The sequence below is a fragment of the Nostoc sp. genome (assembly GCF_041747015.1).
Classification (GTDB): Bacteria; Cyanobacteriota; Cyanobacteriia; order Cyanobacteriales; family Nostocaceae; genus Nostoc.
Map to the genome: position 1 here is coordinate 1 of NZ_JBGTFY010000387.1, position 57,671 is coordinate 57,671.

A 57,671-nucleotide genomic window follows, 5' to 3' on the forward strand; every position below is an offset into this window, starting at 1 on the left:
GTCAATACCAATTAAGCGGACATATTCCCCTTGGTATGTGCCGAGATGCCCTTCTACGGCTGCGATCGCTTCTCTTTCAGAGGAGGCTTGAATTTGACCAGTACTAGTCCAGGAACCTGTACGGAACCGCCGTTCATCTACGTGTTCAATGCTAATTTTATATCCACTACTCAATAATTGCCGCACCTGGTCTACAACTTCTGTACTTAAACGAGTACTGGTAGCTGTTGCCGTAGCAGAAGTAGTAAATGATTTCTGGCTGCCAGAGGAGGCTACTTGACCGTTGGGACGTTGGATAATGCTTTCTAATACCCGCCGTTTGGCTTTGGTGTCAATGCCGATTAAACGCACATACTCGCCTTGATGACTTTCTATACATTCTTCCAAGGCGGAGATGACTTGATTTATGGAAGTTGCTTCAATTGACTTGCAGCTAGTCCAGGAACCAGTTCGGAACCGACGCTCATCTACGTGTTCCATGCCAACTTTGTAACCACCTGCCAAGAGTTGGCGGATTTGCTCTACAGTTTCGCCATTGACTTTGCCACTGCCAAAGTTGTTACCATTACCATTGCTCTTGTAACTGCCATTGCTATGACTAGCACCGGGAGCTTTAAAGCTGGTAGCTGGTTTAACATCACCATCTGGGCGTTGAATAATGGTTTCTAGGACGCGCCGTCTACCTTTGTCAATGCCAAACAGCCGGACATACTCGCCGCTATGGTCTCTTATACAGCTTTCTAATGCTGCGATCGCATCACCGATGGATCTCGGTTCAAGAGGCTGGCAACTCGTCCAACAACCTGTGCGGAACCGTCTTTGATCTACGTGTTCCGTACCAATCTTATACCCCTGCTCCAATAGATAGCGCAACTGCTCTATTGTTTCTGCACCCAAGCTATTGCTCGACACGTCACTACTCCTTTCCAACTCTATGACAGTAATACCATTACCTGTATAAGATTTAGCAATTTCATCCCGAATGGGTGCTATACATTTGCTATCCGCAGCACAGAGATAACCAGCTCGTAGTGCTTGATTAATTCCAACCACATGATGAGCAAATTCCTTATCCTGATCTTGCACATCTGGCAAGCGGTCAGCTTGCTGCTGGTTGGTAATTATCGCTCCCGAAGGTACATACTTCCCTGGGGGAATCTCTACGTCTTGAATCAAAGCGTGCATCATCACGATGCAACCTGCACCCACCCTGGCATTAAAGACTGTAGAGCGAAAGCCAATGAAGGAATTATCCCCTACATAAGCTGGCCCGTGAATTAAAGCCATGTGGGTAATGCAAGCATTTTTGCCAACCCATACCGAGTATTTATTTTGGTCATCGCCAATTACTCGACCTTCCGCCAACCCATGAATCACAACACCATCTTGAATATTGGTGTTTTCACCAATATAAAAAGGTGTGCCTTCATCCGCTCGAATCGTAGTCCCCGGAGCAACGATTACATTTGCGCCTATTCGTACATCCCCAATTAAATGGGAAAATGGATGTACAAAGGCAGTTTGATGGATTTGGGCTTCAGCTAAATTCTTTGACCACGGGGTTGGGGGTGCCGCCGTGCTGCGGACTGCCATCGCAAGATTCCTCCTGATATTGTCTGTCATTAGTCATTTGTCCTTTGTCGAGAGCTAATGACTAATGACTAATGACCAATGACCAATGACTATCGATATTGATCTTTTTTGCTGTAAATGAGGCGATCTTCAACGTGAATAGTATCTATGATCGCCACCACTACTGCATCTAATGGTCGTTGTTCGTTACCAAGAACTTGACGAGCGGCACTGCCACGACTGACAAGTACCCACTCATCTACTCCTGCTCCTACACTATCTGCTGCTACCTCATATTCTGGTAGGATGTTTCCGTCTTCATCTACTAATTGTAACAACAGTAGTTTGACACCTCTGAGACTTGGATCTTTTTGTGTGCTGACTACTGTGCCGCGAACTTTGGCGACTTGCATTACAAATTACGGTCTTCTACCAAAAGGACGAATTGCATTCACATTTTCCCGGAACTGCTCTACATCTTCGGTATAACGAATTGGCAGAACGTATTCCAAGTTTTCGTGAGGACGAGCAATGATGTGAGTGGATAACACTTGTCCGCCGAAGACTCGCTTTACAGATTCAACACCTGCGGCCACGGAAGCTTGCACTTCTGATACGTCACCCCGGACAATCACTGTCACCCGACCACTACCAATTTTTTCATAGCCTACTAGCGTAACACGGGCCGCTTTCACCATTGCATCAGCAGCTTCTACTACTGCTGGAAAGCCTAGCGTTTCAACCATTCCTACTGCGATCGACATTAGTTTTAATCCTTATTTCAAAGTTTTTAGCCTTGGACAAAAGTGATGCTCAATCAGGCAAAGAGCGTTAATTACTTTGTTTAAACAGCTTTTAAGTACGGAACTGTTCCACAGCTTCTGTGTAACGGATCGGCAAGACGTATTCCAGGTTTTCGTGAGGACGAGCAATAATGTGTGTGGATAACACTTCACCACCATTGACTCTTTTCGCCGCTTCAACCCCAGCTGCTACAGAAGCTTGCACTTCCGATACATCTCCCCGAACAATCACGGTGACGCGAGCGCTACCAATTTTCTCATACCCTACTAAGGTGACACGGGCGGCTTTCACCATCGCATCAGCAGCTTCTACTATTGCTGGAAAGCCCTTCGTTTCAATCATTCCAACTGCAATTGGCATCGCAGAACTCCTACAAAATGAATCTAATCAGTACTGTCGTTTGAAATTTTTGACGGGGAGAGCTTTATCTTAGAGCTAAGAAAACACTTCCAAATTAAGCATAGGAAAGCTTGGCGTCCCTGACAATATAAATCACTATAATAGTTTATGATAATAAAGTTTTAAAAAACTTAACAAAAATTAATAAGGCTTTCTGGTCAATCAAAGTTCACTGATTCCTAGAGCAGCCACTTATGCTTTATAATTTCTTTATCACATTTACAAAATGACATTCATAACCAAGGCTAATCCTATCTGCGGAGGGATGCTCAGGAGCTGTATCTTCTGCTGTCTCTATGTTTTCTCAAATATTGCTATATGTACAATGACTAGGTGAAAATCAGATAATTTTTTCAAATATATCGTATAAAGTACTTTGCTTAAAGTAGAAATAAAAATTTAAAATCGGAGGTGATGTTAAGGCAAGTAAATGCTTTTACTTATATAACGTTATATTTTACTTATGTTTAATCGGGCAAGTTAAGTAAAAGTACTTGCTGGAATTTAGTTGAAACAATAGTAAAAAATATCGATGTTTTGGTAAATTAATTTTATTAAATAATTGTTTGAAAGTTTTTTTAAATTAAGGCTGAGTCATCAAGGGAAATTTAAATGAATCAATTTCTATTTTCAACAAGTTGGTTTGTGCCTTTTTATAGCTTATTGGGCGCAATTTTGACGTTGCCGTGGGGAATAGGAATAATTCAGCGAACAGGTCCAAGACCTGCGGCATATATCAATTTGTTAACGACTGTTTTGGCTTTTGTTCATAGCCTGTTTGTATTTAAAAATATCTGGGATAGAGAACCAGAAAAGTTACTAGTTACTTGGTTCAAAGCTGCGGATTTCGACTTGTCCTTTGCCTTAGAACTATCGCCAGTCAGTATTGGGGCAACAGTTTTAATTACAGGGTTAAGCTTACTGACACAAGTTTACGCCTTGGGTTACATGGAAAAGGACTGGTCGTTAGCGCGTTTTTTCGCGTTGCTCGGATTTTTTGAAGCGGCACTGAGTAGTCTAGCCATAAGTGATTCTTTGTTTCTCAGCTATGCCCTTTTGGAAGTATTGACGCTTTCAACTTACTTGCTAGTGGGGTTCTGGTATGCTCAACCGCTAGTAGTGACGGCGGCGCGAGATGCGTTTTTAACCAAACGGGTGGGAGATTTGTTGCTGCTGATGGGTGTGGTGACGCTTTCCACCTTAGCTGGCAGTTTGAACTTTTCCGATTTATATGAGTGGGCGCAAACAGCTAATTTAAGCCCAATGACATCGACGTTGCTGGGGTTGGCGTTAATTGCTGGGCCTGCTGGTAAATGTGCCCAATTTCCCCTGCACTTGTGGTTAGATGAGGCGATGGAAGGGCCAAACCCCGCTTCGGTAATGCGGAATTCGCTGGTAGTAGCTGGTGGTGCTTATTTACTGTATAAACTGCAACCATTGTTAGCACTGTCACCAGTTGCCTTGAATGTATTGGTAGTCATGGGTACGGTGACAGCGATTGGGGCAACATTAGTATCTATAGCTCAAATTGATATTAAGCGATCGCTATCTCATTCTACTAGTGCATACATGGGCTTAGTGTTTTTAGCAGTGGGGTTGCAGCAAGGGGGTGTAGCCTTGATGTTGCTGTTAACTCATGCGATCGCTAAAGCATTATTATTTATGAGTTCGGGTTCAGTCATATTAACTACCCAAAGCCAAGATTTAACAGAAATGGGCGGTCTATGGTCACGGATGCCAGCTACAACCAGTGCTTTTGTTGTTGGTTCAGCAGGGATGGTATCACTGCTACCACTGGGAAGCTTTTGGGCAATGCTATCATGGGCTGACGGTTTCGTGAACATTAGCCCTTGGGTGATTGGGGTTTTATTATTGGTCAATGGCTTGACAGCATTGAACTTGACCAGAGTATTTAGATTAGTCTTCTGGGGGAAACCGCAACAAAAGACCCGTCGCACCCCGGAAGTTGGTTGGCAGATGGCTTTGCCAATGGTAATTCTCACAGTGCTGACTCTGCTTTTACCTCTGATGCTACAGCAATGGTACTTGTTGCCCGATTGGGAAAGTATTAATTGGTACGTGGCGTTAGCGTTGTTTGCTTCTACCCTAGTGGGGGTAGGTATAGGATGTACAGTTTATCTGCACAAAGCTTGGTCAAGATCCAGAATCTTGGCGTGGAGATTTCTGCAAGACTTGTTAGGTTATGATTTTTATATTGACCGAGTTTATCGTGTAACGGTGGTGAGTGCAGTAGCACTGCTGTCTAGAGTTTCATCTTGGAGCGATCGCTACTTGGTTGACGGTCTAGTAAACTTGGTTGGGTTTGCGACAATTCTTAGCGGACAAAGTTTAAAGTACAGCATTTCTGGACAATCCCAGGGCTATATGTTGACCATCCTAGTAGTTGTCAGCGTCCTGGGTTTTTTCATCAGCTGGTCATCGGGTTTACTAGATAAATTACCTTTTTAAAGGTCATTGGTCATTTGTCATTGGTCATTTGTCATTGGTCATTGGGGAAAATGAAAAATTACTTCTTTCTCCTCTACTCCCCACTCCCTACTCCCCATTCCATAACTGCTTATGCTTAGTGTTTTAATTCTAGTGCCCTTAATCGGTGCAGCTTTAATTGGTTTCTCGCCCTCTGGTATCAGTGGGAAATTTGCCCGGAGAGTGGCTTTGGTCTTTGCCAGTATCGCTTTCCTGTGGACAATCATACTAGCAATTCAATTCCATCCAGCGGAAATTACCCAACAGTTTGCCGAATCTATCCCTTGGGTAGATGTCTTAGGCTTAAACTATAACCTTGGGATAGATGGTTTATCTTTGCCATTGCTGGTTTTAAATGGATTGTTAACTTGCATTGCTATTTACAGCAGCGATGAATCTCTACAGCGTCCTAAATTTTATTACTCTTTGATACTATTATTAAGCGCTGGGGTGACAGGAGCCTTTCTGGCACAGGATTTACTGCTATTTTTCCTGTTTTACGAATTAGAACTAATTCCGCTGTATCTGTTGATAGCCATTTGGGGTGGGACCAAGCGGGGTTATGCTGCTACAAAATTTCTCATTTATACTGCCGTTTCGGGATTTTTTATTTTAGCAAGTTTCCTCGGCATGGTTTGGCTGAGTGGTTCCTCTAACTTTGCACTAGCAACCTTAAACACTACGACTTTACCTCTAGCTACACAGCTTTTACTGCTAGCGGGACTTTTAGTAGGCTTCGGAATTAAAATTCCCCTGGTTCCCTTCCATACTTGGTTGCCAGATGCTCACGTTGAAGCTTCTACACCGATTTCAGTGCTATTGGCTGGGGTGCTGTTGAAGTTGGGAACTTACGGCTTACTGCGATTTGGCATGAACTTGTTACCAGAAGCCTGGGCTTATGTGGCTCCTTGGTTAGCAACTTGGGCAGTGGTAAGTGTACTGTATGGTGCATCCTGCGCGATCGCTCAAACAGACATGAAAAAAATGGTAGCATACAGTTCTATTGGACACATGGGCTACGTGCTTTTAGCGGCGGCGGCAGCCACACCTTTGAGTGTGTTGGGTGCTGTGATGCAGATGATTAGCCACGGCTTGATTTCCGCCATGCTATTTTTACTAGTAGGGGTTGTGTATAAAAAAGCTGGAAGCCGAGATTTAGAAGTCGTCCAAGGATTGCTGAACCCAGAACGAGGTATGCCCGTAATTGGTAGCTTAATTGTTATGGGAGTCATGGCCAGTGCTGGTATACCGGGAATGGTGGGGTTTATTTCCGAATTCATCATTTTTCGGGGCAGTTTCCCAGTTTTTCCGGTGCAAACGCTCCTATCAATGCTTGGTACAGGTTTAACTGCGGTTTACTTTCTCATACTCCTCAACCGCGCCTTTTTTGGCCGCTTGTCTGCCCAAGTTACCAACTTACCACGGGTGTATTGGAGCGATCGCGCCCCAGCTGCAATTTTAGCTGTACTGATTGTGATTTTCGGCATTCAACCTAGTTGGTTAGGGCGCTGGATTGAACCAACAATTACAGCAATGGTAAATACCCAAAACGTAGTAGAAACAGTGTTCTTGGATAAGGCAATAGAGACTAGGGATTAGGGACAAGGAGACAAGGAGAATAATCATACCCAATGACAAATGACAAATGACAAATAACAAATGACAAATGACAAATGACAAATGACAAATGACTTTTGGAGAATTAGCGATGGTAACTATTAAAAAGAAAGCTACTCACAATCCCTTAGCTGAGTATATTGAACGTTTGCAAAAAGAAGAGGCATTACTCCCCGATAGTCCAGAAAATGTGCTGGAAGTTGTTGGTATTCTTAAAAGCTATGGCGTAGTTTTAGATGCTTACTCAAAAAATCTTATTTATATTGCCGAGCATCAGTTTTTAGTATTTTTCCCATTTTTTAAATACTTTAATGGAAAGGTTTCTTTTGAGAAATTACTCCGTCACTGGTGGCATGACCGCATTAATTTTGAATATGCCGAGTATTGCTTGAAAGCCATGATGTGGCACGGTGGCGGCGGACTGGATACATATTTAGATACAAAAGAATTTCAAGAAAGAGCGCAAGCTGTGATCGCGGCAAAATTTAAAAATAATCTTTTAATTCCGGGTATTAACCAACTGTTTCCAGATTTTCTAACAGAATATTTGCGCGTCTCTGCATACTATACTGGTTTAGGTCAATTCTGGCGAGTAATGGCTGATATGTTCCTCAGCTTATCAGACCGCTACGACCAAGGCGAAATCAAATCGATTCCCGAAGTTGTAGACCACATTAAAACAGGGTTAGTGGCAAATGCCTCAAATCCAATTACCTATGCCGTCAAAATTCGGGGTGAAGTCTATGAAATTATTCCCAAAAGCGTTGGTTTGACCTTCTTAGCAGATACAGCAATACCTTATGTAGAGGCAGTATTCTTCCGGGGAACTCCTTTCCACGGGACAGTTTCATACAACGCCCAAGGATATCAAATTCCCCCAGATCAAACCCGATTTCAATATGGCGCATTGTATGCCGATCCTTTGCCCATCGGCGGCGCGGGTATTCCTCCCACGTTGTTGATGCAGGATATGCGTCACTATCTTCCAGAGTATTTGCACGAAATTTATCGTCGCAGTCTTCGGGGTGAAGATGATTTGCGGGTACAAATTTGCATAAGTTTCCAAAAATCGATGTTTTGCGTGACGACAGCAACGATTTTGGGACTGATGCCTTATCCTTTGGATAGTAAAGATCCAAATGACGAAAAAGGTAATCGAGTTTATTTAGAGAAGTGGATGAGTCGGTTAGAAACTTCGCGGTTGCTGGATGTGAATAAATAGTTGATTTTTGGTCAAGATTATGCTTCTGGTTCGATACCGAGCGATCGCAAAGCAGCTTATTGTGAGACATCGCAGTTTTTCTGTAAAGCTAGGTCAGGCTGCCAGGACTTTTGGACGTAAATTGTTGGAAGCTAGATAAAGGCGATCGCTTTTTCTAACTTTTTCTAATTAGGCTATAAGATTATTGAATTTTTGGCCCGATGTACCCAATAATGATTTGGCCAGTCCCTAATTCTGTAGAAAAATGAAGCCGCCAAGCTCCTGCACCAGTCATTCTTAAGTGTAAGCTGAATATACGATACACATCATCAGGACACTTAAAGGTTAGCTTATCCTTTAAACTTTGAAGCCTAGAGTCACTTTCTGGAGTAACTTTACTGGCAACAAGGTCTAAATCGAAATCTCCATCTGTCCAAGTTTTACAACAGTTCTCTAGCTCAAACAACTTTCTGACAATTTGTCGTAACATCGGGCTACCATTGCCAAGGCTTTGTATTTGTTGACCGACACTTTCACAAAAGCTGAGAGAGGGAAATAAATCTTTTTTGCGTTGCCACAAATTACAACCATCACGAACCCCCGTTTTCAGACGTTCCTGTATCCAAGAAAGATTTTCCTTTACGTTCTTTATGGTGCTAGCATGAGTAACTGTGACTGTATCTAAATTCAAATTATCATCTTCAAGCCAAGTATATTCCAGTGAAATACTATTAAATTCCCATTTTTGATCTGAGTTTATGCTTAATGCTAACGATTCAAGTAGATAGGCAATTCCCAAGCCTTCACTTTTTTCTCCTTCATACAGAAAATCTGAGAGTATATTTTTATTTTCAATATCTGAATCTTGAATATCTGCGAGAAAAGGTGTCTTTGCTGCTGTCAGAATAAATCGTATATCGTCTCTATTTACAGTTTTATCTATTAACCAGTTAGATAACGAATAATTATCTGCTAATACAGTATTGTAGAATTCATGATGAGTGCGAATTATTGGCTTAACACCTAGCTCTGCTGCTTCGCGTGCGGTCAGAATTAATTCTGACATTCTTTGTTTAGCCATCTGAATATCATTAGCAGTAGATCGCAAAGATAACTCATTCAATACCATTTCCAAGTCCATCTGCTACGCATCCCTTGGCTTAAGTAAAGTTATTAAATCTTTTTCCCATTCATCAAAAAATCCATCAGGCCAATAATCAATTCTGCCGTTACGATCAATTTTTGGTGATATTACTTCGGTAAAAACTTGTCCTTGTTTTTCTTGACGCTGAAAGTAATGTAATTGCAAATCTTTGGGATTAAGTTTGCCGCCATGAACTGCAAGCCGAATTCCGTTTAAAACATGATCGCTATGAGTTTCTATCACCACTTGCACACCACAACTAGCAGCCAGCGCTAACAACTCACCCATTTTGGCTTGTCCTTTAGGATGAAGATGTGCCTCTGGATTTTCAATTAAAATCAGTGTATCTGGAGGGGATGCAAGTACAGCTACAATAATTGGTAAGGTGTAAGTAATTCCAAATCCAACATTAGTATTACGGTATCTGCTACTTACATCTTTTCCCATTTCAAATGAGTATTGCAAACTCATTAAATCAACGCCTGGAATTGGGTTGACATGAATTCTTGTACCAGGGCTGATTTCTCCCATCCATGCCTCCACTTGATCCTTCAAAGATAGCGACTCTGCTTTTGGATGGCTTAATTTGCTTACTTCACCTTGTTTAGGAGGTTCAAAAGCTTTAGCAACCGTTTGTGAACCTATTTGCTTAAGTCCAACTGTATTTATGTTCGATTTACCAAAAACGGTAAGGAAATGTGCTGTATATTCACCTCTAGTACCAATTTGAAAATGTTGATGTACTAAATCCTCTGACATTTCAAAGACATTACGAGGGCCAAGCCGTTCTGCTTGCAGATAGTGAAAGTAATCTCCAAACAGGCTAAATTCATGTATTTCTCTCGTTATTGGTGCAGTATCACTGCGGAGAACATCTGCTTGTTCATCATATCTAAAGCGCCATGTCCATGTTTTTCTTTCTTGATAATCTACTACAAGTTCAAAACTAATAATTTCTTCCTTGGCTTCCTCAAATAAAGCATCTTTAGCCGTACCAATACGCACTAAATCACCATTTAGAGCTAGACCTTTTGTTTGCAAAAGTCTCTGTTGATAAGACTGGCGCAATAGAAGTAATGACTGTAATACTGAAGATTTACCCATACCATTAAGTCCAGATAATAGAGTTAGTGATCTAAACTCTAGTAACTGATTTTCAAAGGGTTTAAAATTCTTTATATGTAGTGAATGTATCATGATAATACTGATTTTATAACTTGTTCTATCTCATTCAATCTGTGTAATACAGTCTTAAGGGTTCCCGTACTCCTGTAGATAGTAGTATTAAATTTTCCCTCATTAGTCAAATCTATTATTTTTTGTTTTACAATTTCTTTCCTTTCTTTAAGAATCTCAATTTCTTGAGCATTAAGTTTATATAAATTAACTGACCAAGCTTCAAACAATGCCTTGTTGATGGGATAGCGTTTTGCTCCTTTTTTCATTTTCCGAAAAGCATCTTTACCAAATACCTCAAATGCTAAATTCATTAAACTTAGGAAATTATTAGTTATTATTTTTATTTCTTCGTCTGACATGAGATTTATATATGCCATAGCTTGATATAATATTTTTTTAAAGCTTGTATTTCTTTGAAATAATTCTTGATTTTTTATCAAAAATACTAAAACTCTAAGTATGCACTCTCGATCAGCCATTCTATCTGATTTTATTCCTTTGTCAGTAGCTTTTTGGAATTCAGATGATACGGCTAAATCTCCTAATAACTTCGTTGCTTTACCTTGATTTAAAGCATGACGAATTTCCTGGGTTGATAGAGATAAACCACTGGTATTAATCCGCTCAAAAATAGCCTGTTTAAATTCACTATCTGTACCCGGTTCAAGAAAAATAACTGTGACAAGAGTTTCTTCTATACGACGTTGATAATTTCGTGGAATTTCGTCATATATCTTGCCATTAAATAGAGTAAATGATTCTAGTCCAGTTAGCTTAAGTGTTTTATCTATCACAAACTCTTTTAAAGTGGTTAGCCTTTGTAAACCATCTATCACTAACCATTTTTCTTCATTAGTTGCATCAATATAGAATGCCGGTATGGGAATACGAAGTAAAATTGACTCAATAAGCCGACTTTGAGCAATTTTATTCCAAACGGATTTTCGTTGGAATTCAGGAGATAATTCAATTTCATCATTCCTAATTCTACCCATTAAGTAGTCAACACTAATCTGTCTAGTTTCAACCCTAATTTTAGTAGGGTTGAATGGTTCACTTATCTCATCTTCTTCTATTGCGATATCATCTTCTTCTATTTTTGTTTCTTCTTTAAATAATTCAGAGTTAAGGTGGTTCAGATTTGTCATGGCACATACTCCTTAGCCTGAAAAACTAGTTACTAGTACTTGATAGTTTACCTGGATGACTTACCTTGATAGTACTACCTTCTAGCATTAGCAGTTGTAATCAACATAAATGATCGTACTCTTAACACCTATAAATACCAAAGCAGCCAGAATACACAAGCTGCTTTAGTAAAAATATGATCACTCGTTTACTTGGCTACCACCAAATTAACTGGTGCAATCCCGGCTAAATCTAAAATCGGGGCGATCGCCTCTGGTAACGTCAGGACAATCGCACTTTAATAGCCAAAAAGCTATAGACATCGCTCTCTAAATATTTTCCACTCAGAGAGATATGAAAAACAATTCGGAATTAAGTACTTGTAGCGGTTCTCGTTTACGTAAGGTACACCCGTAAGGGTACGGCATTGCCGTGTCCCTACACTTGGCAATATAATCTTATACTGCATCTAAATGAGAACCGCTATATGCCCAATAATAAATGACATTCGGCGAACCATTGTACTTGTAAATCCAGACCAAGTTCTAGTTTTGGGTGGCGGGAGCTTTCCAGAGTTTTTAGTATCTCTGTCATTTAGTACAGCGATTAATAACGCACCTCAAGCCTTCAAACAAGGAGTTATTGGAGGAAATATTCACAAATCTGATTAAATAAATCCCCCGCAAATCTAAATAATATAGAGCCATCGGCTGATTATGGGCTGCTGCCTCCAGTGATACATTGAGTCAGAATCTCAATGAATGCATTCTTAGTCAGAGACTGGGAACGAGGAAAGCCTCATCAAGCTATGTTTTTAGGATTTGTGTGTACACCGTAGCTTTTTAAAGTGGTTGGGGGATCGAACTCTTATCCAAACCGTATTGGCTCCATTCTTCCTTTTACTTAAGCCTTTTTCAACCAGCTAAACATAGCGCGCAAATCTTTACCAACTTCCTCAATTTTATGTTCAGCTTCTTTGCGACGCAAGGCGGTAAATCCGGGTTTTCCAGCTTGGTTTTCCAGAACAAATTCCCGTGCAAATTGTCCAGATTGAATTTCGCTGAGAATTTTCTGCATTTCAGCTTTAGTTTGTTCAGTCACAATCCGCGGTCCACGGGTATAATCGCCGTATTCAGCAGTGTTAGAAATACTGTCGCGCATTTTGGCTAAACCGCCTTCTACAACCAAGTCAACAATCAGCTTGACTTCATGGAGACATTCAAAATAAGCCAATTCTGGTTGATAACCAGCTTCTACCAAAGTCTCAAATCCGGCTTTGATTAAAGCACTCAAACCACCGCACAATACCGCTTGTTCGCCAAATAAATCCGTTTCGGTTTCTTCGCGGAAAGTAGTTTCGAGAATACCGGCGCGGCTACCACCGATACCTTTAGCATAAGCCATTGCGCGATCGCGTGCCTGACCACTGGCATCTTGATAAACTGCAAATAGCGCTGGTACACCTTCCCCCTGTTCAAAAGTCCGCCGTACTAAATGCCCAGGCCCTTTTGGTGCTACCATCACCACATCTACGTTAGCAGGTGGTACAACTTGCCCAAAGTGAATATTGAAACCGTGGGCAAAGGCTAACACATTCCCTTCTTCTAAATTGGGTTCAATCTCATTTTTGTAAATCGTTTTTTGAACTTCATCAGGTAACAAAATCATGATGAAGTCAGCAGCATTGGCAGCATCTGCAACATTCTTCACAGTTAACCCAGATGTTTCAGCTTTTGCTACTGACTTACTACCCGGATATAGTCCCACAATCACATTCAAACCACTATCTTTTAAATTGAGAGCGTGGGCATGACCTTGAGAACCATAGCCGATGATGGCAATAGTTTTTCCAGCCAAAAGGTCTAAATTGGCATCTTCGTCATAGTACATCCGGGCCATAAAAGCATCTCCTGTCAGCAAGCATCGTCATTAATTGGCAGGCTTTCGATTGTACCCCAAATTGAGTAACTAAAAATCAATATCCGAAATTGGGCATTGCTTATCCCCTTTGTCCCCAATGCTCAGTTCCATCGTAGTTGCAGATGTAAACAGCAATACAGAATAAATGATGATAAGTTTGATACAATTTTGTAAAGAATAGTTACAGCAATCCTTACCCAGGAAAATATTTCTTATGGTAAATTCACTTGACAATAACCCACCCCATCAAGTGGTGATTGTTGGCGGTGGTTTTGGTGGACTTTATGCGGCAAAAACACTTGCTAAAGCGGCGGTAAACGTTACTCTGATTGATAAACGCAACTTTCATCTATTTCAACCTCTCTTATACCAAGTTGCCACAGGTACTCTATCTCCCGCTGATATTTCCTCACCCTTGCGTTCCATACTGAGTAAGAGCAAGAATACAAAAGTGCTGTTAGGAGAAGTGAATAATATTGATCCAGAAGCCCAAAAAGTGCTTGTGGGTGACGAAGCAATAGCCTACGATACGTTAATTGTGGCCACAGGTGCCAAGCATTCCTATTTTGGTAAAGACAACTGGGAAGAATTCGCCCCAGGCTTGAAAACCGTAGAAGATGCCATAGAAATGCGTCGCCGGATCTTTACAGCGTTTGAAGCCGCAGAAAAAGAAACTGATCCAGAAAAACGCCGTGCTTGGTTAACTTTTGTAATTATCGGTGGTGGGCCTACTGGTGTAGAATTAGCGGGCGCGATCGCTGAATTAGCAAACCAAACTCTCAAAGAAGATTTCCGCAACATCGACACATCAGAAGCCCAGATTTTGTTATTAGAAGGTCTAGATCGGATTCTGCCACCTTTTGCACCAGAGTTATCAGAAGAAGCAGAAGCATCTCTGACGCGATTGGGGGTGATTGTCCAGACAAAAACACTGGTAACGAATATTGAGAATGATATTGTTACGCTCAAACAAGGCGATGAAGTCAAAGAAATTGCCTCAAAAACGGTATTATGGGCAGCAGGTGTGAAAGCTTCAGCAATGGGAAAAGTACTAGCAGAACGCACAGATGCCGAATGCGATCGCGCCGGACGCATTATTGTTGAATCTGACTTGAGTATTAAGGGACATCCCAATATTTTTGTAATTGGTGACTTAGCAAATTTTTCTCATCAAAATAGTAAACCACTACCTGGTGTTGCACCTGTAGCAACGCAACAAGGAGAATATGTAGCAAAACTAGTCCAAAAGCGCCTTGCAGGTGACAGTTTGCCACCCTTTTCTTATGTTGATCGGGGTAGTTTAGCGATGATTGGACACAACTCTGCCGTGGTAGATTTGGGCTTTATCAAGCTTAAAGGTTTCTTTGCATGGCTATTTTGGCTGTTGATTCACGTTTACTTTTTAATTGAATTTGATAACAAATTAATAGTGATAATTCAATGGGCATGGAACTATTTCAGCCGTAATCGTGGAGCAAGATTGATTACAGGTAAAGAATCACTCACACCGTTCGGAATTGGCGATAGTAAAGGTTATTACACATCAGCCAGTAATAAACAGCCGATAAATGTCTAGTTGATTATAGAAAATGGGGCATTGGGCATTGGGCATGGGTCAATAATCAATAGGTCTTCCCCACACGCCCCACTCCCCTAGCAGCTAACATCAGCGATCGCAACGCAACAAAGTTATCGCCCTTATAAATTAGCAGTAAGCTATTTGAGGGCGTTTTTCATAATTTTACTATGGCAACTATTAACGACAACTACCTGAAGCTGAAAGCGGGTTATCTATTTCCAGAAATTGCTCGCCGGGTGAATGTCTTTGCACAAGCGAATCCTGATGCTAAAATTATCCGACTGGGCATTGGGGATGTTACCGAACCTCTGCCAGAAGCTTGCCGCACAGCGATGATTAAAGCGGTGGAGGAAATGGGCGATCGCAATACCTTCAAAGGTTACGGCCCAGAGCAAGGTTACGCTTGGTTACGAGAGAAAATTGCTACTCACGATTTCCAAGCACGGGGAGCTGCGATCGATGCCTCAGAAATCTTTATCTCCGATGGTTCTAAGTGCGACAGTGGCAACATTCTGGAAATTTTTGGTAATGACAACATAATTGCCGTTACTGACCCCGTTTATCCCGTATATGTAGACACGAATGTCATGGTGGGAAATACGGGAGATGCCAACGAGAAAGGCGAATTTGAGGGTTTAGTCTATTTGCCAATTACGGCTGAAAACAATTTCACCGCAGAGATCCCCGCACAGAAAGTCGATTTAATCTATCTCTGCTTCCCCAATAACCCCACTGGCGCAACTGCTACAAAGGAATATCTCAAAGCATGGGTGGACTATGCCAAAGCGAATAACTCGATTATTTTCTTTGATGCAGCCTACGAAGCTTACATTACCGATCCGTCGATTCCTCACTCCATTTATGAAATTGAAGGTGCAAGGGAAGTTGCCATCGAGTTCCGTTCTTTCTCCAAGAATGCAGGTTTTACGGGAACCCGGTGCGCGTTAACTGTGGTGCCGAAAACACTCAAAGGTAAAGCCGCCGATGGTTCCGATGTGGAACTATGGAAACTGTGGAATCGCCGTCAATCTACCAAATTCAATGGCGTGTCCTACATCGTCCAACGGGGCGCCGAAGCGGTTTATTCTGAAGAAGGACAGACACAAATCAAAGGATTGGTCAGTTTCTATCTAGAAAACGCCAAAATTATCCGCGAGAAACTCACAGCCGCCGGATTAGCGGTGTATGGTGGCGTGAATGCACCTTATGTCTGGGTGAAAACGCCCAATGGTTTATCCAGTTGGGAATTTTTTGATAAGTTATTGCAAACTGTTAACGTTGTCGGGACACCCGGTTCTGGCTTTGGTGCTGCGGGTGAAGGTTATTTCCGCATATCGGCGTTTAACAGCCGGGAGAATGTTGAAGAGGCAATGAAGCGGATTGCTGAGAAGTTTCAGGTGTAAAGCATTTTTTGCATTAAGTCTGGCTATCTTAGTTAAACTCAATCTGTAAGTCTTAAAGGTTAGGGTGGACACTGCCCACCCTACTTGAGGATTCAAGATGGTGAATATCAATTTGGCAATAGGAGCTTTTTATGAAATTACTACGAGTCCAAGTTCCAGATTTTCGCATCTTAAAGAACGTTGATATAACTTTTGAACCAGAATTTATCCCCAGTATTTTCCCCCTTGGTAGTCAAAATGGTGGTGGTAAAAGTACACTTTTGCAATTAATTTTTGTTTTATTGCATTGTTCTAGTGATTCTGACAAAAAAGAGTTTGTGAAAAATATACTTTATGGATTTACGATTAATAACAATTCTAACAAGAGAGTATTAGCCATAATTGATATCTGGAATGAGGATAAAATTGTACAGCTTGAATTTTTATCTTATAATGACTCTTTTCTTAGGGAGTTATTAATATCAAATGATAAGACTGAGGTTGACAATGATAATTATCTACAATTCTCTGCTTCAAATCAATTAGAGAAGATTATCAATAAAATTTCAATTACTGAAAAAGAAATATATGATTTAGAGAGAGCTATTATTAAATTAGATAGTGTGAGACAAATTGAGACTTTTGAGAGCGTTGAGGAAAGAATTTATGTACTGAGAGAGTTAATCCAAAGACTTCAAAAATTTGAATTTAGAACTTTAAGATTAGCAATAGCAAATATATCTATAGAAAGACTTCAAGATGAAGTTCAAACAAGACTAGATATATTTAAATTAACTCTTCAAAAATATTATGAAGAACGTGAGCAGATTGAACGTATCTTACAAAGAGTTTTAAAATACTTACAATCAGAAAAGCTACTATATATCTGTAATTATTCAGCTAATGGTAATAAAGATGAAGAGGAAGTTTTACTTTGCCGTATAAATAACATAGATATGAACGAAGTAGAAATATTTATGAAAGAGTTATCACAAAAAATATTTATTGCGGCTCCTTCTACCCAAGTTTTTCTTTTTAATTCTAAAGAATCTAGAAAACTATTATTTAAACAACAGGATAACGAAACTGACTACTATTCACAGCTTAAATCAGCCAAATCTAAACTACCAGGTTTTTTTACTTATGATTTTCTGGCTGTAGATATCCTTATTGAAGCCTTTAAGTCTGCTCGAGACAAAGACTTTACAGAAGCTATAACAAAAGGTGAGTATGGTAATAGTTACAAAGCACTAATAAATGATTTAAATATAATATTGTTTAATAAAAAAATAAATATAGATACAGATTTGTCAGGTGTAAGTTTTAAATTAGATAAAGATGGTTTAGAACTATATCCTGAAGACCTCAGTCATGGTGAGTTGAAAAGATTGAGCATTTATATATGGATAAAGTACCATAATATAGAAAATGCAATTGTACTCATGGACGAAATTGAAATAGCATTTCATCCAGATTGGCAATATCAAATAATTGCAGACCTCAATCAATGGTCGCCAAGTAATCAATATATTCTGGCAACTCACTCATACGAGTTATGTCAAGCTCTTACACCTGCCCACGTTAAGGAACTAGAACCAAAACTTTTAAAGCAAGAAGTTAAAAATTAAATATGAGTCTTAACCCAGAAGAACTAATACAACATTGTGAAATAATCATTAGCTCTCGTAGAATTAAAAATAAGATCGTTGTACTGTGCGAAGGCGAAGGTGGTATCTGGGACACTGAAGGCAGACCGTCACCTCAGTCATATAGCAAGATGGAACAGATGCCAGATGCTAACTTTTACAAGGCGTGTGTTCCAAAATTATGGAGTCAATATCGACCAGAGTTTTTTAACTGCGGAGATCGTAAAGATGTATTAGATACATATTTTACTCTTTCAAAGTTGCATGATGAAAATAAGGATAACTCTTATTTAAGTTTAGAAAAACTTTTTGCAATTGTAGATGTTGATTTACAAACACAAAATATAGCAAAAGAATATAGTTATAGTTTTTCAGATACAGAAGCAATTTTCTGTGATCTTTATACAAAACTCAATATAAATGAAGAAAATGCAAAACAGCATCGTATATGGGTTACGGGTTTAATACATAAAGAAGCATATTTTATCATACCTGAACTACAACCAATATTTGATAGTTTTTCTACAGTTTATAATAGTAGTTCTCTAGTACTTAGAAATATTTATCTGACTATGGCAGATACTATAATTACTGATTATGATTTAAAAAGTAATTTATCAAAAGTATCTAATCGCATTAGTCATTTCTCTGGATTAGATTGTACTGCAATAGATAAATTGAGAGATTCATGGAGAGAACAGTTTCAAAATGCTCAAAATGATACGCAAAAGAATGAGTTAATTTTAGCTTTATTGACACTCAAAAAAGCTAAGTATTATTGGAACCAAATTCAACCACCAAGTGACTGGACTTCTTCAGTTCAGACATTTAAAGATCAACTCTTGTTAGAAATAGGAAGATTTTATTCAGAACAAAGTAATCATACTAAATATCATATTCCTTGCTTTTTTAAAATCTTAAGAGAATTTGCTTAATAGCTATTGTTGTAGTCTACTGTGGGTCATTCTTAACTCTAATCACAATAAAATACTTATCCTTCTGCTTCCCAACCCTCAAGCTGTAACTCTTGTACACGGCTAAACTCATCTACATTATGAGTTACTAAAATCAGATTATTTGCCAAAGCGATCGCTGCAATTTGCAATAAGTGCCAATAGTAGTTCCCAAATTAGCCAGGTGAGAGCAGATATCGCCAAATATTTCTGCTGCAATATCATCAAATGGTAATGAAGTAAATCTACTCAAAAATACTTTTTGTAAAGCTAGACTGCGAACTGGATTATTACTTCTCTTTGCACCATAAAATAATTCAGCTTTAACAATAGAACAAATAACAATATCTAAATCCGAGTTGTTTTCTAATCTGCGCCGTAAATTTATATTTCTACCATTAATATAAATAATACAGGCATTAGTATCTAACAAATAAATCATTCTATTGATTCTCGTTGTTCATATTCTCCTTGAGAATGTCTTATGATTGGGTCATCTGCTAAACAGCCATAAGTTTTATCAATAAACTCATACCATTGTAATTGCCTTAGTTCTTCCTCTTCTAAAGAAGCAGGTTGTTTTTTTATGGGTTTTAATGTCATAGTTACTTCTAATTCAGTTTCTTTCATTTCTACAGGAATATCTAGATGTAATATTCCGTCTTCACCTACATAAGAACGTATTTTAATAATTCGCATACTCTCGCTCTCTGGCATTTGATTAAATATAGAAAATAACCAAGTCTGTTGTGCGATCGCTTTCACGTAGTGGTTGTAAACTTAGCTTTTTGGGTAAGTTTGGCAAAATGATTTTCTGACTTTGAATATTTTTATACTACCTTCTTATATATCTCCCTGATTTATCTACCTCCACAATCTGGCCAGAATTACCCCTAACTGAACGCTGATAATTCCGATGATGGCGCTGCCAGCCCAGTAGATAGCTGTTGTTAACAAAGTGCTATTACTTAATAAGGAAATAGTATCTAAACCGTAGGTAGAAAAAGTTGTATATGCTCCTAAAAAGCCTGTTGCTACTAATAACCGCATTTCTGGGGAAATAATTGCTACCTTCTCTACAGCTAGGGTAGCGAAAAATCCCATTGCTAAACAACCGCTAAGATTAATAAAAAAAGTACCATAAGGAAAACTGTTGCCGAAGCGTTGGGCAAACCATAATGTCAGATAGTAGCGACTTAAAGCACCTGCGATCGCACCTAAACTAATAGCGATCGGATTGCGAATTTCTTCTTGTTGTAGCATATTCAATTTTTTGTCGAATCATCTCCTTGTGTGATTTAACTTGGTCAAGTGTTAACAAGTCAAGTGATGTCTAACAACAAATGGCTACCCGTCTACGCATTATAATATAAGAGTGCTGTTTTCATCCAAGAGTAAGCTTTGCAATTAAGGATGTTTATCTATGAATGCTAACAATATCGAATCCTTTGAACCCATAGTAATTGTAGAAATTAGTTCTTAAACTGACAAATTAGTAGAAACTGAAATTGCTGGCGAAACTGATGAGGTGAAGCGCGAAACAAAAGCGCTGATTGAGGCGCTAAAAAGACGCGCCCAAGCTGAGACTTATTCAGCAGGTACTCTTACGGGTGAAACATATTTGAAGGCTGTGCGACAAGCACGGGAATTAATTGAAGGGAGGAAACTCATAGAACGCGATCGCTTAGAAGACTCTTGGGCAATAATTCAGGACGAAGCTGAGAGAAACTGGCACTTAATGATGAAAGATTTAGTAGACTTCAGCTTTCGCCTGCAAAAGGCGGCTATTGCTGCTTTAGAAGCCTTCAATAACCCTTACTCTCGTTAAATAGGGTGATGCGATCGCAGTTACAAGGGCGGTTAGAAACCTGGTCTACACAGGCAAAACCCACCTCTATAGGTTAAAAAACTTAATTTTCTCTTAGTCCACGTTCGCGTAGCGTTCTGTTCGCGCAACCTCCCGTAGGGAAGGAAAGGTGGGCTTTGTTTGTGTAGCCGCGAATTTTATAAAAGTCAGATATCCCGTTCGCACGTTCACCAGTGGTCGCAGTTGCGGAACTTTTTGTGATACCATCTCTCACTATTGGCAGCTTGTTTTGCAGATAAAACTATGACATACTCATATACATTAGTTGTTAACTAGCTTATTCCTATCAATTTAATGTAGTATGAATAAATATTTATTAATAAATTTTACAGAATAACAGTTATTTTGCTAAATATGAAACAAATCAAGTTTACAAATGGTGCGGGTAAACTAACTGCGCTTTTATTTTTAATCACAATTTTGTTGACACCTTTTATAGTGATAAATCCAGGAGAACGAGGTGTATTAATGCAGTTTGGCAGAGTACAAAAAACAGTACTTGGCGAGGGGATACATATGATAATTCCTATTGTTAATACAGTGAAAAAAAATTAGTGTGAGGGTTCAAAAACAAGAAATTGTTTCTGAAGCTTATTCTAAAGATTTGCAAGATATATTTACAGATGTGGCATTAAACTGGCATATTCTATCTGAACAAACAAATGTAGTTTTTCAAGATATTGGTGATGAAAAAGACGTAGTTGAAAAACTAATTAATCCTGCCGTAGAAGAAGTTTTAAAAGCAGTTATAGCAAAATATACAGCCGAAGAAATAGTCACAAAACGAGGAGAAGTAAAATCGGGATTTGATAGTTTATTGACAACAAAATTGCATAATTATCATCTTGGAGTTGACGATATTTCACTAGTTAATGTTAACTTTTCACCTAAGTTTAGTGAAGCAGTAGAGGCAAAACAGATTGCACAACAAGATGCAAAACAAGCAGATTTTGTTGCATTGAAAGCGGAAAAAGAAGCAGAGACTAAGGTCAATTTAGCTAAAGGAGAAGCAGAAGTAAACAGATTACTACATGATAGTTTGACTAATGAAATTTTAGAAAGACAGGCAATAGAAAAATGGGATGGTAAATTACCTTTAATTATGACTAAGGATGCTCCTAGACTTTTAAACCTGACTGAGCTTTTAAAATTAAAGTAATTTTACAGTAAGACGAGGGTAAAACTCATTCCTGCAAGAGCTAGGATGAACCAGCGTCTACAGCTTTGCATAAAATCGTAACGTTTTGAAACGCAGAATAACGCAAAGTAACGCGAAGTTTTACTTAATTGAATTAGCTACGAATTAATAAAATATTTTACTTAGTAAACGTCACCGACAATCAGTGCAGTGCGATACCTACGGCGGTAAACTACGCAATTTTGATTTACGCACCCTTTTTGCGGTAATGTTTTTTCCCAAAGTGGATGCTCCTTAGTTTTTGGCTAACTAGCAGAGAAGAAATGAGGAGTATCGATAATTTTAAACTGGATTAACGCCAAAATTAAAAGAGTATACGCAGTTGAAGAAACTAAGCCTGTAAATAATTCTTTTTTTAAGTTGCGCTCTTTGGGTTGTTTTTGTAAAACATCCATTGCACCCGCTTGCATCAAGAGAATACCAATAATATTAGATAACCAGTAACCGATTATGATACAGGGCACAAGTAATTTAGGAGCAAAAAGACTACAGATATAACCAAATAAATAAGCAATTGGTAAATTGAATACCAAGTCATTCCACCAGCATAATGGTGATAACAAATATCCGATAACTAAGAAAAATCCACCTCTAATCTTTTGCAATGGTGTTTTAGGTAAATTCTCTGTAATTTGTGACAACAACTCTTGACCATTTTTTTGGATGTCAATCATGATAGTACAGTAATTTTATCGATTTATCGTATTTTAAACCTAAAAATCATAAAAGTCTAGGAAAATGAACTCCTAAATAGAGGCGTGTCCAGCCAATAGCACTGAAGTATAGATATAAATTTTAGCAAGGCTTTCCTAAGGAAATAGCCTAACTTTTTTGTGTAAAGATATACAGAGTTTTTGTAACACCCCACACCGAACTGGACTTTTACTATTTTTAAGTTTAAAATACGGTAAGTTGATGGGATTTTAGTATTTACTAGGAGATTTTTAGCAGTTGGTGAAAAGTTGAAGTTCGTGAGACGGTCTGCACAAAGGCTTTACAACCAGTCTTTTAGTTTCAGCTAAAGAAAGCCGCATTTACAAAACCCCGGTTAAGGACAGGAGTATGGACTTTTTATTGTTGCCTTTCTTCAGCTTTATAGTTGGTATTGTTGTTGGTCTAACAGGAATTGGTGGCGCTTCTTTGATCACGCCGATGTTGATTTTTGTTTTTCAAGTACCACCTGCGATCGCAGTAAGTTCTGATGTTGTTGCTGCTACACTCATGAAAGTCGTTGGTAGTATCAAACACTGGCAGCAGCAAACTCTTGATGTAGAGGTAGTAAAATGGCTAGCTTTGGGAAGCGTTCCTGGTTCTCTGTTCGGGGTAGCAATACTGCACCTGATTAAACAGAATGGAGAGCATAACTTGAACAACATCATGTTGCACTTGCTGGGTGTAACTATTCTGTTGGTTACAGTTTTGGCCTTAGTGCAAATGCTGCTGTTAATTTTCTTCCCACAGTTACAATTACCTGAAATCCCCAAATTTGATTTAACAACTCAACTAGGATGCTTGCAGACGATAAGTGTAGGAGCATTTTTAGGTTGTGTTGTAGGTCTAACAAGCGTCGCTTCCGGTTCAATGTTTGCCTTAGTACTGATTGCATTTTTCCGCTTGGATGCAAAGAAATTAGTTGGTACAGATATTTCCCAGGCAGCAATTCTATTAGTATTTACTGCGCTTGGACACCTCACCTTGGGGACAGTTGATTGGAGCTTAGTTTTACCAATATGGCTTGGCTCAGTACCAGGAGTATTAGTAGGGGCTAAAATCTGCAAATTTGCACCCCAAAAACCATTGCGGTTTATGATTTATTTTATATTAATGATAGTGAGCTTAAAGCTAGTTTATTAGAGAATATCAAATATTGAAGGAGGCAAAAAAAGCAAATTATAAAAGTAGTAACGCACCATCTTCGTCTTCAGGGTGCGTTACTACTGTTAGTTAATGAATCGTAATTCCAACAAGTCCGATGGCATCTTCAAAATCAGCCCCTTGCAAGTTAGCTCCCTCTATATTTGCATTTGTGAGATTTGTTTTCTGCAAGTCTGCTTTTTGCAGATTTGCTCCTTGTAGATTTGCCCCTTCTAAGTTAGCTTTTTCTAAGTCAGCATCAAATAGATTTGCTTCTTGCAGGTTTGCTTGTGCTATGTTTGCTTTGCCTAAATCTACTCCCTGCAAGTTTGCTGATTTTAGGTTTATTCCCTGTAAATTAGCCTTTTCTAATTTTGCATCTTGCAAGTTCGCACCCTCCAAGTTAGCGGCTTGTAGGTTTGCATCCTCAAAGGATACCCCACTCAGATTGCACCCGACACATTCATTGGTTTCTAATAAACGTCTAACGTTTGCTGTTATCGACTCCGTAGTTAACGCTACTGGAACAGATGTAGATTCGGTAGGTATCAATGATGTTTGTTGAGCTAGAGCGCTGGGCTGGTCAAGCAGAGAAAATACCATTGCAAATGCTAGAAATGCAGCAGTTAAAATCCAGGAAGTGATTTTTTTGGAATTGGGTATATTCATTAGTTTCTCCTTGTGATTATTTGTAGTTAAAACAATAGCAAAACATTAAAACTCATAAGCTATTTTTTGAATCCTGACGTTTTTAGTTTTGCTAGTTACTTTAGTAAAAGTAGTGAGTTTCCGACTAAAACGCGTAGGTGCTTTTACGCTTAATTAGAAAACATTCCAATGCTAGGTAACAGTAGATACGTTTCACTCTTCATCAGAATGGAGAGTCCCAACCAGATTAATACGAAGGGAAAGATTTTCCGACCATAGCGAGCTAGAACGGGAGCCATTAGAGGGTTACGAGTCAGGTTGTAAGATAGAAAACACCACAGCCCAACTGTTAAGTAGCAAACAGACAAAATTACTCCTAAACTTGGAAGATTGCTACTAGCAAATAACGGCACGTAGATACCAATATTATTTCCTCCATTGGCAATGGTGACAGCAGAAACGCGATAGGTTTGAGGGTCGCGGATAGTCGCCAATAGCGATTTTTTCTGGCGCTGAGGTTTTACATGATTTAAGTTAATTGATACAGCTTGTACTGCCTCTTCCTCATTTTCTCTAGTCATGAGATGATTAATACCAATAGCGATTGGAAGAAAACCTAGTAATCCAATCCAGGTATGTGGAATGATTAGACCACCGAAAAACCCAGGAAGACTGGCAAATACCAAAGCAGTGAATCCCAGAAATTCACCGATAATAATGTGTTTGGGACGAAAGGTATGATTAACTTTTCCAAAGAATGCCGTCAAATACAAATTATCATCAAAGGTAGTTGCAAAAGCAGCAGAAATTCCGATAATTAGAGTACCAATTAACCAACTCATGTTTGTTGCTCGCAATGATTTAATTCTGGTTTTCTAGTCCCTCTCTAATTTTAAAGTTGAGGGTATATTAGGCGTTTGTTCCACTGTTTTGCCTAGCATCAGCAGACAGATAAGTTTTGGATGTTCTAGAGGCGATCGCTATCAAATCAAATAGTGATTTTTTCTCAGCAAGATCCTTTAACCTTGTCTGAACTCAATATATTTCCTTTGACTCAATAAAAGCAAATATTCTTTCTTTTCAAAACGATAAACAAAATTTATGGATAATTGCAAAAATCAAACTACCATTCAAAACAGCCCAAAAACTCTGATTAAAAGGTTTTTGGGCCATTGAAAATTCCGTTTAGTGGTACTATTGCTCTTGATATTGAAGCGAATTTAAATAATCGCAGAGGAAAAAAACTGATTTAGAAATTTTATAGATAACAGAAAATCTATTTTATCCCAGGTAATAGGGCAAATGTACCCCTTTCATACATAATGTAGAAACCTAAGCTAATCAATATAAATGGTACAGCAGTTTTACCATAACGAGTTAAAATATAGACCATTGTGGCTTGACGAGCTAATAAGTAAGCAATAAAATACCAAACTCCTGTCATAATCAGAAAAACTATCAGTATTACCAGTAAGCTCGTAAGACTTTGACCAGAGAATAAGGGAATATAAATGCCAATATTATCACCACCATTAGCAAAGGTAACTGCCGCAAATTTGTAAGTTTGGGGACTTAAAATACTCAAGATAAAAGTTAATACAGGATTATTATTAGTCGATGGCTTTAAATTAGTTGTAACAGTCTGAACTTCTGGATTTTCTGTTTCTTGATTCAGTAATTGCTTGATACCGATTGCTATTGGCAAAATTCCCAATAATCCTATCCAGGCTCTTGGTACTAATAAACTTCCAAAGAAACCTGGTAAACTGGCAACAACGATGGCGGAAAAACCAAGATACTGTCCAACAAAAATATGCCGACGGCGAAATTGAGTATTTATCTCTGAAAAAAATAGCAGTAGTATAATAATGTCGTCAATATTGGTGGCGGCAAAGGCAATAATTGCTTCAGTAATAGTTGTACTAATTTTACTCATTTAGGGTTGTCAGAAATACTGCTTAACCTATAAAATAAGAATTTTAAGCTGCATATCATAGTTAGGTACTTAATAAACAAATCAGGATATATTGAAATGAGTGAGTTGATTACTACACTCTTAGTTGGAGTCTCAGCCTTCATTGCCACTAATATTGATGATATCGTTATTTTATTACTGCTGTTTTCGCAAATAGATTCTAACTTCAGGTATCGACACATTGTTGCTGGTCAATATTTAGGCTTTACAGTGTTAGTGATTGCCAGTCTTCCTGGGTTATTCGGTGGGTTAATCATACCACCCAATTGGATTGGACTGCTGGGATTAATACCAATATCAATGGGCATCAGCAGTTTAATCAATCGAGAAGAAAACGAAACTCAAGAGGTTGCAGTTGCAACAGTAGAATATCAAGATTCAAATGCTACAAGTCTTTTTAACGTCCAAACTTACAGCGTTGCAGCTATCACGATCGCTAATGGAAGTGATAATATTAGCGTCTATGTGCCGTTATTTGCTAGTAGTAATTTAGGCAAGTTTCTAATTATTATTGGAGTATTTTTTATATTAATAGCAGTTTGGTGTTATTTAGCTTATAAATTGACTTATCAAACAAAAGTTGCAGATATTTTAAGTCAATATAGTAGTTATATTTTACCTTTTGTGTTAATAATATTAGGTGGATTGATTATTTTAACAACTGAAGCTTTAAGCCTAATAAAACTAGCAGCAAGTTGTGTTTGTTTAATGATTTTAGTGAAAAAAAATAGTTGACTATACTAATTTATCGACAAGTTAAGCAACTTGTACATTCTCTTGCATGAGAAGATTTTCAAAAGCTATCATCACCCGTGTATGAAAACGTTGGCGGTGTTTCACTTTCCAAACAGGCTGAAAAATTTCTAATTTCTTCGTAGATTTTTTTTGCAACTCGATAATTCGCACTGCATGTAATGTCCCCAGTCGCAATTCTTTTTTTACCATAGATTCTGGAATTGCAGCTGCACCAACGCCGGTTTCTACAACTGCTTTCACCATTTCGCTAGTGTTCAAGTTAAGTACAACATCCAGGTTGCTGGGTTCAATTCCCCAACTTTGCAAGGCTTGGTGAAACGTCTGCTGTGCGCCGGAACCAGACTCGTGCATTACCCAACTTGTGCTGAGTAATTCATCTACATAAATCTCGGTACGCTGGAATCAAGGGTGAGATTTACTTACTACAATTTGCAAGCGATCGCTCCCTACTTGTTCTTTGTCTAAACAGTGTTGCAATGATGGTTTAATCTCCCCTGTAACCAAACCTAAATCATACATACCCACAGCAGTCCCTTCACAAATTTCTTCAGCATTTCCCAGCTTGCAGTTGATAAAAATACCGGGATATAACTGCTTAAACTGGCTTATTTTTTCGGGCAACCAATAATTACCAACTGTAAGACTTGCACCTAACTTCAACTCTCCCCGTTGCAAATTATTTAATTCCTTCAAGCCACGTTCTGTTAACTCTACATGATCAAGAATTTTCTGCGCCTCACTCTGCAATAATTTACCAGCATCTGTAATTTCAATATGACGACTAATCCGATGAAATAACCTTACACCATATTCTGTCTCTAAGGTTTGAATAGCAGCACTCACTGCTGGTTGGGTGATATAAAGTGCTTCAGCTGCGCGGGTAAAGTGCAACATTTCTGCAACGACTAAAAAAATTCGTAACTGCTCCAGCGTCATTTTGGCTATATACAGGCTTTGAGGATGGTAATTTTGAACATCATTAAAGTATTATACGTTAACCTGAGCGGAAAACTGTAGATAGTTGTAACTGTATTACGTGTACGCTATGTTGTCTAGAATCAATAAATTATATCTATGGATTTGACAAAAAAGACTGTTTGCTTTTATTGATGAGGAGCCATAGAGTGAAACTATGCCTTTTAACAGAGATGGTTGAGGTAACTACCATTGACGGAGATACGACACACACATGAGCGGATTACTGACTGCTATTCCTACAGGACTCACTGCTTTTGCTGCCACAAATCTTGATGATATTGTCGTTCTATCGCTGTTTTTTTCACAAATAAATACTTGCTTTCGCCGTCGTCACATCGTTATTGGTCAATATCTGGGTTTTAGTGCCTTAGTAGTTGCAAGCTTACCTAGCTTTTTTGGCAAGTTCATCTTACCAGCGTCCTGGATTGGTTTACTCGGTATTGTTCCTATCATGATCGGTATCAGTCGTTTACTCAATCAAGAGACTGACGATGGAGAAAATCCAAATACTCCCGAACCTTCTCAAGGTTGGTGGTGTAACTTTCTCTCTCCCCAAACCTACGGTGTAGCGGCAGTAACGATCGCTAATGGTGGTGATAACATTAGTATTTATATGCCGATGTTTGCTACCAGCAGATGGGATAGCTTACTTGTGATTTTGGCAGTGTTTTTCGTTATGGTTGGTGTGTGGTGTTATGCAGCCTATTGTCTAACTCAGGTAAGTGCGTAGGCTAGCCCGTCGTAGACATCGCTTCTGTAATTACTCGCTATGGTAATTCCCTTATTCCCTTTATTTTAATCGGATTGGGTGTTTCCATTTTGATGGAAAGCCAGACTTTAGAAACTCTATCTTTAGTTGTCATTACTTCTGTAAGTATCGGTTCTTACCTGTTAATTCTAGGCAAAAGTGTATGGCAAGAAACTTACGGATTTTCTTTAGAATCACCGAAAGCTGATATTTTTTCTAGGGTAGAGCATAAATGAATTCTCTGTAGACATTAGTTACATCAACAGATAGCTGAAAAAATGCTGACATAATACCTTAATGTATGTAGTTAGTAGCTGGTCAAAAAAAGATTTCTATTTCACAAGGAGAAATACATGAAATTGTTCAGAATCAATATTGTTAAAATCACTCTTGTTTGCTTATTGTTACTAGCGAATTTGATGATTGCTCAACCATCTTGGGCAGGTAAAAAATACACTACCGATCCAGACTATATCGAAGTTACCAAAGCATTAGAATCTACCTTGCAGAATCAAGAAACTCAAGGAAAGACACCAGAGATTAAGCAAGAAATTTCTGAATTAAAGTTCCAAAAGTACATCATTGAAAATAGTGAAGATTCTTATGGAGTTTGTCGTAATGAAACAGATAAAACGCTGTTAGTCTACGGTGAGAAACCAAAAAAATCTACATCAACCTACGATAATGAATTATATCTGCTACCCAGTAATGCAGAAACTGACGATGAGTGGAACTGTGAAGGTGTTTATATTCCTGGACAAGCTGCTACAGAAGAACAGGGAGCCACACTTCCTAAAGCTTTTAAGATTGTTCATGGAACTCGCTTAGTTGCTACAACTAACCCCCGAAATGGAGAAATTGAATTTAATGTCCCATTTTCCAAAGTTCTCAATCCTGGCGAAGATAACTGGTTTATTCCTGAGAATTTACAAGCTGCACTTGATGCCAAAATTACCACTGCAAAAATTGACGATTAAGTAAATGGCTTTGCAAAATTCGTAATAACACTCCTACGGAAGCTCGATTACTCGCTAACGTAATTAACTTTTTGCAGAGGTTTGAGACATTTCAAATGAGTGTTTTATTTACACCGTACTGTACTAACACTGATTAAATAACTTAATTAAGCAAGAATCGTGAATAAAAACTAAGAGTCAGAATTTATCTGGCTCTTTTTTCTAATTTTATACTATTAAAATATTGAATTTACCGACCTATAAGTGACATATCAGTTCTGGAATTTGAATAAAAATAATTTATGCAAAACACTAGGTTAACTAATAGCTATTTTTATTTGAAAAAACGTAATATCTTATTTTAAGTTTATGATATATTTATCTATTTTTATGAGAAAATATAAATCAAATATTAAAGATTTTGAATAATTAATTGAAGATGTAAGTACTATGAAGACGGAAGCAGAAAAATTAGAAGTCAAGAAATTAGAAAAAAAGAAGTATAGGTCAGACCGAATTCGGGATCACTTGGCGAATGAACGTACTTATTTGGCATGGATGCGGAGTGGTATTGCGCTCATGGGTTTTGGTGTTTTGATTGTGCGGTTGCGGATTATCCGCCCTCCATTAGCACCACAACCTCCTGGTAATGGTTGGAAGTTGGGTTTAGCTTTCGCGTTGGTAGGTGTGTTAAGCGTGCTACTTTCAACTCAACATTATTTTGCTGTTCGCCGAGACATTGACGAGGATACTTATCAACCTCCAGACCGTTGGATACTTCTTGCAAGTTTAGCTGTGCTTCTCCTTGGTGTAGGAGTTATTTACTATGTTTTTACGGTTCCTCTAGATTATTTACAGACTTTCTTGCTGGAGTAATGGGTGTAGGTTTGCAGGGGGATCTAAAAGGCAATAGGGAGAACTATTGCCTTTTGCCTTCTTACTTGGTTAATGTTTTTATGTTTGGCGGTTAACTAGGGTAGCACTAGCTTGGTCAACAGGCATCAGCACAACTTCATTAATATTGACATGAGGCGATCGCGTCACACAAAAAAATATCACATCAGCCACATCATCTGCCGTCAGCGGGGTAACTCCCTGATAGACTTTGTTGGCGCGTTCAATATTCCCGTGAAAGCGCACCTCGCTAAATTCCGTTTCTACCATCCCCGGATCAACGGAAGTCACACGCACAGGGGTACCTAACAAGTCTTGTTTTAAACCTTCAGAAATTGCCCTTACCGCAGCTTTCGTAGCACAGTAGACATTACCGCCAGGATAGGTTTGATGTCCGGCAATTGAACCTAAATTTACCACATGACCGCGATCGCGACTTACCATTCCAGGAACAACATAACGGGACAAGTAAAGTAAACCCTTAATGTTAGTATCAATCATTTCTTCCCAGTCTTGAAAGTTGCCTTCGTGCAACTTGTCTAAACCGCGACTTAGACCAGCATTGTTAATTAGAATGTCAATGTCAGACCAGGAAGGGGGTAGAGTAGAAATTGCAGATTCAACAGCAGTGCGATCGCACACATCTAACTGTAACAAATGAATTTCAACACTAAATTCTTTACTGAGAGCATCTGCTAGCTGCTGCAAACGTTCTAAACGTCGTGCCGTTAAAATCAGTTTTGCACCCGCACCAGCGAATGTTTTAGCACATGCAGCACCAATACCACTGCTTGCACCAGTAATCAAAATGATTTGATTTTGTAGGGAGGTCATTGTTAGTCAAATGTCAAGAGTCCAGTGTCAATTGTCCAATAATTTGGAACTCAAGCGAATTACAGTAGACATATAGTAAAAAAAAATGTAGACATATAGCACTTCTACATCTCTACAAGGGTTCTGGATAACGCATATTTAATTTCTGGAGATGTCTTTTAGAAGTCTTCTGCTATTAACCTCAGAATTCATTCTGAGGCAAGGCAGTTGTTAGAATGGAACTTGTTCGCCAATTCTGAGAATTATGAGTTTTTATCTGGAAGTTTTAAGTTCTCAGAATAAAAGTTAGACTCACCTTGACAGAGATAGGGTGTAGGGGAACCCCCACACCCCTCCTGAAGTGGCTTGGTCATCAGAAGATGGAACTAAACAGTGATAAAAGTTTGAGCCAAGAGCGTTGTTGAAGTGATATTATCTAAATTTACCAACACTTGATTGTTAGAACTATCCACAATCGAGGTTTGACTTCCTTGTTGCTGTATCAACAATTGACCAAACTTCAGTCCACCTGACAACGCAATCTTGTCCTCACCTACTTTAAAGTCAGTAATGGAGTCTGTGCCCTCACCAGAAGCGAATACAAAGGTATCAACACCATAACCCCCTGTAAGTACATCATTGCCATTGCCCCCATAAAGCCAATCATTGCCTGCATTCCCGTTTAGTAAGTCATCGCCGATACCACCAAATAGCGTATCGTTTCCGTTATCACCCGAAAGCTTGTCATTGCCACTATCGCCGTAGAGCAGGTCATCACCATCTTGTCCCCAGAGACTATCGTTTCCGTCGCCTCCGAAAAGTTGGTCATTTTTTAGATTACCTACGATGGTGTCGTTACCACCAAACCCATAAATCTTGTTGGCTGGGGCATTGCCTTTTAAGTACTCAGAACTATCAGTGCCATTGAGAAGATAAATTTCGGTAGCAAGAGCGGGTTTAACTGTGCCTTTGATGGCAAAGTCAAAGGTGCTTTCGTTACTATCGTTGTTGGTCAAACTAAAGCTGCCAGTAAAGGTTCCAGGCGTAGGTGTATTCGTGTTGAGTGCCACCGTTATACTTTTTGAAGCGTTGGCAGCCACGGTATATGGAAAAGCTCCTACAAAACTAAAGCCGTCGGGAAGTTTGAAATTACTCAGGTTGAGCGTAGCTGTACCCGTGTTCTTGATGGTGAAAGTTTTGGTTACGGTGCTGCCGAAAGCGACGTTACCAAAGTCAATGGCAGTGGTGCTGCCATCTGCAATGTCAACTGTGCCATTGAGAACTTGAATTTCGGGAGCAGGAGCGGGTTTAACTGTACCGCTAATAGCAAAGTCAAAGGGGCTTTCGTCAATATCGTTGTTGCTCAAACTGAAACTGCCAGCATAGGTTCCAGGTGTTTTCGTATTGAGTGCCACCTTTATACTCGTCGAAGTCTTGATAGCCAAGGTAGCTGGAAGAGTTCCTACCAAACTAAAGCCGTCGGGTTGTTTGAGATTACTCAGGTTGAGTGCAGATGTACCGGTATTCTTGATGGTGAAAGTTTTGGTGACGGTGCTGCCGAAAGCGGCGTTGCCAAAGTCAATGGCAGTGGTGCTGCCATCTACAATGTCAAGTTTGCCATTGAGAACTTGAATTTCGGGAGCATTAACTTTACCGCTCATCGCAAAGTTAAAGGGGCTTTCGTTACTATCGTTGTTGCTTAAACTGAAGTTGCCAGTGTAAATTCCGGCAGTGGTTGTATTTAGTGCTACCGTTATATTCGCCGAAGTCTTGGCAGCCAAAGTAGCTGGAAGAGTTCCTACCAAACTAAAGTCGTCGGATAGTTTGAGATTACTCAGGTTGAGTGCAGCTATACCTGTGTTCTTAATAGTAAAAGTTTTGGTTAGGATGCTACCAATAATGGCCTCGCCAAAGTTAATGGCGGTAGTGCTGTCATCTACAATGTCAATTGTGCCATCAAGAACTTGAATTTCGGGGGTAGGAGTATTATTGGTGGGGGCTTCGTATGCGCCAATGTCAATCAATACACTGCCATTGCCATCGCCATCTTTGGGAAGGTTCTTAGTGATGCCATTGAAAGCACTAGAACCAGCATCAATCGCGGCACTTTCAGGTTTAAGCCTAAAGTCACCGTTGGCTGCATTAACAAACAACGGGTCTTTGTTTAAGATATTTCCTGAGCCTGTAGTTTTAAAAGCTCCGTTGTAAGCAAGGTTATTGTTAAATGAATAGTTACTGGAATTAACAATGGAATTAGTTTCATTTCCAGCGCTTGCATACATGATATTGTTATAGACTCGAACATTTTTAGCACTGTTAAGAAAAATCTCTCCGGTGGGGATTACTTGTGAATTTTGATAAGTTGTATTATTCACAATGTCCACAGGGTTTTCTCCCTTGAAAATTTGAATAGCTGCCCCACCATTTTTATAAATTACATTGTTACTGATTAAGGTTTTACCAGTGTAAGCAACATCTTCAAAATAAGAAGTGTCAAGCATTATTCCATGACCCTCAGTTATTTCTCCTACCTTTTCCCAAGGGACTAATGATTTATTATCAAAAGAAGTGTTACCTCGAATAATTACTTTGTAATCTGTTACATTATTATCAGAATTCCAAAGTTGACCTAATGAGATTCCTTGGTTCCCGAATGGGCTATACCAAGCATTTCCAGAAACAATATTTTTTTCTATTGTAATATAATCTGCTTTCCCTGCTCCAATGCCCGCGCCTGGAAACTTAGAGACATTGTTATTTCTGATTGTAATGTGATGTGAGTGGATCTCTTGGTTTCCGGCGATGTTAGCAATACCAACACTAATACCATTTCCAGATGTTGCGGAATTACTCAAGTTCAATTTTTGTTCAAGCGCGTATTCTAATGTAATTTCATCTCGCGCTCCCACCAGCGTCAGCCCTTCAATTACTAAGTATGAGGAACCTTTAATTGATATAGCATTCCAAATGTTTTTGTGCGCTTCTAAAATAGGTGTATGACCAGATAGCGCCGTAAATGTAATCGGCGCATCAGCCCTACCCTGCTTATTGTTAATACCCAGAATAGTAGCGTAAGGTGAGGTGTAAGTACCATTCATGACGTAGACGGTATCACCTGCTTGCACTAAGTCTGCGGCTTTTTGAAGGGTGCGAAACGCTTCTCCCTGGTTCAAGCCATTACTTTGATCATTGCCTGTTCCAGAAACGTAGTATGTTGTGCCAGCCATGAGGGTAACTCCAAATATGTGTAAGGTGAATTGGTAGCGCAGTAGTTATTTGAAAAGGTCATCTGTCTGGACTTTTCAAGACAGTCACAGTTGTCCGATCGCAACTTGAAATCGTACCGATTGTAAACGCTTTTGTAAAATTGGAAATTTTTTCTTTTGCCAACCGCTGATGGTTAAACTAGAGATATCGATACTATCAATCGTCAGGGTTTTGTTAAGGGTGATCGGACGATTGTCTGATTGGCAAGGCTAAAGTCGAATTAAATCGTATTTCCATCTCTAGCAGATGCGATCGCAGCTACTATATTCGATACGGTGATTTATATTAAGCATGGTAATTACTCTGAACTTTATCCGTTGTCTTAGGTCAGAAGGTTGCCAAATCGGCATAGTAAAACTCACCCCTGGCTGATAACTCAGGACTTTAAGTCACAGTAGTCAAAGTTGAATTTGTTGAAACTTTAGTGAGTTGATTCCTTAAGTTAAAGGGACTGATGTAACAACTTAATTGAAGCTGTTCTCAGCCGTACAACCGAGCTTTGTTTCCTTCATTTAGACTAACCTTCACAAATAACAATTGATATCAGTAAATACCCGGTTTTTAGTTGCTTTTTTTACAACAAAGCGAGAAAAACTATGGAGATATTGTGGTAAAGTCCTGTAAATTTTCAAGTGATATGCGAATGAAGAGCAGTTTGGGCAAGGATTTGATGAAGTTTCTCTCAAATTTAGTCGGCGCTGTTCCACAAGATATTGCTTATGGTTGAATGACGCTAAGATAAATCGATACGAGGCTACGGAGAGAAGTTTGAGAGGTTGTTTTAAAAATATAAATATATTGATTACCCGTTTCCTTTGTAACGCCCTTGACAAAGAGTTTTAGCCTTAACCCCAAACGTATCGGCTTAAGCCCCTTGTCTCACCAAGTTTGATTTTGTGCTGTTTCACAAAGAATAAAATTGGTAATAGGAGCCTTTAGAGATATGGCTGTGTATGCTCTATTATCCTTAAGGTAAAAGTAAAGAAACTGTTACAGTCAACTTACAACAAACATCTGTCACGGAAGCAATTTAATTTATGATCAGTTGGAGCGATGCATTACCTACCTTTTTTATCACCCTGCGAGAAGGCGTGGAAGCCGCTTTAGTTGTGGGAATCGTCTTCGCCTGTTTACAGCAAGCTCAACAACAAAAATTGCAGCGTTGGGTTTACTTAGGAGTTCTGAGCGGTATCTTAGCGAGTTTTGTAATTGGTTTACTAATTCATCTAGGGCTACGGGGATTGCAGACATCTGAGCAGCTCTATGCACCTGTGTTCAAGCAATTGTTTGAGGTTGGATTAGGTGCGATCGCCATCGCAATGCTCAGTTGGATGCTAATCTGGATGACACGCCAAGCGCGATTTCTCAAAGCCGAGATTCAAGGTTCTGTTAAAAGTGCCTTGGGTGAAGATAACCGGCCAGCTTGGGCGATTTTCAGCTTAGTTTTTATTGCCGTGTTTCGGGAAGGCTTAGAAACTGCTTTGTTTATCGTCGCCAAGTTTCAAGAAGGTTTGACACCAGTGTTAGGGGCTATGGCCGGACTAGCTGTAGCGGTTGTCATCGGGATGCTGCTTTTTAAGTGGAGCATTCGGATCAACTTGAGCCAGTTTTTCCAAGTCATGGGCGTGTTATTGCTACTGATTGTTTCTGGGTTAGTGATTTCTGTACTGCGCCATCTTGATGCAGCTGCTGTCGCTTTTAGCCAAATCAACCCTGAAGTCTTGGGCTTTTGCGGACAAGGAAATACATCTTGTCTCTTGGGTTCCCAGATTTGGGATTTCTCAACCATCTTACCTGACCGCCAGTTTCCTGGTATTTTGCTGAAAACTTTATTTGGCTATACCCAAAAACTCTATCTAGTCCAGGCTATAGGATATCTGCTCTTTTGGGTAATTGTAGGCAGTATTTACTTCCGCAGTCTTGGTCAGCCAACAGAATTAAAGTCAGCAGCCAAACCTAACTAACTTAAATGATTGAAGAAGAATTCAGAAGTCAGAATCAAGACGCTCGATAGCGTAGCTATGCCGTTGGCGGATAATGTAGCGTCTCCCCTTCTCCCAAAGGGAGAGGCTAGCGCCAAGGGAGAAGAGAAGGCTTTACGCTACGTTATCCGCCAGTCGCATAAAATTAATTCTGTTAGCGGATAGCTAAGGTTTAGCCCATTCTAGCTCCTGAATTCTGTTTCGATAAAATAGCCCTGCGTTAAACCAAGTAACTTGTATTAGGCACGATCGCAAAGAAGGCATACTCATACCAAGCAGTCCAGATGAAACTGCGAAGCCATCGCTGACGCTTTTCGGGACTTATTTCATATTCAAACGCCCCACGCGCTACATCAATAGAAGATAGATGAGAGTTGCAACCGCAGCCGTGTTGATAAGTAAAACCGTATTTGGAAGCAATACTTTGCACCTTCATTTGGATAGCAAACACTTTACCTGCATGAAGGATGGCATCCCAAGGGCGTTTGTGTTCGATATCGCGCTGATCAAATCTTAAGGCACGTTCTTCAAAAACATGATCGCGGTAAATTGGCGCTAGATGCACATGATAGAAGCTGGCAGGTAGTTCATAACCAAACTCATTGAATAAATCTATACCAATTCGAGCGACTTTTACTTCATCAGCAAACTCGCTTCCCTTCGACTCTACATCCCGGAGAATTTCTGCAAAATCTGGATAGCTGTGTTTGAGAAAGTCTTGTCCAAAAAACTCCAGAGTTTCCCATGCCAGTTGGGCAAATATCTGGGAAAATGACGGTATCAAGTGAGCTAGTTGGGGGCGATCGCTAAATAAGTCAACGTCACCATGCTCTAATTTATATAGGAACAACTGTGCCATCTCAACATAGTTCTGGGGATGGGAAAGCCCTACACTCGTTGTTCCTTTAGCAATGTCTTGCCAGGTAGAAGGTAATTGAGAAACGTGAACCGCATTTTCTCCGGCAATGACTGCAACAGGAGGACATTCGAGAAGTTGCATCGACAATCTCCTTTAAGGCTTTAATGTGTAATTTAACGTGAGTTCGATGAACCTCTCCCTCCCAACCTCCCTTTCCGTTTCGGAAAGGGAGGAGCAATGAAAAATTAGGCTTTTTGCTCCCCTTTCCGCCTCGGAGAGGGGCTGGGGGAGAGGTCAAAAAAGATTTGTCGAACTCAGGTTAATTTACCTTAAGCGATCGCCTTATGAATCTTCTGCACACAATTAAATACGAAATTTACTGCCAAACGTAGATCAGAACAAACAAAATAATCCAGATGATATCGACGAAGTGCCAAAACAACGAGGTTGCATTAACGCCGAAGTGACCTGTATCGTAGTTGCCAGAAATGAAAGAGCGTACCAAAATAATCAACTGCAACAAAATGCCGGTGAAAACGTGCAAACCGTGGAAGCCTGTGAGTAGATAGAATGTACTACCAAATACCCCTGAGGTGAAACCAAAAGCGAGGCCGTTCCATTCAATCGCTTGGCCAACTAAAAAGTAAGTTCCCATTACGATCGTTGTCAAGAGAAACAGACGAAATTTTACTAAGTCATGGCGTTGCAGGGCGCGTTCGGCTAAGTAAATCACAAAGCTACTGGCAACTAGAATGATTGTGTTGATTGTCGGTTCTTTGATTTCTAATCCAGAAACACCTGCTGGTAGCCAGTTAGGTGTTGTTGTTTTGTAGATGATATAGCCGGCGAAAAAACTTAAAAAGATCACGCTTTCAGATAACAAGAACACAATGAAGCCAAACATCTTGTTGCCTTCTTCATCGTGGCTATGTTCTGCGCCTGTCTCGTGCAATTCATTTGAATTGATATAACTGTCCATTGGTGGAGTTTGCTTTTAGCTTGAGGGTTAAATTTAAAACGCAAAGGAGAAGCAGCGCGTTCAATACGGTTCGGTTAAGGTGCATAGGCACTTAAAGATCCCCCTTAGTCCCCCTTAAAAAGGGGGAAATAGAGCCGTTCTTAGCCCCCCTTAAAAAAGGGGGGTTGGGGGGATCAAGTCTTAGCCAAACCTTATTGGCAGCGCGTTGCGCTACGGTGTACACACAAGTTTTTTGACCTGCATCTTTGTTGCATTGACTCGCATCTTTGTTGCATCGCCTCGCATCTTTGTTGCATCGCCTCGCATCTTTGTTGCATCGACTCGCATCTTTGTTGCATCGCCTCGCACCTTAGTTGCATCGACTCGCATCTTTGTTGTATCGACTTGCACCCAATACGCTTAGCTTAAGTATTGTAGGGTGTGTTAGAACGAAGTTCGTAACGCACCATTATCAAGGGTTTGGTGCGTTACGCTGTCGCTAACACACCCTACATATCTAAAAAATTGCGAATTGCGTTAGCGGTAGCGGCGCGTTTAGCGCATTGCGAATTGTTATTCTGGGAGGTTAGCTGTTAACGGTTCAGATTTGCCGTAGCCGTAAGGTTCAGAGATGATGATCGGAATTTCTTCAAAGTTCTCGACTGGAGGCGGTGAAGAAACTAACCACTCTAATCCAATTGCTCGCCAAGGATTATTAGGTGCTTTCTCGCCTTGCATCCAAGAAATCACCATATTGAAAATGAAGGGCAAGGTGGACATTCCCAACAGAAACCCGCCCAGGCTAGCGATCACATTCCAGAATTGATACTCTGGAGCGTAGGAAGCAATTCGACGTACCATCCCTTGCAATCCTAAGGGGTGCATGGGCAAAAAGTTGAGGTTTGTGCCGATGAAGGCTAACCAGAAGTGTATTTTGCCCCAACCCTCGTGGTACATCCGCCCGGTCATCTTGGGGAACCAGTGATAGATGGCAGCATACAAGCCCATCGTCACGGTGCCGTAGAGAACGTAGTGAAAATGTCCCACCACAAAGTAAGTATTGTTAACGTGGACATCAACCGGCACGGAGGAAAGCATGATGCCTGTGATTCCGGCGAACACAAACATAACTAATCCACCCAGGGCAAATAGCATCGGGGTATTTAGCCGCAGTTTACCGCCCCAGATGGTTGCTACCCAGGCAAAAACTTTAATTCCCGTAGGCACAGATACAAACATCGTCGTCAGCATGAAAATTAACCGCATCCAGCCGGGTGTACCACTGACGTACATATGATGTACCCATACAATGCCGCTGACAGCTGCAATCAAGATCGATGAAACTGCAACTACTCTGTAACCAAATAGCGGTTTACGTGAATAAACTGGGAAGACTTCTGAGAAGATGCCGAAGATGGGCAAAATGATCACGTAAACGGCGGGGTGGGAGTAAAACCAGAAGTAATGCTCGAACATAACTGGATTGCCACCCTTGGCGGGATCGAAAAAGGCAGTGCCAACTGTCAAGTCGAGTAGCAGCATCACCGCGCCTGCTGTCAGCGCAGGTAGTCCAAATAGTTGGATAATCTGAGCGCTAAACACTGCCCAGACAAACAAAGGCATCCGAAAGAAGCCCATGCCTGGGGCGCGCATCTTGACGATTGTGGTGACAAAGTTGACTGCCCCCATAATTGAGGATACGCCGGATATTGCCACCGCTAAGAGCCAGACAACTTGACCATTAATTAAGTTACCTGTGGGATTCTGGAGACTGACAGGCGGGTAAGACCACCAACCGGCTTGGGCTGGTCCACCAGGGATAAAGAAGCTACCCATCAGCAGAATTCCGACTACTGGCACCATCCAAAAGGCAACGGCATTCAGACGGGGAAATGCCATGTCTCGCGCCCCAATCATTAGCGGCACTAAATAATTAGCAAAACCAACTAGTGAAGGAAATGTCCACAAGAACAGCATCACAGTGCCGTGCATGGTGAACATTCCGTTGTAGATGGTGCGATCGACTAAATCTGATTCGGGTGTTAGCAGTTCTCCGCGAATCACCATCGCAAAAATACCGCCAACCAGAAAGAAGAAGAAGGAGGTAACAAGATACTGGATACCAATAACTTTATGATCAGTACTAAAGCTGAAGTATTCTTTCCAGTTCCCCGGAGATTCGTGGTTAGGCTTCTCATCAGGGAGAAGCATACCTTCAATCGGAATATTAGTCATCGGTTATTTTCCTTTCAACCAGGAGAATTGACTAGAGTTGGTGCAGCAGGTGGAACTGTTACCCAACCAGTTTTGACTGACTGATTGGATGTTTGGGCATACTCAAAAGCCGCTTGATTATTTGCTAGGGATGGCTTTTGAGTTGCAGCTTGGGCTAGCCACTGCTGATAATCTTCGGGAGATTCGACGACTACATTCGCTTGCATCGTCGCAAAGTATGTGCCGCTATATTGGGAATCCGTCAGCCGATATTTACCGGGGCGAATGGGAGTAAATTCAAAGTCGAGCGCCTGGTTAGGAATAATATCCTGCTTGAGGCGGAATGCCGGAATATAGAAGCCATGCAGAACATCTTGCGATCGCAATGCTAAACGTATCCGGCGATCGCTTGGTAAATGCAATTCGGTACTAGTAACATCTTTTTCTGGGTAATGAAAAACCCACGCCCACTGTTTGGCTAGGACATCAATTTTTTCTACCGATTCAGCTGGGGCATCAATTAATGCTGCATGAGCCGATTCCATTTTCAGCGGATTATGCAGGTGAACTAATTCCGCTGGGCCTTGAATCCCCATTTGTTCGTAAACTTGGTAACTGTAGCCCGCAATCCAAAATACTAACAGAATTGGGATTGCTGTCCAGACAACTTCTAAAGTAATATTGCCTTCAATTGGGGGTCCGTCGGTGAAGTCATCTTTGACAGCCCGATGGAAGATCACAGAATACATTAGAGTACTTGTTACTCCCAAGAAGATGAAAGCACCCAGGGTTACTAAGAAGCTAATCAAATCATCAATTAATTTGGATTCGGCTGCTGCTTGTGGGGGAAGCCAGGAGTAAGCCTGTTGTCCGATCCAGAGACTAGTAACAGTGACTGCGATCGCGCCTGTCAGCAACGTTAAAATATTTAAAATCTTCTGGATTTTCATGGTCTTTGGTCTTTGGTTATTAGTCATTAGTCATTGGTCATTGAGTTATTAATCAAAGGACAAAGGACAATTGACAAATGACAATTGACTTATTTGAGTGTTGTATTCAGGTCTTGTCCCGATCGCAGCAAATTGTCTGCTGTATTGTGTATGCCAAACTCGGTAGCCATTTGCGCCCCTAGTGTCCCGTGGACGTACATAATCAACATGATTGCTATGCCTGCGAACAGATAGAACCACTGCACTTGTCTATCTGTCTGTTTATATTCTTGTTTAGCCCAAACGAAGCGCTGCCATCCTCTCCAGACGGTCATGCCAACAATCAGCGCTAATAAGAAAACACCACCTACACCATGCCAGAGCATAGTTTCCATTGCCTGCAATCCCCAGGCACTTTTCATATCAGCTGGTGGTGTTGCCAACAGCATTTCGTAAAAACCTGCTGTCACTGTGAAAAATGTGATGATGCTGGCAGCTACCATGTTGTACCAGCCAACATCAAAGAAGTTGTCACGTTCCACAGTAATTGCCAAAAATTTGAAGACCCATTTTTGGAAGGGGAACAAAACACCAACGATATCGAAGGTCATCGCAATGATGAACAAACCCAGTGTTAGATGGACTAAGTTGGGATGAATGGGAATGGTGTAAGGTAACCCGTTTGCGCCTAAAGAGCCGGTCAATTGGTCAATTAGTTCTAAGTTCATCGCAACAGACCATCCTTTAATGCTTCCACAACTGGTACTGTATGCAATCCATATACCCAAACAAGTTTATCGCCGAGATATACCTGTACGCCAACTATCAAGGTCAAAATTAACCCGGCTCCCAGATAATAAATCGGTAATTTTTGGGGATTGCGGGAACGAATTACATAGCGCCAAGCTGTAATCGCCGTGATGATTCCTGAAAGCGACCAACCAACTAGTGTATGCAAATTCAGCACCGATTTAGCGACGCTGTAAGGTTGTGCTAAACCCGCTTCAAACTGACCAAAAATGATCGCCACAAACATAGCGATCGTGGCAACAAACATATTCCACCAACCAACCTCAAAAAGCTGGGTTTTACCAGTGAAATAGCCAAGTACATCCCAAATAAATCCAAACAACACCATCGCAATTACGAAGTGGACAACGATGGGATGAATCGTATCGGGATAGGGTAAATTGTGGTCGTTCAAAGATGTCAAATACTCAAGCATTGTCTTCTCCTGGAAATATCTACCGCACTTTCGTAAAACTTCAATGATTTATGGATACTCACTAACATCACCACAAGTATCCATCGATAATTGACTCGAATCTGTTCAATATCTGCGCGGTGCGATATGCTTAATCATGTCTTAGCTTTTTGTAGCCAAATCTAGTAAACATCGTCTGCAACAGCAATTTTTGATGTAGCTAAACCAAATCGCTGTAGTTTGTTGATTTGCTTAACCTATCTTTATAGCTTAAGTAAATTTTTATGAATTGTCAAAACAATAAAAGTTAAACTTTTAAAAGTTAGTTATCTAACAAAAACCTATTTTTACAATGTATCGATTCTGGCATTAATTAAAATTTTAGAAAGCCTAAATAAAATATTTTACTGTGAAGTATTTCACAATGATAAAATTTCTAATTGTAATCCAAACGACAAAAATATATAATCTTGAGTAGTTGGTATAGAAGCGAATCAAGGTAAGTTACTAAGTGTCCTTTAAACTTGTGGTGATTGGTACTTCTTTGGGTGGATTATCAGCATTAAAAATTATCTTGGGAAACTTACCAGCAGACTTTCCTGTACCGATCGCGATCGTGCAACACCGTCACAAGGAGTCTAAGAACACACTCTCGGAGTTATTACAAGAATTCGCTTTGTTACCGATTCGAGAAGTGGAAGACAAAGACGAAATACTACCAGGACATATCTACCTAGCTCCAGCAGATTATCACTTGCTGGTTGAACTAGGTCACTTTGCTCTTTCGACTGATGAGCCTGTTTCCTATGCCAGACCATCTATCGATGTGCTATTTGAGTCAGCAGCCGATGTCTATTGTGAGCAAGTCATCGGTGTAATATTGACAGGAGCAAACCAAGATGGTGTGCAAGGTCTTAAAAAAATAAAATTGCGGGGAGGGCTTACTATTGTACAGGAACCTTCCACGGCTGAGAGTTACGTTATGCCAGAGGCAGCAATTTCTGCTGTTGCAGTAGACTGGATTTTGACACTAAAAGACATTGCTTCTCAGATGGTTAAGCTTTGTCACTCATCACGGAAATAAACCCATGCAGATGGAACCCAAAGTAAACATCCTCATAGTAGATGATAAACTAGAAAATTTGCTGGCACTAGAGGCAATCCTAGAAAAACTAGGGGAGAATCTCGTGAGAGCTACTTCTGGGGAAGAAGCTTTGAGGTGTCTGCTGCATCAAGACTTTGCGGTGATTTTGCTGGATGTGCAAATGCCAGGGATGGATGGGTTTGAAACTGCTACCTTAATTCGCAATCGGGGGCGATCGCGGCACACTCCAATTATCTTTCTCACCGCCTTTAGCACCAGCGACCAAATGCTGTTTAAAGGCTATGCTTTGGGTGCAGTTGATTATTTATTCAAACCATTAGACCCCAATATCTTGACTTCTAAAGTCACAGTATTCGTCGAACTATTTAAGAAAACCGAAGCCGTCAAGCAACAAGCAGCGCAACTGGTAGCTGTGAATGCAGAACTCAGGCAAAGTGAAGAGCGATTGCGATCGCTAAGTACCTGTTCACCCGTTGGCATTTTTGAAATTGATACTGAAGGTGGCTGTAGGTATACTAATCCCCGCTATCAGGCAATTTGTGGCTTGAAAGCGGCAGAGAGTTTAGAAAAGAGATGGCTAGAATCTGTTCATCCAGAAGATAGAGAACGAGCAGATGCCAGTTGGTCTGCCTACATTCGTGAAGGACGCGACTACTCTGATGAGTTTCGCTTTCAAACTGCTCATAGCATCGGCCGTTGGGTTCAAGTTCGCTCATCACCAATGCTTTCCAGTCAAGGAGAATTGCTGGGATATGTCGGCACCCTCGAAGATATTACTGAACGCAAACAAGCAGAAGAAGTCCGCGCTCAAGTGATTCGAGAACAGACGGCAAGACAGGAAGCAGAAGCAGCAAATCGGATGAAAGATGAATTTCTCGCTGTTCTCTCCCACGAACTCCGCACACCCCTAACCTCAATGCTAGGCTGGTCAAAAATCCTCCGCTCTAAGAAACTTGACGAAAAAGCCACTTCTCGCGCCCTGGAGGCGATTGAACGCAACGCTGTAGCTCAGATGCAACTAATTGAGGATATCTTGGATGTATCCCGGATTATCCGTGGTCAGCTACGATTAAACGTATCTGCGGTAAATCTGATCTCGGTGATGGAGGCAGTCTTAGAGGCAGTGCGTCCCCTAGCCGAACCAAAAGACATTAAATTAAACACTGTCCTGGATACTTCGGTAGGGTCAGTTTATGGCGATCCAGCCCGTTTACAGCAAGTTGTCTGGAACTTACTAACTAATGCCATTAAGTTTACACCTAAGGGTGGTAGGGTAGAAGTTAGGCTGTCAACCTATTTTGGATTTTCGATTTCAGATTTTGGATTGGCATCTGATGGTGAAAATTTAGATTCTTCAAACACTGATGAAAGCAGTAATTTAACATCCGTCTTGGAAAGTTCTGATGCTGGGGAGCCGACCCTGAGACATTCTGCAAAGTCTCAAAATTGCAAATCTCAGTACGCTCAAATTGAAGTTATCGATACGGGTATTGGCATCAGTGCAGAGTTTTTACCGAAAGTATTTGAGCGTTTCCGGCAAGCAGACAGCACTACAACCCGATCGCACAATGGACTAGGACTAGGGGGCTAGCGATCGTCCGTCATCTAGTAGAACTGCACAAGGGGGTAATCTTTGCTCAAAGTCCAGGCACAGAACAAGGAGCAACCTTTACCGTGAGATTGCCACTGTTACAAGACAATAGGAGTAGCAGGGGGAGTAGAGAAGCCACAGGAGAAATTTCCTCCCCTGTAGCATCAACGCCGCTTGCTGGATTAACAGTTTTAGTTGTAGATGATGAAGCCGATACCCGTAACTTTCTCAGTTTTATGTTTGAAGACTACGGAGCGATCGCCACTGCGGTAGCATCAGTCGATGAAGCGCTAGCAGTATTTGAACAAACAAAACCAGATATCCTGATTAGCGACATCGGTCTGTCGCAGCAAGATGGTTATACGCTGATTCGGAAACTGCGCTCTTTGGAACCAGAAAAAGGCGGACGTATTCCAGCGATCGCTTTAACAGCATACACGCGAGAAGAAGACCGATTAGAAGCGCTTTCAGCAGGGTTTCAGCAGCATTTATCTAAGCCAATTGACCCCACTAAATTGATTACTGTGGTTGCCAGTTTATTAGAACTGCCTCTGAAAGTTTCAGCGAGTTGATTTAGAACTGGGAAGCAGAGGGAAATAACCAATGTCTAAATCAAGACGAAGTTAGGGCATTTTTTTTCAGTTCGTCTAGGGAAACTACTTCTAAAGCCCTAGCATGGGTTGATTCAAGGACAACGGGACAAGCAACACCAGCCTCCAGAGCTTCTTGCCAACGAGAAGCACATAAACACCAGCGATCGCCAGGCTTCAATCCAGGAAAGTTAGAATTAGGTGTGCTGAGGTCATTCCCCTGCGATTTGGTGAACTCCAGGAATTCTGATGTCACTTCGGCACATACGACGTGCGACCCGAAATCCTGACCACCTGTGCGACACAAACCATCGCGGTAAAATCCAGTCATCGGAGAAGTGCAGCAAACCTCTAGGTTTCCATCGATTACGTTTTTAGCGTCTGTCATCATTAATTCCCTTTAGTAACTTATAACGAGTTTAAAACACACATTCTGCACTTCGGTTTGTAGTCTAATAAGTAGTACAAAATTGTGGGAACTAAATAGGGGTTGCTGAAAAAGAAAGAAAAGCCGACACTCTGAGATTATCAGACCAAAGAAATATATTCAGGTGCAAGAACAGAGGATAAAATATCCCAAAATACTTGCATCTGCGTGACTAGCAGTCGCTGTGTGCTTATTAGTAAATATGTACCAAAAATAGGGGCAGCATCTAATCTCAGCAGAAGACTTTGAACTTTCGCGTGAAGGGAAGTTATCGTCAGATAATCGTTGGGTAATTATGGCTTCTTTGACAAGTAGAAGCATATAAAAATTATACTTTTCAGCAACCCCTAGTTATTAATTTAACTGCATGAAGGAAACAGGGTGATGTCGTAAAGTTATCGTTTTCCACAATAACAAAAGTCAGAAATCACAACCAGCCCGATGTTATCCAAAAACTGAGGAAAATCCCTGCTCCTACCAAAGTTGCCAAACTCGAACTTTTTCACATTTAACATAAGTACTTTCATTACTTTTGCATTACTCAGGTTTGTGAATTCTAAACTACATAGTTGCCCAACTTAAGTATTAAATAAAATTATTACCAATAGTCTAGGAAAAGCAAAGACGTGAACCGTTTCAAAAAGCTATCCTCAATTGTGTTCTTGTTATTAGCTTTCATTTATCCATCTGCTTTGGCTGAAGCCAAGGATAATACTCTAAATAATGTTCTTAATGAACAGAGTCTTGACGCACAGACAAAGTTAGTTGGAGAGCAAAGTGAAGAGCTTTTGTTAGCTCACCGACGGAATCGACGACGTTATCATAGACGGCAACGGACTGGAAAATATTATTATCAACACCAGCGGACTCGGCGACATCATTATAGACGACGCCATCGCTCTGTACGTTATCACGGACAACCATATCGTTATGGAGAATGGGAACTTGTGCGTGATCGTCATGGACGATTAATGTATGATTGGCAGCGTTAATCGTAAACTTTACACCCAATTTTCTTAGAGAATCTTTATGCCTCAAAAACTATATTGTGGGCAGCAGGTGTTCAAGGTTCGTCTATGGGGAAAGTCCTAGCAGAAAGTACAGGTGTAGAGTGCGATCGCGGCAGCCACCCGAATGGGTAAACCGACAATCATCACAACAGCCTTAGCGCCAAAATCTATGATTTCACCAAGCGATCGCACCCTGAATTTGCTCGAAAATGGATCGAGGTGCTGACGCTGAAATATCAATAAGGCTTAACAGATAAAGCGATCGCCCAAAAAATGAACCTGAGCGATCGCTCTCCACTTCTGGCGATAAACTGGAATCAAAGCCTCTTGCTCAGGCGTTAACTTCTCAATCAGCGACGTAACGCCAACCTTCAGGCTCGTATTCCCTCTGAATTTTCACCATCCAATCACCTTGGGGAATAGAAATAGCTTTATGCTCCTCGTGAGCTAGCAATGCCGACTCTGAAAACACACGTAAATAAAGTGTGCTATCTTTTTCGTATAATTCCGCCTTTCCCTCAGTAATACGATGTTTATGACCTGTAACTTCGCCTTCCGCCAAAGTTAAATGAGGTATTTTTTGTCCTTCAACCTGCTGCACAGGTAGTAAGATGACATCACCTTGACGAATTGCTTGCATAGTTTTGCCTCAAGCGGATAGGTACAAACCCCACTTCGCTTTTACTCTTAAGTTTGGTTTAATTTTGGCACAACCTCTATGAAAGTGAGGCATTGAGAATAGACAAAGTAAAGACTTCTTTTTTAATAATTCCCCTTGTCCCCTTGTCCTCCCCACTCCCTAATTAAAGAATATTTTGAAAACTTTACTCGCCAATTATGCGTTAGATAAGTTAAAGATTGAAATAGCTGGAAATTCACAGCCAGCGTTCCCCTACCCTATCCTTTAGAAAGGACTGTACCCGAAGTTAAGCGGATTTTCGCCCTAACAGGCAGTTTGTGTGAGGATTAAATCACCGCTCTAAGCGTGACGTTTTATCTTGACAATTTGCAAGAATTACCTCAATTTGACTGTTTAGCTTAGTAGCTATTCTTTTTTTGAAATTTCCATGTCAACACTCGTCATCGTCGAATCTCCAACCAAAGCTCGTACCATTCGCAACTACCTGCCAGCAGGCTATCGGGTAGAGGCATCTATGGGTCATGTACGTGACCTACCCCAGTCGGCTAGTGAAATTCCCGCCGCTGTCAAAGGGGAAACATGGGCGCAGCTAGGGGTGAATGTGGACGCCGACTTTGAACCGGTATATGTTGTCCCGAAAGACAAAAAGAAAATTGTCACCCTGCTCAAAGAAGCCCTCAAAGATGTCGATGAACTGATTCTGGCAACGGACGAAGACCGGGAAGGTGAAAGCATTAGTTGGCATTTATACCAGCTACTCAAGCCGAAAGTTCCGACTAAGCGGATGGTGTTTCACGAAATTACCGAAGACGCGATCAAAAAAGCTCTGAAAAACTGCCGCAATATTGATGAGCAGTTGGTTCGCGCCCAAGAAACGCGGCGGATTTTAGATCGACTGGTGGGCTACACTCTGTCTCCCCTGCTATGGAAAAAAATCGCCTGGGGATTATCTGCTGGGCGAGTCCAATCTGTAGCTGTGCGACTTTTGGTTACTAGGGAACGCCAACGCCGCGCTTTCCATGAAGGTACTTACTGGGATTTGAAAGCTAGTTTAGAAAAGGAAAAAACCCCCTTTGCGACTCAGTTGGTGACATTAGCAGGAACCAAAATAGCTAATGGTAGCGATTTTGACGCAGCGACCGGGCTAATTACCGCAGGTCGCAATGTCTTGTTGCTAAACGTTGACCAAGCAGTAGCCCTCAAGGAACGCTTGACAGGAAAAACCTGGAGTGTTACCGAGATCGAGGAACGCCCAGTAACGCGCAAACCCTCGCCACCGTTCACAACTTCGACGTTGCAGCAAGAATCTAACCGGAAACTGCGCCTCTCAGCCCGTGACACGATGCGGGTTGCCCAGAATTTGTACGAGCAGGGGTATATTACCTATATGCGGACAGATTCGGTACATTTGTCAGATCAAGCGATCGCAGCAGCTCGAAGTTGTGTAGAAAAGCTTTATGGTAAACAATACCTCAGTCCCCAACCCCGGCAATACACCACCAAATCCAAAGGCGCACAAGAGGCGCACGAAGCAATTCGCCCAGCAGGTAGCAGCTTCCGCACCCCCCAAGAAACTGGTTTGGGCGGTCGGGAACTTGCCCTCTACGATTTGATTTGGAAGCGTACCGTCGCCTGTCAAATGGCTGATTCCCGACAAACTCAAATTAGCGTGCAGTTGCAAGTTGAGGATGCTGGATTCCGTTCTTCTGGCAAGCGAATCGAATTTCCCGGATATTTACGTGCCTACGTTGAAGGTTCAGATGATCCAGAAGCAGCACTGGAAGACCAGGAAGTAATTTTGCCTAATCTAAAAGTGGGAGATCACCCAAATTGTACAGAACTGGAAGCAGTTGGTCACGAAACTCAACCGCCAGCTAGGTACACTGAGGCTACTTTGGTGAAAACTTTAGAAAGCGAAGGTATCGGTCGTCCCAGTACCTACGCCAGCATCATTGGTACGATCATCGATAAAGGTTACGCCCAATTGGTGACTAACGCCCTTATTCCCACCTTTACCGCTTTCGCCGTCACCGATTTGCTGGAAAAACATTTCCCCGACATCGTTGATCCCAGTTTTACCTCGAAAATGGAGCAAACCCTCGATGATATTGCCACAGGTGAAGCGAAATGGCTACCTTACTTGCAGAAATTCTATTTGGGAGAGAAAGGGCTGGAAACCCTAGTTAAAGAACAGGAAAGTAAAATTGACGCCACCAAAGCTAGGACTGTAGAACTGGAGAATTTAGATGCCAAAGTCCGTATTGGTAAATATGGCCCCTACATTGAAGTTGAAAATGGTGACGGTGTTATTACTGCCTCAATTCCCAAAGACCTGACACCAGCTGACCTAGACCCCAAACAGGTAGAAACATTGCTGCGGCAAAAAACCACAGGGCCAGACCAGGTAGGTCGGCATCCCGAAACTGGTGAACCGATTTATGTGAAAATTGGTGCTTATGGGCCTTATGTTCAATTAGGTGACAAAACTGACGAAAACCCTAAACCGAAACAAGCCTCCCTGCTCAAAGGTGTCACCCCGGAAACCGTTACTTTGGAAATGGCTGTTGGTCTGTTGGCATTACCCCGGACATTGGGAGTTCATCCAGGCAGTGGCGGCAAAATCCAAGCTAGTTTGGGACGCTTTGGGCCTTATGTCGTTCATGACCAAGGTAAGGAGGGGAAAGACTACCGCTCACTCAAAGCTGCGGATAATGTATTGACAATTACCGTAGAACGTGCATTGGAATTGTTGTCTGAACCAAAAAAGGGACGTAGTTCCACCAACAGCAAGTCTAAGGCAGCCTTACGCGAATTGGGTGCACATCCAGAAGACAGCGAGACAATCAACATTTACGATGGTCCCTACGGTCCTTACATTAAGCATAGCAAAACTAATGTGAGTATCCCAGAAGGTCAATCGGTAGAAGATATAACGCTGGCTGAGGCACTGAAATTGTTAGAGAGTAAAGCATCGACAACAAAATCAACTCGCAAAACGAGTAAATCAACGAGTTCGAGTTCTAAATCTAAGTCAACTGCTAAGTCTTCAACGACTGTTGCGAAAAAAAAGAGCGCAGAAGGCTAGTCGCAAGTCAAGAGTCAATAGTCCAAAGTCAAACTCTTGACCCTTGATCCCCGTCCTTCGTAGGGTGTAGTTAGTTAGGTTGCTAATGTGATACTCTAAGGATTAAGGTAGAACAGAACACCAAATTTTAAAATTGGTTCATTGCCTAAATAGGCGAGCGTGTTAGCTTAATTAAAAGCCACAGGTGCAAAATACTTCATTTTTGCGTACCTGTTAATCAAAATTTGAGGTAGTATCTCAGGAGCGGTCAGTTCAATGGACTATATAGAAAAGGTGCTGGAAAAGCTTAAGGAATTAGCTCGTAGGCTAATTGACAGCCTGTTTGGCCCAGAGGCTGAACCGGAACCGGAACTGATTCCGATTCCTGTGAACGATCGCTCACGCCGTCGCCACTAGCCCCAAAGTGTTGAACTCAACATTGCAACCCTTAAGTATTTTGGCACTGCACGGGCCAAACTTGAATTTGCTGGGACAGCGAGAACCAGGAATTTATGGCTCGTTGACACTAGCTGAAATTAACCGCCTGTTAGAAGAAGAAGGATTAAAGTTACAGGCGAAAGTTTTTCCTGTGCAGTCAAATCATGAAGGAATTTTGGTAGATAGTATTCATGGCGCATTAGGGCAATATCAGGGAATTTTGATTAATGCCGGAGCGTATACTCATACAAGTGTGGCATTGCGAGACGCGATCGCTGCTGTTAACTTGCCCACAGTAGAAGTACATCTAAGTAATATCTACCGTCGGGAAGATTTTCGCCATCACTCGTACATCGCCCCAGTAGCGATTGGGCAAATCAGTGGTTTTGGCTCTCAAAGTTATTTGTTGGGGTTACAGGCATTGGTAAATCATTTAAGAGTTAAGAGTTAGGAATTGGTAGTAAAGTGAAGAATTAACAATATTTAATTAACTCCTCACTTTTAACTGTATAATTCATGCGTTACTCTCCTAAAAGTCGGTTTCAAGGTACTTTCCTGGGAGCATTCCTGGGGGGGAGTTCAGCCTCTGGCGGTGAAATACAGTCTCAGAATTACCTAGATTTTGGCAGAATGGCGGTTCTAGGGACTGAGAGTTTAATTGCGTTGGGTCGATTAGATATAGATGATTGGATAGCGCGTCAGCAACAAGAATCTCTTCATTCAGCCGCAACTGATGACATATCGATTAAAATAATTATTGCCACACTACCAGTAGCGCTCTTTTTTCACGAAAATCCAATTAAGCTCCGACAAAACTTGCTGCATATCCTAAAAATTTGGGAGAATGACCCAGTGGTAAGGGATGCAACACTAGCAGTAGGATATGCGATCGCTCTTGCCTTAACTGAAAAACTCGACCCCCTAACTCTCATCCCGCAAATAATTTCTTTTATCGGAGAAACACCGACATCAATACCAAAAAAATTATTAAAAGTCCAAAATTTATTAGAGCAAGGGGCTGGATTAGAAAAGGTGCAAGCTGAGTTTGGTAGGGAAGAAAAACTCAGTAATATTATTCCTATGGCATTTTTCTGCTTTTTGAGTACCTTGGAAGACTTTCGCCTTGCAGTTTTGCGGGCTACTTACAATGGCAATTTTAAAGTGCAAGGTGCTACGTCTGTAAGCTCCCAGGCTACAGGTGCAATTACTGGTGCTTTATCAGGAGCATATAATAGTACAAGCGGAATTCCCTTAAATTGGCGAGTCTTGCTCTTACAGAGAAGTTCTCCAGTATGGGGACTAACTAGCTTTTCCCAAATGTTAAAATTGGTCGATGCGTTTGTGGCAGTATGGTCAGGAGTGTATGACCTTGCCCTAAATCCAAGGGAGTTAACAGAGGAGGGATGTGAAGTAGCTCCGCTTTCAGTTTACGCGGCTCCTCGCGTTATTCGATCGCGTTAATAATAATTACGAATTACGAATTAACTCTCACCATCGTAGTCGCAATAGCAGCAGCCACAGATAAAACTTCCCTGATGATTGTCTTGTTTTGAGCGATCAAAGTCAGCAATTGCAGGCAAAGATAATGAAAATGCAGCAATTTTTGCAGTTCTTGACTAAGCAATTGACTCACTGGCGGCGAGGGTACAAAGGACTACGCCGTAAGGAAAAGTTAATCAGAAGTCCCAAAGGTAAGAGCCATATAAGGGAACTTCTAAGGACTATCCTCAAGAATGTACTTCTGTTTTTATCAAAAACTAATGACAAAAGCGAGCGCCGAAAACAAGAGAGAGCGCTAAATTTAAAGGCAAAATCGGTCAAAACTAAGAGTAATATTTATAGAGTCGGTTTACACTGGGTACATGAACAGCGTTCCTCGGTGATTTTGGCGATCGCTGTAGTGTCTTTTACAGTTATTGCTGGCCATAAATTATACAATCAAACTCAACTTCAAGTAGGAAATCCCGCGCCCCAGACAATTACAGCGCCTTACACAGCTAGCATCGAAGATCAGAAAAAAACAGAAGCCGAGCGCAAAGCCGTCAGTAATAGCTCCTTGCAAATATTGATGATTAATGCGCGAATGAACGAACAAATCAACAAAGATTTGCAACAACTTCTGGATGCTGGCAACGAAATTCGCGCCGTTGCTGGAGCTTTTCCTTTTTTTAATTCTGTGGTTTTGTCCATGTCTACCCAGCGTTACCTCCGCTATTGTCTTGACTCAGAATGGCAAGGACTGCTAGTAGCTGTAGAAAATGGGAGAAATCAGCAGAAAAAAGCAGCAGGACAAACCGCAGCTTCATCCCATCGATCATCGATAGCTGCACCTAATCAAGTACGCCAGAGGCGGACAATACCTTCTAAATCTGATTCCCAGAGTCCGCAGGTAACGCTACAGCAGCCAGAGCCAGTTGATTTCTCTCAAAACACTGACTTTACTCAAGCAGTAGCAGAACTACAATCTTACCGCGCCACAACTTCTGAGAAAAACTTGTCCTTACTGATTGCCCAAATTTCCCAAGCACGGCAAAGATACAACCAAGCCACCGCCAAACTTTTACAGTTAGAGACTGTTAGCCCAGAAGTAGTATACGAGGAATCTCTTCTTTTGGATTTGTCAGATGTGGACTGGGAAAAAACACAAGTGGGAATCTATCGGAGTACAGAGCGGATTCTCACCCAAGGCATCCCAGAGGGACTGCCAGAAAATATCTTAGAAGCTGCGGTGAGCTTACAATTGCAAACCTTTGTACCAGAAGAGGCCGAACCTTTAGCAAAGAACCTTTTGTTAGCTGTACTCAAGCCGAATCTGCAAAAAGATAAAGAACAAACGAGACAAAACGCTCAAAAGGCTGCTGCTGGGGTGCCCCCGGTAATGGTGAAGGTACAGCGTGGTGAGGTGATTGTTAAAAAAGGAAGGCAGATTACTGCATGGAACTTAGAGGTGCTGGAGCATTATCACCTGATTCGCCGAGAGGTAAAATGGCAGGGTTTGGCGAAGTTAGGAGGCGTTATTGCGATCGCCATTGGCATTTTTGTCTGGGTAGAACGCCATGTCAATTGCGAATTGCGGCAACGCGATCGCCTTTTAGTGTTATTGCTGACTCTAAGTGTGCCAGGAGTAATCACGATCGGATTGCCCTATACTACCTGGAGTGCCCTTGGTTTATTGTTAGGAAGCTTTTACGGCCCAACTTTGGGAGTGACAGTTATAGGATTACTGTCGCCGATATTAGGAATTAGCTTAGATATAAGCAAGGCTACGCTTTTAGCTGGTGCAGGGGGTGGAATATTAGGCAGTTACATAGCACAACGATTGCGATCGCGTGAAGAATTGGCATTATTAGGTGTGGCGATCGCTTTAACTCAGGGCGGCATTTATCTGGTTGTTAAAGTCTTAATTGGTCAGGCATTTGGTTCAACCTGGTATATTGTCTTTCGAGAAGCCGGATTCTTGGCTTTATCAGGCTTAGGCTGGAGTGTTGTAGCCTTGGGCTTGAGTCCTTATCTAGAAAAACTTTTTGATTTAGTTACCCCAATCCGTTTAGCAGAACTGGCAAACCCTAACCGCCCTTTATTAAAACGACTCGCTACTGAGACTCCTGGAACTTTTCAACATACGCTGTTTGTGGCTACTCTTGCCGAAGCTGCTGCCAAACAACTAGGATGCAATGTTGAATTAGTTAGGGCTGGTACATTATATCACGATATTGGCAAAATGCACGACCCCCTTAGCTTTATTGAAAATCAAATGGGTGGGCCGAATAAACATGATACCGAGATTAAAGACCCTTGGAAGAGTGCAGAAATTATTAAAAAGCACGTAACTGAAGGGTTGGTGATGGCGCGTAAACACCTTTTGCCGACAGCAATTCAAGCTTTTATTCCAGAGCATCAAGGAACGATGCTGATTGCCTATTTCCATCACCAAGCCCAGCAAATGGCTCAGGAAAATCCAAGTTTAACAGTAGATGACGCAGATTTTCGCTACGATGGACCAATTCCCCAATCACGGGAAACCGGAATTGTCATGTTAGCAGATTCTTGCGAGGCAGCGCTGCGATCGCTCGAAGCATCAGCGAAATATGGGGGAGAGAAGCGATCGCTTAAAGATGTCTCCAGCGAACAAGCTTTAACAATGCTGAATAATATTCTGCGTGCCAAATGGCAAGATAATCAACTCGTAGATTCAGGACTAACACGAGAGGAAATGTCACAAATCGCTCAGATATTTGTGGATGTTTGGCAGCAATTTCATCACAAACGGATTGCTTATCCAAAGTTGAAGGCTAGTAGTGCTGCACGGAATTCGTAATTATGCTAAGTATCCAAATAAACTAATATTCAGGATTCAGCCAAGGCAGATTAAGAAAAATTAATGGTAAATGCAATCTCTTCATAAGTGTGATCGCCTAATCTCATTGCGCGATTGTAGCTAATAAATTTATTAGTACACGATTTTCGTGTTTTGGCACGGTGATCCATGATACGATTGCTTTATTTAAATTTTCTGTAAAATACTTGCTCAATTGATGTCACGTTTATGAGTAACCCAGATTACCGCATTCCTGATGATATGGCAGTTGAGGTGTTAGCTGAAGCTGCTCGCTTATATGCTGAAGCCAGTAAAGGTTTCTCATTTGCAGATTTACAACAAGCGTGTTCAGAGGCACAAATTCCTCCACATACTATTAGACAAGCCATCAAAAATGTTGAAGATAAAAGGTTGCGCGAGCAAACAAAACGGCAGCAGTTCCAAGAGTACATTAAGCAACAAGTTAAAAAAGGCATGACTACGGGAATTGCATTTCTGATTCCTGCCCTCGCTATATCCAGTATTTTTATCTTTCAATCACAGTTAAAGCCAGTTCTATCTAAACTTTTATCCTCTTTTAAACCTGATCAACAGCAGTCAAATGCTTCATTGAAAACTCTTACAATTGAACGAGGCAAGTTAAAGTACTTTACTGATCCAAAGGGGCTTTCGATAGCTATTAGTGATGTAAGCTTGTACGAGCCTGTAAACGGTACAATTGGCACAGATGGTTATGAAAGTCTGAATATCACAAACACAGAGTGTAAAGCTCCTCCCCTTGATCGCAGCAGTCTAGAATCTTATGAATACGAACGTTGTCAGAATAGTGGCGGGAAAGTAGGGCAATTCTACAACTATAAGGGAATCTATAATTATCGAATCAAAATTATCGAAATCAATCGAGATAGTGCTACATTTCAAATTGATCAGCAAGGACAGGAATCTCAGAGTGCAGTAAAGCGACTTGAGGAAAAAATTGAACAGCTTCAAAAACAGGGCAAAGAACTTAAAGGCAAGATAAACGAGCTTCAAATAGAGAATGCTGTTAACAAGCAAAATCTTTAGGGGCGAGATAAAGTAATTGAAAGATTACAGCAAGAAAACAGCAACTAAGTTATCCAGTATTAGCTACTATAAATCTTGTGGTGACTTATTTGCTATTTTGATACTGCAAGCATTTCTTACTTTTTACTTGTTAATAATTTTCCCTTTTGATCTTCCGATAATCTCAAGACTTATTTAATCCTGGCTAACTCGACACACTAAGTTTAGTGCGATCGCTTAATATCGAAGTAAAGAGTAGCAAACAGTTTTATGACAGCAGCACTGAAGAGAGCAAAGCCATATATCGAACAACGAGATGGAGGATATTGGATC

The 57,671-nt window shown here is 40.9% G+C and carries 51 protein-coding genes and 4 pseudogenes (1 of these 55 running past the window's edge); 27 read left to right on the forward strand and 28 right to left on the reverse strand.

The genetic code is table 11. The annotated features are described in order from the left end of the window. From ACEW80_RS30175 to ACEW80_RS30190, 4 genes are all read right to left on the reverse strand, one after another. The coding region (locus ACEW80_RS30175; protein ID WP_373530193.1) for a ribulose bisphosphate carboxylase small subunit at nt 1-1,593 on the reverse strand (1,593 nt) is incomplete at its 3' end. An 89-nt stretch (nt 1,594-1,682) separates the two neighbouring features. Beyond that, a complete protein-coding gene (locus ACEW80_RS30180) occupies nt 1,683-1,985 on the reverse strand; it encodes a EutN/CcmL family microcompartment protein (protein WP_322717853.1) in 303 nt (100 codons plus the stop codon). A gap of 6 nt (nt 1,986-1,991) precedes the next feature. Next, nucleotides 1,992-2,336 (reverse strand): carbon dioxide-concentrating mechanism protein CcmK, encoded by a 345-nt coding sequence (locus ACEW80_RS30185; protein WP_196515968.1) that lies wholly within the window; start codon nt 2,334-2,336, stop codon nt 1,992-1,994. Nucleotides 2,337-2,427: 91 nt separating this feature from the next. Further along, nucleotides 2,428-2,736: a carbon dioxide-concentrating mechanism protein CcmK gene (locus ACEW80_RS30190; protein ID WP_373530138.1), complete on the reverse strand. Its 309-nt coding sequence runs from the start codon at nt 2,734-2,736 to the stop codon at nt 2,428-2,430. Nucleotides 2,737-3,387: 651 nt separating this feature from the next. Between ACEW80_RS30190 and ACEW80_RS30195 the strand changes: the two genes are divergently transcribed. From ACEW80_RS30195 to ACEW80_RS30205, 3 genes are all read left to right on the forward strand, one after another. Next, complete coding sequence (locus ACEW80_RS30195) at nt 3,388-5,244, forward strand: NAD(P)H-quinone oxidoreductase subunit F (protein ID WP_373530139.1); 1,857 nt, start codon at nt 3,388-3,390, stop codon at nt 5,242-5,244. A gap of 111 nt (nt 5,245-5,355) precedes the next feature. Then, nucleotides 5,356-6,861, forward strand: coding sequence for an NADH-quinone oxidoreductase subunit M (locus tag ACEW80_RS30200; protein ID WP_373530140.1), 1,506 nt, complete (start codon nt 5,356-5,358; stop codon nt 6,859-6,861). A gap of 109 nt (nt 6,862-6,970) precedes the next feature. Further along, nucleotides 6,971-8,101 (forward strand): CO2 hydration protein, encoded by a 1,131-nt coding sequence (locus ACEW80_RS30205; RefSeq protein WP_373530194.1) that lies wholly within the window; start codon nt 6,971-6,973, stop codon nt 8,099-8,101. Between the two features lie 181 nt (nt 8,102-8,282). Here ACEW80_RS30205 and ACEW80_RS30210 read toward each other — a convergent pair whose 3' ends face one another. The 3 genes from ACEW80_RS30210 to ACEW80_RS30220 are packed head-to-tail and all read right to left on the reverse strand — an operon-like array spanning nt 8,283 to nt 11,551. Beyond that, entirely contained in the window at nt 8,283-9,221 is a 939-nt protein-coding gene (locus ACEW80_RS30210) for a hypothetical protein (RefSeq protein ID WP_373530141.1), read from the reverse strand. Nucleotides 9,222-9,224: 3 nt separating this feature from the next. After that, entirely contained in the window at nt 9,225-10,421 is a 1,197-nt protein-coding gene (locus tag ACEW80_RS30215; protein ID WP_373530142.1) for a DUF3696 domain-containing protein, read from the reverse strand. Beyond that, on the reverse strand, nt 10,418-11,551 hold the full coding sequence (locus ACEW80_RS30220; RefSeq protein WP_373530143.1) for a DUF262 domain-containing protein: 1,134 nt from the start codon (nt 11,549-11,551) through the stop codon (nt 10,418-10,420). Before ACEW80_RS30220 ends, ACEW80_RS30215 begins: the two co-directional genes overlap by 4 nt. 453 nt (nt 11,552-12,004) lie before the next feature. Here ACEW80_RS30220 and ACEW80_RS30225 point away from each other — a divergent pair, with 453 nt between their 5' ends. Beyond that, nucleotides 12,005-12,202 carry a hypothetical protein gene (locus ACEW80_RS30225; RefSeq protein ID WP_373530144.1) on the forward strand — a complete coding sequence of 66 codons (198 nt, stop codon included), beginning with the start codon at nt 12,005-12,007 and terminating at the stop codon, nt 12,200-12,202. Between the two features lie 232 nt (nt 12,203-12,434). Here ACEW80_RS30225 and ilvC read toward each other — a convergent pair whose 3' ends face one another. After that, nucleotides 12,435-13,430 carry a ketol-acid reductoisomerase gene (gene ilvC / locus ACEW80_RS30230; RefSeq protein ID WP_373530145.1) on the reverse strand — a complete coding sequence of 332 codons (996 nt, stop codon included), beginning with the start codon at nt 13,428-13,430 and terminating at the stop codon, nt 12,435-12,437. A gap of 235 nt (nt 13,431-13,665) precedes the next feature. Between ilvC and ACEW80_RS30235 the strand changes: the two genes are divergently transcribed. From ACEW80_RS30235 to ACEW80_RS30250, 4 genes are all read left to right on the forward strand, one after another. Continuing rightward, the gene (locus ACEW80_RS30235; protein WP_373530146.1) at nt 13,666-15,027 is read left to right on the forward strand and encodes an NAD(P)/FAD-dependent oxidoreductase; all 1,362 of its coding nucleotides are present in this window, start codon (nt 13,666-13,668) and stop codon (nt 15,025-15,027) included. Between the two features lie 170 nt (nt 15,028-15,197). Then, entirely contained in the window at nt 15,198-16,433 is a 1,236-nt protein-coding gene (locus tag ACEW80_RS30240) for an LL-diaminopimelate aminotransferase (protein ID WP_373530147.1), read from the forward strand. A 131-nt stretch (nt 16,434-16,564) separates the two neighbouring features. Beyond that, on the forward strand, nt 16,565-18,040 hold the full coding sequence (locus tag ACEW80_RS30245) for an AAA family ATPase (protein ID WP_373530148.1): 1,476 nt from the start codon (nt 16,565-16,567) through the stop codon (nt 18,038-18,040). 2 nt (nt 18,041-18,042) lie between these two features. Beyond that, a complete protein-coding gene (locus ACEW80_RS30250) occupies nt 18,043-18,993 on the forward strand; it encodes a hypothetical protein (RefSeq protein WP_373530149.1) in 951 nt (316 codons plus the stop codon). A gap of 133 nt (nt 18,994-19,126) precedes the next feature. Here ACEW80_RS30250 and ACEW80_RS30255 read toward each other — a convergent pair whose 3' ends face one another. The 3 genes from ACEW80_RS30255 to crcB all read right to left on the reverse strand — a co-directional run bounded on the left by ACEW80_RS30255 (nt 19,127) and on the right by crcB (nt 20,274). Beyond that, nucleotides 19,127-19,453 (reverse strand): PIN domain-containing protein, encoded by a 327-nt coding sequence (locus ACEW80_RS30255; RefSeq protein ID WP_373530150.1) that lies wholly within the window; start codon nt 19,451-19,453, stop codon nt 19,127-19,129. Further along, a complete protein-coding gene (locus ACEW80_RS30260; RefSeq protein WP_373530151.1) occupies nt 19,450-19,776 on the reverse strand; it encodes a hypothetical protein in 327 nt (108 codons plus the stop codon). The genes ACEW80_RS30255 and ACEW80_RS30260 overlap by 4 nt, the downstream gene beginning before the upstream one ends. Before the next feature lie 99 nt (nt 19,777-19,875). Next, on the reverse strand, nt 19,876-20,274 hold the full coding sequence (gene crcB / locus ACEW80_RS30265) for a fluoride efflux transporter CrcB (protein ID WP_373530152.1): 399 nt from the start codon (nt 20,272-20,274) through the stop codon (nt 19,876-19,878). 160 nt (nt 20,275-20,434) lie between these two features. Between crcB and ACEW80_RS30270 the strand changes: the two are divergent. Beyond that, nucleotides 20,435-20,839: pseudogene (locus ACEW80_RS30270) on the forward strand (hypothetical protein). Between the two features lie 393 nt (nt 20,840-21,232). Next, a pseudogene (locus ACEW80_RS30275) lies at nt 21,233-22,037 on the forward strand (prohibitin family protein). A gap of 284 nt (nt 22,038-22,321) precedes the next feature. Here ACEW80_RS30275 and ACEW80_RS30280 read toward each other — a convergent pair. After that, the gene (locus ACEW80_RS30280) at nt 22,322-22,750 is read right to left on the reverse strand and encodes a hypothetical protein (protein WP_373530153.1); all 429 of its coding nucleotides are present in this window, start codon (nt 22,748-22,750) and stop codon (nt 22,322-22,324) included. Nucleotides 22,751-23,138: 388 nt separating this feature from the next. On the opposite strand from ACEW80_RS30280, the gene ACEW80_RS30285 reads away from it, so the two are divergent. Continuing rightward, the gene (locus ACEW80_RS30285) at nt 23,139-23,930 is read left to right on the forward strand and encodes a sulfite exporter TauE/SafE family protein (protein WP_373530154.1); all 792 of its coding nucleotides are present in this window, start codon (nt 23,139-23,141) and stop codon (nt 23,928-23,930) included. Nucleotides 23,931-24,020: 90 nt separating this feature from the next. On the opposite strand, the gene ACEW80_RS30290 is transcribed toward ACEW80_RS30285, so the two are convergent. The 3 genes from ACEW80_RS30290 to ACEW80_RS30300 form a co-directional block, all read right to left on the reverse strand. After that, complete coding sequence (locus tag ACEW80_RS30290; RefSeq protein WP_373530155.1) at nt 24,021-24,599, reverse strand: pentapeptide repeat-containing protein; 579 nt, start codon at nt 24,597-24,599, stop codon at nt 24,021-24,023. 149 nt (nt 24,600-24,748) lie between these two features. Then, on the reverse strand, nt 24,749-25,420 hold the full coding sequence (locus ACEW80_RS30295; protein ID WP_373530156.1) for a cadmium resistance transporter: 672 nt from the start codon (nt 25,418-25,420) through the stop codon (nt 24,749-24,751). A 434-nt stretch (nt 25,421-25,854) separates the two neighbouring features. Then, the gene (locus tag ACEW80_RS30300; protein WP_373530157.1) at nt 25,855-26,514 is read right to left on the reverse strand and encodes a cadmium resistance transporter; all 660 of its coding nucleotides are present in this window, start codon (nt 26,512-26,514) and stop codon (nt 25,855-25,857) included. 96 nt (nt 26,515-26,610) lie between these two features. Between ACEW80_RS30300 and ACEW80_RS30305 the strand changes: the two genes are divergently transcribed. Beyond that, the gene (locus ACEW80_RS30305) at nt 26,611-27,288 is read left to right on the forward strand and encodes a cadmium resistance transporter (RefSeq protein ID WP_373530158.1); all 678 of its coding nucleotides are present in this window, start codon (nt 26,611-26,613) and stop codon (nt 27,286-27,288) included. A gap of 21 nt (nt 27,289-27,309) precedes the next feature. Here the strand turns inward: ACEW80_RS30305 and ACEW80_RS30310 are convergent. Beyond that, nucleotides 27,310-28,245: pseudogene (locus ACEW80_RS30310) on the reverse strand (LysR family transcriptional regulator). A gap of 253 nt (nt 28,246-28,498) precedes the next feature. Between ACEW80_RS30310 and ACEW80_RS30315 the strand changes: the two are divergent. The 3 genes and pseudogenes from ACEW80_RS30315 to ACEW80_RS30325 all read left to right on the forward strand — a co-directional run bounded on the left by ACEW80_RS30315 (nt 28,499) and on the right by ACEW80_RS30325 (nt 30,867). Then, nucleotides 28,499-29,271: pseudogene (locus ACEW80_RS30315) on the forward strand (cadmium resistance transporter). Nucleotides 29,272-29,388: 117 nt separating this feature from the next. Further along, the gene (locus tag ACEW80_RS30320; RefSeq protein WP_373530159.1) at nt 29,389-30,012 is read left to right on the forward strand and encodes a hypothetical protein; all 624 of its coding nucleotides are present in this window, start codon (nt 29,389-29,391) and stop codon (nt 30,010-30,012) included. A gap of 429 nt (nt 30,013-30,441) precedes the next feature. After that, complete coding sequence (locus tag ACEW80_RS30325) at nt 30,442-30,867, forward strand: YidH family protein (protein WP_373530160.1); 426 nt, start codon at nt 30,442-30,444, stop codon at nt 30,865-30,867. 78 nt (nt 30,868-30,945) lie between these two features. On the opposite strand, the gene ACEW80_RS30330 is transcribed toward ACEW80_RS30325, so the two are convergent. Beyond that, the gene (locus ACEW80_RS30330) at nt 30,946-31,719 is read right to left on the reverse strand and encodes an SDR family oxidoreductase (RefSeq protein ID WP_373530161.1); all 774 of its coding nucleotides are present in this window, start codon (nt 31,717-31,719) and stop codon (nt 30,946-30,948) included. A gap of 365 nt (nt 31,720-32,084) precedes the next feature. Next, nucleotides 32,085-34,925, reverse strand: a complete 2,841-nt coding sequence (locus ACEW80_RS30335; RefSeq protein ID WP_373530162.1) for a choice-of-anchor D domain-containing protein — start codon at nt 34,923-34,925, stop codon at nt 32,085-32,087. A 1,080-nt stretch (nt 34,926-36,005) separates the two neighbouring features. Between ACEW80_RS30335 and ACEW80_RS30340 the strand changes: the two genes are divergently transcribed. Next, complete coding sequence (locus ACEW80_RS30340; RefSeq protein WP_373530195.1) at nt 36,006-36,929, forward strand: FTR1 family protein; 924 nt, start codon at nt 36,006-36,008, stop codon at nt 36,927-36,929. 238 nt (nt 36,930-37,167) lie between these two features. Here ACEW80_RS30340 and ACEW80_RS30345 read toward each other — a convergent pair whose 3' ends face one another. The 7 genes from ACEW80_RS30345 to ACEW80_RS30375 form a co-directional block, all read right to left on the reverse strand. Next, complete coding sequence (locus ACEW80_RS30345) at nt 37,168-37,947, reverse strand: hypothetical protein (RefSeq protein WP_373530163.1); 780 nt, start codon at nt 37,945-37,947, stop codon at nt 37,168-37,170. A 235-nt stretch (nt 37,948-38,182) separates the two neighbouring features. Beyond that, complete coding sequence (locus ACEW80_RS30350; RefSeq protein WP_373530164.1) at nt 38,183-38,785, reverse strand: heme-copper oxidase subunit III; 603 nt, start codon at nt 38,783-38,785, stop codon at nt 38,183-38,185. Nucleotides 38,786-38,995: 210 nt separating this feature from the next. Next, nucleotides 38,996-39,175: a hypothetical protein gene (locus tag ACEW80_RS30355; protein ID WP_373530165.1), complete on the reverse strand. Its 180-nt coding sequence runs from the start codon at nt 39,173-39,175 to the stop codon at nt 38,996-38,998. Nucleotides 39,176-39,337: 162 nt separating this feature from the next. Then, complete coding sequence (ctaD, locus tag ACEW80_RS30360; RefSeq protein ID WP_373530166.1) at nt 39,338-40,999, reverse strand: cytochrome c oxidase subunit I; 1,662 nt, start codon at nt 40,997-40,999, stop codon at nt 39,338-39,340. Nucleotides 41,000-41,013: 14 nt separating this feature from the next. Then, nucleotides 41,014-41,928, reverse strand: a complete 915-nt coding sequence (locus ACEW80_RS30365; protein ID WP_373530196.1) for a cytochrome c oxidase subunit II — start codon at nt 41,926-41,928, stop codon at nt 41,014-41,016. An 89-nt stretch (nt 41,929-42,017) separates the two neighbouring features. Then, nucleotides 42,018-42,635, reverse strand: a complete 618-nt coding sequence (locus ACEW80_RS30370) for a DUF2231 domain-containing protein (RefSeq protein WP_373530167.1) — start codon at nt 42,633-42,635, stop codon at nt 42,018-42,020. After that, on the reverse strand, nt 42,632-43,132 hold the full coding sequence (locus tag ACEW80_RS30375) for a DUF2231 domain-containing protein (RefSeq protein ID WP_373530168.1): 501 nt from the start codon (nt 43,130-43,132) through the stop codon (nt 42,632-42,634). Before ACEW80_RS30375 ends, ACEW80_RS30370 begins: the two co-directional genes overlap by 4 nt. Before the next feature lie 490 nt (nt 43,133-43,622). Between ACEW80_RS30375 and ACEW80_RS30380 the strand changes: the two genes are divergently transcribed. The 3 genes from ACEW80_RS30380 to ACEW80_RS30390 all read left to right on the forward strand — a co-directional run bounded on the left by ACEW80_RS30380 (nt 43,623) and on the right by ACEW80_RS30390 (nt 46,379). Then, on the forward strand, nt 43,623-44,195 hold the full coding sequence (locus ACEW80_RS30380) for a chemotaxis protein CheB (protein ID WP_373530169.1): 573 nt from the start codon (nt 43,623-43,625) through the stop codon (nt 44,193-44,195). 4 nt (nt 44,196-44,199) lie between these two features. Next, nucleotides 44,200-45,807, forward strand: a complete 1,608-nt coding sequence (locus ACEW80_RS30385; RefSeq protein ID WP_373530170.1) for a response regulator — start codon at nt 44,200-44,202, stop codon at nt 45,805-45,807. A gap of 83 nt (nt 45,808-45,890) precedes the next feature. Continuing rightward, the gene (locus ACEW80_RS30390; RefSeq protein WP_373530171.1) at nt 45,891-46,379 is read left to right on the forward strand and encodes a response regulator; all 489 of its coding nucleotides are present in this window, start codon (nt 45,891-45,893) and stop codon (nt 46,377-46,379) included. A gap of 40 nt (nt 46,380-46,419) precedes the next feature. Here ACEW80_RS30390 and ACEW80_RS30395 read toward each other — a convergent pair whose 3' ends face one another. Then, a complete protein-coding gene (locus ACEW80_RS30395; RefSeq protein WP_373530197.1) occupies nt 46,420-46,785 on the reverse strand; it encodes a DUF2237 family protein in 366 nt (121 codons plus the stop codon). 665 nt (nt 46,786-47,450) lie between these two features. Here ACEW80_RS30395 and ACEW80_RS30400 point away from each other — a divergent pair. Then, on the forward strand, nt 47,451-47,816 hold the full coding sequence (locus tag ACEW80_RS30400) for a hypothetical protein (RefSeq protein ID WP_373530172.1): 366 nt from the start codon (nt 47,451-47,453) through the stop codon (nt 47,814-47,816). Between the two features lie 96 nt (nt 47,817-47,912). Here the strand turns inward: ACEW80_RS30400 and ACEW80_RS30405 are convergent, their stop codons facing one another. After that, nucleotides 47,913-48,074: a hypothetical protein gene (locus tag ACEW80_RS30405; RefSeq protein ID WP_373530173.1), complete on the reverse strand. Its 162-nt coding sequence runs from the start codon at nt 48,072-48,074 to the stop codon at nt 47,913-47,915. 106 nt (nt 48,075-48,180) lie between these two features. Continuing rightward, complete coding sequence (locus tag ACEW80_RS30410) at nt 48,181-48,474, reverse strand: hypothetical protein (protein ID WP_373530174.1); 294 nt, start codon at nt 48,472-48,474, stop codon at nt 48,181-48,183. A gap of 427 nt (nt 48,475-48,901) precedes the next feature. Between ACEW80_RS30410 and topA the strand changes: the two genes are divergently transcribed. From topA to ACEW80_RS30445, 7 genes are all read left to right on the forward strand, one after another. Then, the gene (gene topA / locus ACEW80_RS30415) at nt 48,902-51,559 is read left to right on the forward strand and encodes a type I DNA topoisomerase (protein WP_373530175.1); all 2,658 of its coding nucleotides are present in this window, start codon (nt 48,902-48,904) and stop codon (nt 51,557-51,559) included. A gap of 255 nt (nt 51,560-51,814) precedes the next feature. Then, entirely contained in the window at nt 51,815-51,955 is a 141-nt protein-coding gene (locus tag ACEW80_RS30420; protein ID WP_373530176.1) for a hypothetical protein, read from the forward strand. 22 nt (nt 51,956-51,977) lie between these two features. After that, on the forward strand, nt 51,978-52,427 hold the full coding sequence (gene aroQ, locus ACEW80_RS30425) for a type II 3-dehydroquinate dehydratase (protein WP_373530198.1): 450 nt from the start codon (nt 51,978-51,980) through the stop codon (nt 52,425-52,427). Nucleotides 52,428-52,492: 65 nt separating this feature from the next. Continuing rightward, nucleotides 52,493-53,437 (forward strand): ADP-ribosylglycohydrolase family protein, encoded by a 945-nt coding sequence (locus ACEW80_RS30430; protein WP_373530177.1) that lies wholly within the window; start codon nt 52,493-52,495, stop codon nt 53,435-53,437. Between the two features lie 124 nt (nt 53,438-53,561). Continuing rightward, nucleotides 53,562-56,294 carry an HD family phosphohydrolase gene (locus tag ACEW80_RS30435; protein ID WP_373530199.1) on the forward strand — a complete coding sequence of 911 codons (2,733 nt, stop codon included), beginning with the start codon at nt 53,562-53,564 and terminating at the stop codon, nt 56,292-56,294. Between the two features lie 228 nt (nt 56,295-56,522). Then, complete coding sequence (locus tag ACEW80_RS30440) at nt 56,523-57,359, forward strand: hypothetical protein (protein WP_373530178.1); 837 nt, start codon at nt 56,523-56,525, stop codon at nt 57,357-57,359. A gap of 249 nt (nt 57,360-57,608) precedes the next feature. Next, nucleotides 57,609-57,671: the beginning of a DUF433 domain-containing protein gene (locus ACEW80_RS30445; protein ID WP_373530179.1), read on the forward strand. It continues 270 nt past the right edge of the window; only the first 63 of its 333 coding nucleotides appear in the window; the start codon lies at nt 57,609-57,611; the stop codon falls past the right edge of the window.

What these genes read in the sequence shown, in the direction of transcription:
- ACEW80_RS30335 (WP_373530162.1), bottom strand. Translation starts at nt 34,925, where the DNA reads ATGGCTGGCACAACATACTACGTTTCTGGAACAGGCAATGATCAAAGT.
- ACEW80_RS30245 (WP_373530148.1), top strand. Translation starts at nt 16,565, where the DNA reads ATGAAATTACTACGAGTCCAAGTTCCAGATTTTCGCATCTTAAAGAAC.
- ACEW80_RS30250 (WP_373530149.1), top strand. Translation starts at nt 18,043, where the DNA reads ATGAGTCTTAACCCAGAAGAACTAATACAACATTGTGAAATAATCATT.
- ACEW80_RS30410 (WP_373530174.1), bottom strand. Translation starts at nt 48,474, where the DNA reads ATGCAAGCAATTCGTCAAGGTGATGTCATCTTACTACCTGTGCAGCAG.
- ACEW80_RS30235 (WP_373530146.1), top strand. Translation starts at nt 13,666, where the DNA reads ATGGTAAATTCACTTGACAATAACCCACCCCATCAAGTGGTGATTGTT.
- ACEW80_RS30300 (WP_373530157.1), bottom strand. Translation starts at nt 26,514, where the DNA reads ATGAGTAAAATTAGTACAACTATTACTGAAGCAATTATTGCCTTTGCC.
- ACEW80_RS30350 (WP_373530164.1), bottom strand. Translation starts at nt 38,785, where the DNA reads ATGGACAGTTATATCAATTCAAATGAATTGCACGAGACAGGCGCAGAA.
- crcB (WP_373530152.1), bottom strand. Translation starts at nt 20,274, where the DNA reads ATGCTACAACAAGAAGAAATTCGCAATCCGATCGCTATTAGTTTAGGT.
- ilvC (WP_373530145.1), bottom strand. Translation starts at nt 13,430, where the DNA reads ATGGCCCGGATGTACTATGACGAAGATGCCAATTTAGACCTTTTGGCT.
- ACEW80_RS30240 (WP_373530147.1), top strand. Translation starts at nt 15,198, where the DNA reads ATGGCAACTATTAACGACAACTACCTGAAGCTGAAAGCGGGTTATCTA.
- ACEW80_RS30290 (WP_373530155.1), bottom strand. Translation starts at nt 24,599, where the DNA reads ATGAATATACCCAATTCCAAAAAAATCACTTCCTGGATTTTAACTGCT.
- ACEW80_RS30295 (WP_373530156.1), bottom strand. Translation starts at nt 25,420, where the DNA reads ATGAGTTGGTTAATTGGTACTCTAATTATCGGAATTTCTGCTGCTTTT.
- ACEW80_RS30325 (WP_373530160.1), top strand. Translation starts at nt 30,442, where the DNA reads ATGAAGACGGAAGCAGAAAAATTAGAAGTCAAGAAATTAGAAAAAAAG.
- ACEW80_RS30370 (WP_373530167.1), bottom strand. Translation starts at nt 42,635, where the DNA reads ATGAACTTAGAACTAATTGACCAATTGACCGGCTCTTTAGGCGCAAAC.
- ACEW80_RS30320 (WP_373530159.1), top strand. Translation starts at nt 29,389, where the DNA reads ATGAAATTGTTCAGAATCAATATTGTTAAAATCACTCTTGTTTGCTTA.
- ACEW80_RS30345 (WP_373530163.1), bottom strand. Translation starts at nt 37,947, where the DNA reads ATGCAACTTCTCGAATGTCCTCCTGTTGCAGTCATTGCCGGAGAAAAT.
- ACEW80_RS30395 (WP_373530197.1), bottom strand. Translation starts at nt 46,785, where the DNA reads ATGACAGACGCTAAAAACGTAATCGATGGAAACCTAGAGGTTTGCTGC.
- ACEW80_RS30200 (WP_373530140.1), top strand. Translation starts at nt 5,356, where the DNA reads ATGCTTAGTGTTTTAATTCTAGTGCCCTTAATCGGTGCAGCTTTAATT.
- ACEW80_RS30210 (WP_373530141.1), bottom strand. Translation starts at nt 9,221, where the DNA reads ATGGACTTGGAAATGGTATTGAATGAGTTATCTTTGCGATCTACTGCT.
- ACEW80_RS30190 (WP_373530138.1), bottom strand. Translation starts at nt 2,736, where the DNA reads ATGCCAATTGCAGTTGGAATGATTGAAACGAAGGGCTTTCCAGCAATA.
- ACEW80_RS30330 (WP_373530161.1), bottom strand. Translation starts at nt 31,719, where the DNA reads ATGACCTCCCTACAAAATCAAATCATTTTGATTACTGGTGCAAGCAGT.
- ACEW80_RS30195 (WP_373530139.1), top strand. Translation starts at nt 3,388, where the DNA reads ATGAATCAATTTCTATTTTCAACAAGTTGGTTTGTGCCTTTTTATAGC.
- ctaD (WP_373530166.1), bottom strand. Translation starts at nt 40,999, where the DNA reads ATGACTAATATTCCGATTGAAGGTATGCTTCTCCCTGATGAGAAGCCT.
- ACEW80_RS30440 (WP_373530178.1), top strand. Translation starts at nt 56,523, where the DNA reads ATGAGTAACCCAGATTACCGCATTCCTGATGATATGGCAGTTGAGGTG.
- ACEW80_RS30220 (WP_373530143.1), bottom strand. Translation starts at nt 11,551, where the DNA reads ATGACAAATCTGAACCACCTTAACTCTGAATTATTTAAAGAAGAAACA.
- ACEW80_RS30185 (WP_196515968.1), bottom strand. Translation starts at nt 2,336, where the DNA reads ATGTCGATCGCAGTAGGAATGGTTGAAACGCTAGGCTTTCCAGCAGTA.
- ACEW80_RS30280 (WP_373530153.1), bottom strand. Translation starts at nt 22,750, where the DNA reads ATGATTGACATCCAAAAAAATGGTCAAGAGTTGTTGTCACAAATTACA.
- ACEW80_RS30205 (WP_373530194.1), top strand. Translation starts at nt 6,971, where the DNA reads ATGGTAACTATTAAAAAGAAAGCTACTCACAATCCCTTAGCTGAGTAT.
- ACEW80_RS30225 (WP_373530144.1), top strand. Translation starts at nt 12,005, where the DNA reads ATGAGAACCGCTATATGCCCAATAATAAATGACATTCGGCGAACCATT.
- ACEW80_RS30420 (WP_373530176.1), top strand. Translation starts at nt 51,815, where the DNA reads ATGGACTATATAGAAAAGGTGCTGGAAAAGCTTAAGGAATTAGCTCGT.
- ACEW80_RS30375 (WP_373530168.1), bottom strand. Translation starts at nt 43,132, where the DNA reads ATGCTTGAGTATTTGACATCTTTGAACGACCACAATTTACCCTATCCC.
- ACEW80_RS30435 (WP_373530199.1), top strand. Translation starts at nt 53,562, where the DNA reads ATGAAAATGCAGCAATTTTTGCAGTTCTTGACTAAGCAATTGACTCAC.
- ACEW80_RS30430 (WP_373530177.1), top strand. Translation starts at nt 52,493, where the DNA reads ATGCGTTACTCTCCTAAAAGTCGGTTTCAAGGTACTTTCCTGGGAGCA.
- ACEW80_RS30180 (WP_322717853.1), bottom strand. Translation starts at nt 1,985, where the DNA reads ATGCAAGTCGCCAAAGTTCGCGGCACAGTAGTCAGCACACAAAAAGAT.
- ACEW80_RS30215 (WP_373530142.1), bottom strand. Translation starts at nt 10,421, where the DNA reads ATGATACATTCACTACATATAAAGAATTTTAAACCCTTTGAAAATCAG.
- ACEW80_RS30385 (WP_373530170.1), top strand. Translation starts at nt 44,200, where the DNA reads ATGCAGATGGAACCCAAAGTAAACATCCTCATAGTAGATGATAAACTA.
- ACEW80_RS30285 (WP_373530154.1), top strand. Translation starts at nt 23,139, where the DNA reads ATGGACTTTTTATTGTTGCCTTTCTTCAGCTTTATAGTTGGTATTGTT.
- ACEW80_RS30365 (WP_373530196.1), bottom strand. Translation starts at nt 41,928, where the DNA reads ATGAAAATCCAGAAGATTTTAAATATTTTAACGTTGCTGACAGGCGCG.
- ACEW80_RS30255 (WP_373530150.1), bottom strand. Translation starts at nt 19,453, where the DNA reads ATGATTTATTTGTTAGATACTAATGCCTGTATTATTTATATTAATGGT.
- ACEW80_RS30305 (WP_373530158.1), top strand. Translation starts at nt 26,611, where the DNA reads ATGAGTGAGTTGATTACTACACTCTTAGTTGGAGTCTCAGCCTTCATT.
- topA (WP_373530175.1), top strand. Translation starts at nt 48,902, where the DNA reads ATGTCAACACTCGTCATCGTCGAATCTCCAACCAAAGCTCGTACCATT.